This window comes from Streptomyces sp. SD15 (assembly GCF_054462255.1).
Map to the genome: position 1 here is coordinate 171,978 of NZ_JBTLMO010000010.1, position 40,717 is coordinate 212,694.

General features: G+C 69.9%; 35 protein-coding genes, 3 tRNA genes and 2 pseudogenes (1 of these 40 running past the window's edge). 24 read left to right on the plus strand and 16 right to left on the minus strand.

Features of this window, described 5'->3' with window-relative positions:
- On the minus strand, positions 1-30 hold the 5' end (the start) of the coding sequence (locus tag ACX28W_RS12915; protein WP_458999051.1) for a SanA/YdcF family protein. Its footprint begins 675 nt before the window's first position; 30 of the gene's 705 nt are visible here — the first part of the coding sequence; the start codon lies at positions 28-30; the stop codon falls past the left edge of the window.
- Between the two features lie 433 nt (positions 31-463).
- Between ACX28W_RS12915 and ACX28W_RS12920 the strand changes: the two genes are divergently transcribed.
- The 5 genes from ACX28W_RS12920 to ACX28W_RS12940 all read left to right on the plus strand — a co-directional run bounded on the left by ACX28W_RS12920 (position 464) and on the right by ACX28W_RS12940 (position 7,766).
- On the plus strand, positions 464-1,273 hold the full coding sequence (locus tag ACX28W_RS12920; protein WP_458999052.1) for a sirohydrochlorin chelatase: 810 nt from the start codon (positions 464-466) through the stop codon (positions 1,271-1,273).
- A 169-nt stretch (positions 1,274-1,442) separates the two neighbouring features.
- The gene (locus ACX28W_RS12925; RefSeq protein ID WP_458999054.1) at positions 1,443-2,813 is read left to right on the plus strand and encodes a deoxyguanosinetriphosphate triphosphohydrolase; all 1,371 of its coding nucleotides are present in this window, start codon (positions 1,443-1,445) and stop codon (positions 2,811-2,813) included.
- Positions 2,814-2,906: 93 nt separating this feature from the next.
- Positions 2,907-4,172, plus strand: coding sequence for an NAD(P)/FAD-dependent oxidoreductase (locus tag ACX28W_RS12930; protein ID WP_458999055.1), 1,266 nt, complete (start codon positions 2,907-2,909; stop codon positions 4,170-4,172).
- Between the two features lie 46 nt (positions 4,173-4,218).
- Positions 4,219-6,123, plus strand: coding sequence for a DNA primase (gene dnaG, locus ACX28W_RS12935; RefSeq protein ID WP_458999056.1), 1,905 nt, complete (start codon positions 4,219-4,221; stop codon positions 6,121-6,123).
- Positions 6,124-6,470: 347 nt separating this feature from the next.
- Positions 6,471-7,766 (plus strand): RNA polymerase sigma factor, encoded by a 1,296-nt coding sequence (locus ACX28W_RS12940; RefSeq protein WP_458999057.1) that lies wholly within the window; start codon positions 6,471-6,473, stop codon positions 7,764-7,766.
- Positions 7,767-8,008: 242 nt separating this feature from the next.
- Here ACX28W_RS12940 and ACX28W_RS12945 read toward each other — a convergent pair whose 3' ends face one another.
- The 4 genes from ACX28W_RS12945 to ACX28W_RS12960 all read right to left on the minus strand — a co-directional run bounded on the left by ACX28W_RS12945 (position 8,009) and on the right by ACX28W_RS12960 (position 13,680).
- Positions 8,009-9,934, minus strand: coding sequence for an ABC transporter ATP-binding protein (locus ACX28W_RS12945; protein WP_458999058.1), 1,926 nt, complete (start codon positions 9,932-9,934; stop codon positions 8,009-8,011).
- Positions 9,934-11,667, minus strand: coding sequence for an ABC transporter ATP-binding protein (locus ACX28W_RS12950; protein WP_458999059.1), 1,734 nt, complete (start codon positions 11,665-11,667; stop codon positions 9,934-9,936). The genes ACX28W_RS12945 and ACX28W_RS12950 overlap by 1 nt, the downstream gene beginning before the upstream one ends.
- Before the next feature lie 188 nt (positions 11,668-11,855).
- Positions 11,856-13,310 carry an FGGY family carbohydrate kinase gene (locus ACX28W_RS12955; protein WP_458999060.1) on the minus strand — a complete coding sequence of 485 codons (1,455 nt, stop codon included), beginning with the start codon at positions 13,308-13,310 and terminating at the stop codon, positions 11,856-11,858.
- 64 nt (positions 13,311-13,374) lie between these two features.
- Positions 13,375-13,680 (minus strand): YtxH domain-containing protein, encoded by a 306-nt coding sequence (locus ACX28W_RS12960; protein ID WP_458999061.1) that lies wholly within the window; start codon positions 13,678-13,680, stop codon positions 13,375-13,377.
- A 145-nt stretch (positions 13,681-13,825) separates the two neighbouring features.
- On the opposite strand from ACX28W_RS12960, the gene ACX28W_RS12965 reads away from it, so the two are divergent.
- The 7 genes and pseudogenes from ACX28W_RS12965 to ACX28W_RS12995 all read left to right on the plus strand — a co-directional run.
- Positions 13,826-13,898 (plus strand) — tRNA-Asn (locus tag ACX28W_RS12965).
- A gap of 5 nt (positions 13,899-13,903) precedes the next feature.
- A tRNA-Asn gene (locus ACX28W_RS12970) sits at positions 13,904-13,976 on the plus strand.
- A 165-nt stretch (positions 13,977-14,141) separates the two neighbouring features.
- A tRNA-Ile gene (locus ACX28W_RS12975) sits at positions 14,142-14,215 on the plus strand.
- Between the two features lie 337 nt (positions 14,216-14,552).
- Complete coding sequence (locus ACX28W_RS12980) at positions 14,553-14,786, plus strand: type II toxin-antitoxin system VapB family antitoxin (protein WP_458999062.1); 234 nt, start codon at positions 14,553-14,555, stop codon at positions 14,784-14,786.
- Complete coding sequence (locus ACX28W_RS12985; RefSeq protein ID WP_458999064.1) at positions 14,783-15,190, plus strand: PIN domain-containing protein; 408 nt, start codon at positions 14,783-14,785, stop codon at positions 15,188-15,190. The genes ACX28W_RS12980 and ACX28W_RS12985 overlap by 4 nt, the downstream gene beginning before the upstream one ends.
- 355 nt (positions 15,191-15,545) lie before the next feature.
- Positions 15,546-15,740: a hypothetical protein gene (locus ACX28W_RS12990; protein WP_458999065.1), complete on the plus strand. Its 195-nt coding sequence runs from the start codon at positions 15,546-15,548 to the stop codon at positions 15,738-15,740.
- 45 nt (positions 15,741-15,785) lie between these two features.
- Positions 15,786-15,956, plus strand: a pseudogene (locus tag ACX28W_RS12995) (helix-turn-helix domain-containing protein); the annotation flags it as partial.
- A gap of 1,190 nt (positions 15,957-17,146) precedes the next feature.
- Here ACX28W_RS12995 and ACX28W_RS13000 read toward each other — a convergent pair.
- Positions 17,147-18,301 (minus strand): substrate-binding domain-containing protein, encoded by a 1,155-nt coding sequence (locus ACX28W_RS13000; protein WP_458999066.1) that lies wholly within the window; start codon positions 18,299-18,301, stop codon positions 17,147-17,149.
- A gap of 523 nt (positions 18,302-18,824) precedes the next feature.
- Here ACX28W_RS13000 and ACX28W_RS13005 point away from each other — a divergent pair.
- The 6 genes from ACX28W_RS13005 (at position 18,825) to ACX28W_RS13030 (ending at position 24,849) form a co-directional block, all read left to right on the plus strand.
- On the plus strand, positions 18,825-21,326 hold the full coding sequence (locus ACX28W_RS13005; RefSeq protein ID WP_458999067.1) for a sensor histidine kinase: 2,502 nt from the start codon (positions 18,825-18,827) through the stop codon (positions 21,324-21,326).
- A gap of 1 nt (position 21,327) precedes the next feature.
- A complete protein-coding gene (locus tag ACX28W_RS13010; RefSeq protein ID WP_458999092.1) occupies positions 21,328-21,783 on the plus strand; it encodes a roadblock/LC7 domain-containing protein in 456 nt (151 codons plus the stop codon).
- Between the two features lie 48 nt (positions 21,784-21,831).
- On the plus strand, positions 21,832-22,272 hold the full coding sequence (locus ACX28W_RS13015; protein ID WP_458999068.1) for a DUF742 domain-containing protein: 441 nt from the start codon (positions 21,832-21,834) through the stop codon (positions 22,270-22,272).
- A complete protein-coding gene (locus ACX28W_RS13020) occupies positions 22,220-22,834 on the plus strand; it encodes a GTP-binding protein (protein ID WP_458999069.1) in 615 nt (204 codons plus the stop codon). Before ACX28W_RS13015 ends, ACX28W_RS13020 begins: the two co-directional genes overlap by 53 nt.
- A 690-nt stretch (positions 22,835-23,524) precedes the next feature.
- On the plus strand, positions 23,525-23,845 hold the full coding sequence (locus tag ACX28W_RS13025) for a hypothetical protein (protein ID WP_458999070.1): 321 nt from the start codon (positions 23,525-23,527) through the stop codon (positions 23,843-23,845).
- A complete protein-coding gene (locus tag ACX28W_RS13030; protein ID WP_458999071.1) occupies positions 23,842-24,849 on the plus strand; it encodes a transporter in 1,008 nt (335 codons plus the stop codon). The genes ACX28W_RS13025 and ACX28W_RS13030 overlap by 4 nt, the downstream gene beginning before the upstream one ends.
- Positions 24,850-24,938: 89 nt before the next feature.
- Here ACX28W_RS13030 and ACX28W_RS13035 read toward each other — a convergent pair.
- Positions 24,939-25,353, minus strand: a pseudogene (locus tag ACX28W_RS13035) (MMPL family transporter); the annotation flags it as partial.
- A gap of 224 nt (positions 25,354-25,577) precedes the next feature.
- Positions 25,578-26,153 carry a TerD family protein gene (locus ACX28W_RS13040; protein ID WP_458999072.1) on the minus strand — a complete coding sequence of 192 codons (576 nt, stop codon included), beginning with the start codon at positions 26,151-26,153 and terminating at the stop codon, positions 25,578-25,580.
- 203 nt (positions 26,154-26,356) lie between these two features.
- On the opposite strand from ACX28W_RS13040, the gene ACX28W_RS13045 reads away from it, so the two are divergent.
- Together ACX28W_RS13045 and ACX28W_RS13050 are read left to right on the plus strand one after the other, a co-directional pair.
- Positions 26,357-26,743, plus strand: a complete 387-nt coding sequence (locus ACX28W_RS13045) for a BlaI/MecI/CopY family transcriptional regulator (RefSeq protein ID WP_458999073.1) — start codon at positions 26,357-26,359, stop codon at positions 26,741-26,743.
- A gap of 6 nt (positions 26,744-26,749) precedes the next feature.
- A complete protein-coding gene (locus tag ACX28W_RS13050) occupies positions 26,750-27,691 on the plus strand; it encodes a M56 family metallopeptidase (protein ID WP_458999074.1) in 942 nt (313 codons plus the stop codon).
- 518 nt (positions 27,692-28,209) lie between these two features.
- On the opposite strand, the gene ACX28W_RS13055 is transcribed toward ACX28W_RS13050, so the two are convergent.
- Together ACX28W_RS13055 and ACX28W_RS13060 are read right to left on the minus strand one after the other, a co-directional pair.
- Positions 28,210-28,665: a tellurite resistance TerB family protein gene (locus ACX28W_RS13055; protein WP_458999075.1), complete on the minus strand. Its 456-nt coding sequence runs from the start codon at positions 28,663-28,665 to the stop codon at positions 28,210-28,212.
- A gap of 91 nt (positions 28,666-28,756) precedes the next feature.
- The gene (locus ACX28W_RS13060) at positions 28,757-29,719 is read right to left on the minus strand and encodes a sporulation protein (RefSeq protein WP_458999076.1); all 963 of its coding nucleotides are present in this window, start codon (positions 29,717-29,719) and stop codon (positions 28,757-28,759) included.
- Between the two features lie 794 nt (positions 29,720-30,513).
- On the opposite strand from ACX28W_RS13060, the gene ACX28W_RS13065 reads away from it, so the two are divergent.
- The gene (locus ACX28W_RS13065) at positions 30,514-31,848 is read left to right on the plus strand and encodes a hemolysin family protein (RefSeq protein WP_458999077.1); all 1,335 of its coding nucleotides are present in this window, start codon (positions 30,514-30,516) and stop codon (positions 31,846-31,848) included.
- Positions 31,845-32,867 carry a hemolysin family protein gene (locus ACX28W_RS13070; RefSeq protein WP_458999078.1) on the plus strand — a complete coding sequence of 341 codons (1,023 nt, stop codon included), beginning with the start codon at positions 31,845-31,847 and terminating at the stop codon, positions 32,865-32,867. The genes ACX28W_RS13065 and ACX28W_RS13070 overlap by 4 nt, the downstream gene beginning before the upstream one ends.
- Before the next feature lie 319 nt (positions 32,868-33,186).
- Here the strand turns inward: ACX28W_RS13070 and ACX28W_RS13075 are convergent, their stop codons facing one another.
- From ACX28W_RS13075 to ACX28W_RS13090, 4 genes are all read right to left on the minus strand, one after another.
- The gene (locus tag ACX28W_RS13075) at positions 33,187-33,837 is read right to left on the minus strand and encodes a response regulator transcription factor (RefSeq protein WP_458999079.1); all 651 of its coding nucleotides are present in this window, start codon (positions 33,835-33,837) and stop codon (positions 33,187-33,189) included.
- Complete coding sequence (locus ACX28W_RS13080) at positions 33,743-35,371, minus strand: sensor histidine kinase (protein ID WP_458999080.1); 1,629 nt, start codon at positions 35,369-35,371, stop codon at positions 33,743-33,745. The genes ACX28W_RS13075 and ACX28W_RS13080 overlap by 95 nt, the downstream gene beginning before the upstream one ends.
- A gap of 7 nt (positions 35,372-35,378) precedes the next feature.
- Complete coding sequence (locus tag ACX28W_RS13085; RefSeq protein ID WP_458999081.1) at positions 35,379-35,714, minus strand: response regulator; 336 nt, start codon at positions 35,712-35,714, stop codon at positions 35,379-35,381.
- A gap of 100 nt (positions 35,715-35,814) precedes the next feature.
- Positions 35,815-37,221, minus strand: coding sequence for a TRAP transporter substrate-binding protein (locus ACX28W_RS13090; protein ID WP_458999082.1), 1,407 nt, complete (start codon positions 37,219-37,221; stop codon positions 35,815-35,817).
- Between the two features lie 177 nt (positions 37,222-37,398).
- Between ACX28W_RS13090 and ACX28W_RS13095 the strand changes: the two genes are divergently transcribed.
- On the plus strand, positions 37,399-39,156 hold the full coding sequence (locus tag ACX28W_RS13095) for a histidine kinase (protein ID WP_458999083.1): 1,758 nt from the start codon (positions 37,399-37,401) through the stop codon (positions 39,154-39,156).
- 382 nt (positions 39,157-39,538) lie between these two features.
- On the opposite strand, the gene ACX28W_RS13100 is transcribed toward ACX28W_RS13095, so the two are convergent.
- The gene (locus ACX28W_RS13100) at positions 39,539-40,150 is read right to left on the minus strand and encodes a histidine kinase (RefSeq protein WP_458999084.1); all 612 of its coding nucleotides are present in this window, start codon (positions 40,148-40,150) and stop codon (positions 39,539-39,541) included.
- 128 nt (positions 40,151-40,278) lie between these two features.
- On the opposite strand from ACX28W_RS13100, the gene ACX28W_RS13105 reads away from it, so the two are divergent.
- On the plus strand, positions 40,279-40,419 hold the full coding sequence (locus tag ACX28W_RS13105) for a hypothetical protein (protein WP_458999085.1): 141 nt from the start codon (positions 40,279-40,281) through the stop codon (positions 40,417-40,419).
- A gap of 70 nt (positions 40,420-40,489) precedes the next feature.
- On the opposite strand, the gene ACX28W_RS13110 is transcribed toward ACX28W_RS13105, so the two are convergent.
- A partial coding sequence (locus tag ACX28W_RS13110) for a hypothetical protein (RefSeq protein WP_458999086.1) occupies positions 40,490-40,717 on the minus strand: 228 nt, incomplete at its 5' end.

Below are 40,717 nucleotides of genomic sequence, written 5' to 3' on the forward strand. Positions count from 1 at the left end.
ACGGATGTGCGGGCGCGGCAGGCGCAGCATGATCGGTGTCTCCCAGATGGCGTCGGCTCGCGGAGGTGTTCGTGTCGGTACTCGCGTCGATGTCGCGTCGAAACCTCGTCGGTATCGCGTCGGTATCGCGTCGGTATCGCGTCCGTATTCGACAAATGAGGACGCAGAGTAAGCCTTTCCGGTTCATCGAAACGCGGTGACCGGGCTCACTCGACACGACGGAACCGCAGGTGGGAGCGGCTCACACACCCCACGTACCGCACCGTGAACCCCCGGAAAACACCCGTCATGCCCGTGCAACGGCGTGGCAACCTCGTGCCGTCACGATTTGTTCATGACGGCGTCGAACCCTCTTCGCGACGAGTCCCAGACCATCCCCCACTCTCGGCTTCGCTCGAGCGGGGGGACCCCCATCGGCGGCCAGCCGCTCCGTGGCGTCCACCTCGACAGTACGGCGCAACTCATGAACGCGATCACCAGCCAGCTCGGCAGTCAGCTCAGCCTCGTCTCGCTCGACGGCACCCGCCGTCCCGTGCCCCCGCCGCTCGTCCTCGTCGGGCACGGCAGCCGCGACCCGCGCGCGCTGAGCACCGTACGCACCCTGATCGAACGAGTGCGCGAGCTGCGGCCGCACCTGTCCGTGCACCTCGGCCACATCGAGCTCAACGAGCCGCTGCTCCCCGACACGCTCGCCTCCCTCGACCCGGGCGAGGCCGTCCTCGTACCGCTGCTGCTCAGCCGCGGCTACCACGTCAAGCGGGACATCCCCGAGGCCGCGGCCGCCGTCCCGGGGCTGCGTGCCCGGGTCGCCGCCCCGCTCGGCCCGCACCCGCTGCTCGTCGAGACGCTGTACGCCCGACTGGTCGAGGCCGGATGGCGGACCCGGATGAGCGACGCCGCGCGCCGCGCCAGTGGCGTCGTACTGGCCGCCGCCGGCTCCCGCGACCCAGAGGCGGCCGTCGACGCCCGCCGTACCGCCCAGCTGCTGGCCGAACGTCTCGGCGTCCCCGTCGTCCCGGCGTACGCCTCCACCGCCGCGCCCACCGTCCCCGCCGCCCTGCGCGCCATGGCCGCCCGCGGCCGCCACCGCGTCGCCGTCGCCTCCTATTTCACCGCTCCCGGCCGCTTCGCCACCGAGTGCGCCGAGGCCGCGCCCTGGATCTCCTCCGCCCCCCTGGGCACCCACCCGACGATGGCCCGCCTGATTCTCCACCGCTACGACCAGGCCTTGGCAGCCAATGCCACCACAGAACCGGCACTGGCCTCGGCTTGAAACCCGGGCAAGGGCAGCGGACCCAGGGGCGCGAGGCTGTGTCGATATGCGGCTCCGCCGCGTGGGCGCGACAAGCCACCCCGCACCCCGCAAGACAACAAAACCCGGCAGACGCGCAGGCACCGACACCCACGCCCCAATTGTCAGCAGCTCCGCTTACTGTCGAGTCATGGAAGGCACCAGCACCGACCCCACCCCCCAGGCACAGACATCGGCACAGACACAGACGTACGAGAACCACATCCCACCCCTCGGCTACGCCCCGACGGCAGTCGCCCGCTGGGCCGCCGAGCCGGACAAACGCCCCGGCCGCACCGCCTTCCAGCGCGACCGCGCACGCGTGCTGCACTCCGCCGCGCTGCGCAGACTCGCGGGCAAGACCCAGGTCGTCACCCCGGGCACCCGGAGTCAGGCCTGGGACGCCAGCGCCCGCACCCGGCTGACCCACTCCCTGGAGTGCGCCCAGGTCGGCCGTGAGCTGGGCGCCGCCCTCGGCTGCGACCCCGACCTCGTCGAGGCGGCCTGCCTCTCCCACGACCTCGGCCACCCGCCCTTCGGGCACAACGGCGAACAGGCGCTGAACGAGTTCGCGCGGGACTGCGGCGGCTTCGAGGGCAACGCACAGTCGCTGCGGCTGCTCACCCGCATCGAGCCCAAGCGCTTCGTCCGTTCTCCCGCGACGGACGAGCTCGTCAGCGTAGGACTGAATCTCACCCGCGCGACCCTCGACGCCGCCACCAAGTACCCCTGGCCGCGCGGCGCCCACCCCACCCACCCCACGTCCCCGAAATTCGGGGTCTACGACGACGACCGGCCGGTGTTCGACTGGGTCCGCAAGGACGCCCCCGGCACCCGCGCGTGCTTCGAGGCCCAGGTCATGGACTGGTCGGACGACGTCGCGTACTCGGTGCACGACGTCGAGGACGGCCTGCACGCGGGCCACATCGACCCCAACTGCCTGCACGCCGAGCCGGAGCGGCAAGAGATCTTCGCGGTGGCCATCGGGCGGTACGTGCCCGCGGACACCGACCCCGCCGAGCTGTCCGAGGCCCTCGACCGCCTCCTGGACCAGGAGTGGTGGCCGCACGGATACGACGGATCAGCCGTCGCGCAGGCCCGGCTGAAGGACGCCACCAGCCAGCTCATCGGCCGCTTCTGCCTGGCCGCCGAGGCCGCCACGCGCGCGGCGTACGGCACCGGCCGGCTCACCCGGTACGCGGCGGAGCTGGTCGTCCCGCGCGCCGCACGGCACGAGTGCGCCGTCCTCAAGGCGGTCGCCGACCGCTACGTCATGCAGCGCGCCGAGCAGGAGCGGCTGCGCGCCGATCAGCGGATCGTCGTCGCCGAGCTGGCCGAGGCACTCACCGTGCGCGCCCCGGACGGACTGGACCCGCAGTTCCGGGCCCTGTTCGACGCGGCCCCGGACGACCGCGCCCGCAAGCGGGTGATCGTCGACCAGATCGCCTCGCTCACCGACGCCTCGGCCGGCTCACTGCACCTCAGCCTCACCACGCGCCCCGCCACGGGCGGCGCTGTGTGACCCTGCGTGGCCTGATCGGGCCACTCCCTCTTCCCGCATCACGCTGCGTGCGGGACGCTCGCATGTGGCGACATCCTTACGAGGAGGCATCAAGTGGTCGACGCGGATCAGACATTCGTCATCGTCGGAGGAGGCCTGGCAGGCGCCAAGGCCGCCGAGACGCTCCGAGCGGAGGGCTTCACCGGCCGCGTGATACTGATCTGTGACGAACGCGATCACCCGTACGAACGCCCTCCGCTCTCCAAGGGCTACCTCCTCGGCAAGGAGGAACGCGACAGCGTCTTCGTGCACGAACCCGCCTGGTACGCCCGCAACGACGTGGAGCTGCACCTCGGCCAGACCGTCGACGCGATCGACCGGACGGCCCGGACGGTCCGCTTCGGCGACGACGGCACCCTGGTCCAGTACGACAAGCTGCTCCTCGCGACGGGCGCCGAGCCGCGCCGGCTCGACATCCCGGGCACGGATCTCGCCGGGGTCCACCACCTGCGCCGCCTCGCCCACGCCGAGCGGCTGAAGGGGGTGCTCGCCGCGCTGGGCCGCGACAACGGCCACATCGTCATCGCGGGCGCGGGCTGGATCGGCCTGGAGGTCGCGGCGGCGGCCCGCGAGTACGGCGCCGAGGTCACCGTCGTCGAACCCGAGCCGACCCCGCTGCACGCGGTCCTCGGCCCCGAGCTCGGCCAGATCTTCGCCGAGCTGCACCGCGAGCACGGTGTCCGCTTCCACTTCGGCGCCAGGCTCACCGAGATCGTCGGCCAGGACGGCATGGTCCTCGCCGCCCGCACCGACGACGGCGAGGAGCACCTCGCCCACGATGTGCTCGCCGCGATCGGCGCCGCCCCGCGCACCGGCCTCGCCGAGGCCGCCGGCCTCACCCTGGTCGCCCGCGCGCACGGCGGCGGCATCGCGGTCGACGAACGGCTGCGCACCTCCGACCCCGACATCCACGCGGCCGGTGACGTCGCCGCCTTCCACCACCCCCTCTTCGACACCCGGCTGCGCGTCGAACACTGGGCCAACGCGCTCAACGGCGGACCGGCGGCCGCCCGCGCGATGCTGGGCCGCGAGACGACGTACGACCGTGTGCCCTATTTCTTCTCCGACCAGTACGACGTCGGGCTCGAGTACTCGGGCTGGGCGCCCCCGGGGACGTACGACCAAGTGGTGATCCGTGGAGACGTGGCCAAGCGACAGTTCATCGCGTTCTGGGTGAAGGAGGGGCGGGTGCTGGCCGGGATGAACGTGAATGTGTGGGACGTCACGGAGCCGATCCAGCAGCTGATCCGATCCCGGGCCCAGGTGGACACCGACGCGCTCGCGGACCCGCACGTTCCGCTGGACAGCCTGGTCCCGTGAGAGACGACGGCGCTCGAGTGTCACACCCTCACCGTAGAATCCATGCGTGGCTGGAAGGATCAACGACGAGGACGTGAAGGCGGTTCGGGACGCGGTCCCGATCGACGCCGTGGTGTCCGAGTACCTTCAGCTGCGCAACGCGGGCGGCGGCAACCTGAAGGGTCTCTGCCCCTTCCACGACGAAAAGTCACCGTCCTTCCAGGTCAGCCCGAGCAAGGGACTCTTCCACTGCTTCGGCTGCCAGGAGGGCGGCGACACCATCACGTTCGTGATGAAGGTCGACCACCTCTCCTTCTCCGAGTCGGTCGAGCGCCTCGCCGCGCAGGCGGGCATCACCCTTCGCTACGAAGAGGGCGGGTACAACCCCGCCCACCAGCGCGGCGAGCGCATCCGCCTGGTCGAGGCCCACAAGATCGCCGCGCAGTTCTACATCGAGCAGCTCGACTCCAGCCCCGAGGCCGACACGGGCCGCAAGTTCCTGGCCGAGCGCGGTTTCGACCAGGCCGCCGCCGCGCACTTCGGCGTCGGCTACAGCCCCCAGGGCTGGGACCACCTCACCCGCTACCTCCGCGGCAAGGGCTTCAGCGACAAGGAGCTGCTCCTCTCCGGCCTCGCCCAGGAGGGCCGCCGCGGCCCCATCGACCGCTTCCGCGGCCGCCTCATGTGGCCCATCCGCGACATCGGCGGCGAGGTCGTCGGCTTCGGCGCGCGCAAGCTGTACGAGGCGGACAACGGCCCCAAGTACCTGAACACGCCCGACACCGCGATCTACCGCAAGTCCCAGGTCCTCTACGGCATCGACCTCGCCAAGAAGGAGATCGCCAAGAGCAGCCGGGCGGTCGTGGTCGAGGGCTACACCGACGTCATGGCCTGCCACCTGGCCGGCATCACCACCGCCATCGCCACCTGCGGCACGGCGTTCGGCGGCGACCACATCAAGATCCTCAGACGCCTCCTGATGGACAACGGCTCGGCCCGTGTGATCTTCACCTTCGACGGCGACGCGGCCGGCCAGAAGGCCGCCCTGCGCGCCTTCGAGGACGACCAGAAGTTCGCCGCCGAGACCTACATCGCGGTCGCCCCGGACGGCATGGACCCCTGCGAGCTGCGCCTCGCGAAGGGCGACGAGGCCGTCGCCGACCTGGTCGAACCCCGCACCCCGCTGTTCGAGTTCGCGCTGCGCCACATCGTCGCGCGCTACGACCTGGAGACCCCGGCCGGCCGCGCCGCCGCCCTCGATGAAGCGGCGCCCATCGTCGCCCGCATCAAGAACAGCGGCGCCCAGCACGAGGTCGCCGTGCAGCTCGCCGGCATGCTCGGCATCCTCGACACCCAGTTCGTGGTCAAGCGCGTTGCCCAGCTGGCCCGTTGGGCCCGCGACCGCGGCGGCAAGGGCCCGGCGCCGACGACCGGACAGCGCCCGCAGCAGCCGTACGCCGCCGCCCGGGCGACCGGCGGCGGCCCCGCGCTCAACCTCCGCAACCCCGTCTACGCCACCGAGCGCGAGCTGCTCAAACTCGCCCTCCAGCGCCCCGAGCTGGTCTCCCCGGCCTTCGACGCCTACGGCATCGACGAGTTCACCGCCGAGCCGTACGCCGCCGTACGCCTGGCCATCATGGAGGCGGGCGGCGCGGAGTACGGCGTCCAGGACCCCCAGGAGTATCTGGTCCAGGTCCGCGAGGCCGCCCCGGACGACGTGGTGCGCGCCATGGTCACCGAGCTGGCCGTCGAGGCCATCATGCGCAAGACCGTCGACGAGACCTACGCGGGCGACCAGCTCGTCATGGTCCGCCGGCGCGCCGTCGACCGCCGCATCCGCGACGTCCAGGGTGCCCTGGCCCGCGCGAGCGCCCAGGGCGACCCGGCCCAGCTGGCCGCCGTACAGAACGAGTTGTGGGTGCTCCAGCAGTACGAGCAGGCGCTGCGCGAGCGAGGGGCCGAGGCGCTCTGACGTTCGGCCCTGGGGCCTGTCGTTTGGATCACGCCGGTGAGCGGGGTCTGGCACGCGCGTCTGCGGCGTTGTCGTCGGTTGCCGATGCTCCGCATCGACGCCCTCCTCCGCCTTGCAGCCGCACGCACCAGACCCCGCTCACCGGCGCCGGCAAGGCATCGTCGATTCCCCGCGACCTGATCCAAACGACAGGCCCTGGTGCCGCCGAGTCGTCGCCTTCCGCAGGTTTCGCGTCCCCGACGGCGCGCACTCGTCCATGTGGGTAACCACCCGGTCACGGACCGGACGCAAAAAGTCACCGCACGCCCCTCGTGGCGGCGATGTGTCGTACTCCACACTGGGTTGCGGTGCCTGAGTCCTCGGAGCGCGGCCGACCCGTACGCGACGGGTCCATCATCCCCGCGATTCCGCCAAACGACTTCGGGATGGACGGCGGCAAGGCCGTTGCCCCCATCCCTGACATAACGCTGCCGCACGCCTCAGCAGCGACATTCCTGGAGGTCGCCCCCGTGCAGACCCAGACCCTCGCCCAGACCGACACCACCATGGACGCGGACGCGGAGAACGACGTCGTCGCGGGCGTCCCCCCGCAGAGCCGTGCCGCGCGCCACCCCGAGACGGAGCCCGAGGGCCCGGCAGAGCCGGACGAGCCGACCGTCGGCGTCGTGGAAACCGAGGTCGAGGCGCCCGAGCCCGTCGAAGCGCCCCGCGGCCGCACCACGGACACCGGTGGCCCCTCCTCGGACCTGTTCCGCCAGTACCTCCGCGAGATCGGCCGCATTCCGCTGCTCACCGCGGTGGAGGAGGTCGAACTCGCCCGCCGGGTCGAGGCCGGTCTCTTCGCCGAGGAGAAGCTGCGGCTCGCCTGCGACCTGGACAGTCAGCTCGCCCTCGACCTGGACAAACTGGTCGTCATGGGCCGCATGGCCAAGCGCCGCCTCATCGAGGCGAACCTGCGGCTCGTCGTCTCGGTCGCGAAGCGGTACGTGGGGCGGGGCCTGACCATGCTCGACCTGGTCCAGGAGGGAAACCTCGGCCTGATCAGGGCGGTCGAGAAGTTCGACTACGCCCGCGGGTACAAGTTCTCGACGTACGCGACCTGGTGGATCCGGCAGGCCATGTCCCGGGCCCTTGCCGACCAGGCCCGGACCATCCGAGTCCCCGTCCACGTCGTCGAGTTGATCAACCGGGTCGTCCGCGTGCAGCGCCGCATGTTGCAGGAACGCGGCTACGAACCGACTCCGGAAGAGGTCGCCGCGCATCTCGACCTGCCGAGCGAGAGGGTGAGCGAAGTCCTGCGGCTGGCCCAGGAACCCGTCTCCCTGCACGCCCCGGTGGGCGAGGAGGACGACGTCGCCCTCGGTGACCTGATCGAGGACGGCGACGCGACGTCTCCGGTGGAGTCCGCGGCGTTCCTCCTCCTGCGCGAACACCTGGAGGCGGTTCTCTCCACGCTCGGCGAGCGTGAGCGCAAGGTGGTCCAACTCCGTTACGGTCTCGCGGACGGGCGTCCGCGCACCCTGGAGGAAATAGGCCGCATCTTCGGCGTGACGCGCGAACGCATCCGCCAGATCGAGTCCAAAACCCTCAACAAACTGAGGGACCACGCCTTCGCGGACCAGCTGCGGGGCTACTTGGACTGAGCCGGGACCGGGGCGGGTCCGGGCCCGGGTTTCTCGCCCCCGCCGCCCCTACCCGTCCCGTCCTTGGGCGCTGCGCCCCCTGGACCCCCGCCAGGCATCTCAGCCCGTCCGGCGTTTGAGGACGAGGCCGTCCAGGCCGAACGGGGGTCTGGGGGCGGAGCCCCCAGGAACGGGATGGGACGGGTAGGGGCGGCGGGGGCGAGTGAAATCCCGCGCCCCCCACCCGCCGCACCCCCCGTCCGTCAGTCCACCTCGGCCACGGCCTGCGCGAACTGGGCCTGGTACAGCCGCGCGTACGGCCCATCCGCCGCAAGCAGCTCCGCATGCGCGCCCTGCTCCACGATCGCCCCGTTCTCCATCACGAGAATGGCGTCGGCATCGCGAATCGTCGACAGACGATGCGCGATGACGAACGACGTCCGCCCATGCGCGAGCTTCGCCATCGCCTTCTGGATCAGAACCTCGGTACGGGTGTCGACCGAGCTGGTCGCCTCGTCCAGCACAAGGATCACCGGGTCGGAGAGGAACGCCCGCGCGATGGTAATCAGCTGCTTCTCGCCCGCACTCACCCCCGTACCCTCATCGTCGATCACCGTGTCGTACCCGTCCGGCAGCGTCCGGATGAACCGGTCCGCGTGCGCCGCCCGCGCCGCCTCCTCGATCTCCCCCGGGGTGACGTCCCGCGAGGCCCCGTAGGCGATGTTCTCCGCGATCGTGCCGCCGAACAGCCAGGTGTCCTGGAGCACCATGCCGATCCCGGCCCGGAGTTCGTCCCGGGACATCTTCGCGACATCGACGCCGTCGAGTGTGATCCGCCCGCCCGTGACCTCGTAGAACCGCATCAGGAGGTTCACCAGCGTGGTCTTGCCGGCGCCGGTCGGGCCGACGATCGCCACCGTGTGCCCGGGCTCCACCTTCAGGGACAGGTCCTCGATGAGCGGCTTCTCGGGGTCGTAGCGGAAGGACACGTTCTCCAGCGCCACCCGCCCGCGCAGTTCGTCGGGACGGGCAGCCGGCATCGGGTCGGGCGCCTGCTCGTCCGCGTCCAACAGCTCGAAGATCCGTTCCGCCGAGGCGACACCCGACTGCACCAGGTTCGCCATCGACGCGACCTGCGTCAGCGGCATGGAGAACTGCCGCGAGTACTGGATGAAGGCCTGCACGTCACCGATCGACAAGGACCCCGACGCGACCCGCAGTCCGCCGACCACCGCCACCAGCACATAGTTCAGGTTCGACACGAACATCATCAGCGGCTGCATGACCCCGCTGTTGAGCTGCGCCTTGAACCCGGCCTCGTACAGCTTCTCGTTCTGCTCGGCGAACTGCGCCGCCGACTCCTCCTGCCGCCCGAACACCTTGACCAGCGTGTGCCCGGTGTACATCTCCTCGATGTGCGCGTTGAGCTTGCCGGTGGTGCGCCACTGCTGCACGAAGTGCGGCTGAGAGCGCTTGCCGACGCGGGTGGCGACGTAGAAGGAGAGCGGGACGGTGACCAGCGCGACCAGCGCGAGCAGCCACGACACCCAGAACATCATCGCGAGTACACCCACGATGGTCAGCAGCGAGTTGACGAGCTGGCCCATCGACTGCTGGAGGGTCTGCTGGACGTTGTCGATGTCGTTCGTCGCGCGGCTGAGCACCTCACCGCGCTGCCGCTTGTCGAAGTACGAGAGGGGCAGCCGCGACAGCTTCGCCTGCAGGTCCTCGCGCATCCGGTAGACCGTCTTGTTGATCGCGCGGTTCGAGAGCCGGGTGGACACCGCCATCAGCAGGCCGGCCACCAGGAACGTACCGAGCGCGAGGAGAAGGACGTCCCCGACGGCGCCGAAGTCGATGCCCTCGCCGGGAGTGAAGTCCGTCCCCGAGAGCATGTCGGCCATGCCGCCGTCGCCCCGCTCGCGCATCGAGGCGAGGACTTCGGCCTTCGTACTGCCCGGCTGCATCTCCCGCCCGATGATCCCGGCGAAGACGAGGTCCGTCGCCCTGCCCAGGATCTTCGGGCCCACCACGGACAGACCCACGGCCAGCACACCGCACACGAGCATCGCGTACATGGTGCCGCGCTCGGGTTTGAACTGTGCGAGGAGCCGTTTGCCGGACCCCTTGAAGTCCATCGAGTGTTGATCGGGGCCGCCCGCCATCATGCGTCCCATGGGCCCGGCCATCAGGCGGCCTCCGCTTCCGTCAGCTGGGAGAGCACGATCTCCCGGTAGGTTTCGTTGTCCGCCATGAGCTCGTGGTGACGCCCCGTACCCACGACCCGGCCCTCGTCGAGGACCACGATCCGGTCGGCGTCCCGGATGGTCGACACCCGCTGGGCGACGATCACCACGGTCGCCTCGGCGGTCTCCTCGGCGAGCGCCGCGCGCAGCGCCGCGTCGGTCGCGTAGTCGAGCGCCGAGAAGGAGTCGTCGAAGAGGTAGATCTCCGGGCGCAGGACGAGCGTGCGGGCGATGGCCAGGCGTTGGCGCTGGCCGCCCGACACATTCGTACCGCCCTGCGCGATCGGCGAGTCCAGACCGTTCTCCAGCCGCTCCACGAACTCCTTGGCCTGCGCCACCTCCAGCGCGTGCCACAGCTCCTCGTCGGTCGCGTCGGGATTGCCGTACCGCAGGTTCGTGGCAACCGTGCCCGCGAACAGGTACGGCTTCTGCGGGACCAGCCCGACCGTCCTGGCCAGCAGCTTCGGCTCGAGGGTCGCCACGTCCACGCCGTCCACCAGCACCTCGCCGTCGGTGGCGTCGAAGAGCCGGGGTACGAGCCCGAGCAGCGTCGACTTCCCACTGCCGGTCGAGCCGATCACGGCGGTCGTCTCACCCGGCCGGGCCACCACGTCGACGGACTTCAGCACCGGCTCCTCCGCACCGGGGTAGCGGAACCCGGCGCCGCGGATCTCCAGGTGACCGTGGCGCCGCAGCTCCACAACGGGCGCGGTGGGCGGCACGACGCTGGAGGAGGTGTCCAGGACCTCCTGGATGCGCTCGGCGCAGACCTCCGCGCGCGGGATCATCATGAACATGAAGGTGGCCATCATGACGGACATCACGATCTGCATGAGGTAGGCGAGGAACGCCGTCAGGTCGCCGATCTGCATGCCGCCGCTGTCGATGCGGTGCGCGCCGAACCAGACCACGGCGATCGACGAGAGGTTCACCACGGTCATGACGATCGGGAACATCAGCGCGAGCAGCCGTCCGGTGCCCAGCGACACCTCGGTGAGCTGTGCGTTCGCGTGCCGGAAGCGGTCCTTCTCGTAGTCGTCCCGCACGAAGGCGCGGATGACGCGGTCGCCGGTGATCTGCTCGCGCAGCACCCGGTTCACGGTGTCCAGGCGCACCTGCATGGCCCGGAACAGGGGGCGCAGCCGACGGACGATCAGGGCCACGCAGATGCCGAGGACCGGCACCACGGCGACCAGTACCCCGGACAGCGGTACGTCCAGGCCGAGGGCCAGGACGATGCCGCCCACGCACATGATCGGCGCCGACACCACCAGGGTGAACGTCATCAGGGCGAGCATCTGCACCTGCTGCACGTCGTTCGTGGTGCGGGTGATCAGCGACGGCGCCCCGAAGTGGCCCACTTCGCGTGCGGAGAAGGACTGCACCTGATCGAAGACGGCGGCCCGGACGTCCCGGCCGAGCGCCGACGCCGTACGGGCGCCGTAGTAGACGGCCCCGATGTTGCAGACGACCTGGATCAGCGAGATCCCGATCATCAGGGCGCCGAAGGACAGGATGTAACCCGTGTCGCCCTCCACGACACCGTTGTCAATGATGTGCGCGTTCAGGGTGGGCAGGTACAGCGTGGCGCAGGTCTGCAGGAACTGCAGCAGCACCAGGAGGGCGATGGGTTTCTTGTACGGACTGAGGTAGGTCCGAAGAAGTCGTATGAGCACGCGGTGTCTTCCGGAGTCGTCGACGGCAGGGCGGATCGGGGGTGGTGCACGAGCCCCTATCGTCGGACACTCCACCCGCGTTACCTCAACCGAATTAACCAAGAGCAGACCAAGAGTGGAGCGGCTCTCGGCCCGGAGACGTACGCGGTAGTGCCCCGCCGGGCTCCACCGCACCCCCCTATGTGCCGCTATGCCCGGAACGCTCCAGGGTGCGTCTGTTCCCGTACAGACACGTACTGCTGTCGTACGGCCTGGCCCACGGCCAGTTCCTCGCCGGGCTCCAGAATCTGGGCGACCGCACCCTGCCAGACGGGTGGCAGCCGGGGGTCGAGCGTGCCCTGCGAGACACCGAGGGCCCAGGCCGCCTGGCGGGCCGCACCGAGCGCCGCGTAGTCGGCCGGCTGGGGCACCACGACCTGTGCGCCGAACAGCGCGGGCGCCGCGGCCTGCACGGCCGGCAGCTCGGCGGCCGCCCCGAGCAGGAACACCCGCCGTACGTCCACACCGCGCCCGCGCAGCACGTCCAGCGCGTCCGCGAGCCCGCACAGCATGCCCTCGAAGGCGGCCCGCGCCAGGTGCTCGGGCCGCATCGACTCCCGCCGCAGCCCGGCGAGCGTGCCCGCCGTATGCGGCAGATTCGGCGTCCGCTCCCCTTCCAGATACGGCAGCAGTACGAGCCCGTGGGAGCCCGGCGTGGACTTCATCGCCAGCTCGGACAGGCTCTCCAGGTCGGGCAGGCCGAGCAGTTCGCTGGCGCCGCGCAGGGTGCGTACGGCATTGAGCGTGGACACCACCGGCAGATGCATCCCGGTCGCGTCCGCGAGCGAGGTGATCATGCCGGAGGAGTCGACCAGTGCCTCGGGGTGTACGGCCATCACGGACCCGGAGGCGCCGAGGGACACGACCGCGTCCCCGAGCCCGATGCCGAGCCCGAAGGCCGCCGCCATGGTCTCTCCCGTGCCCGCGGAGATCAGCAGCCCCTCGGGTGTCGTCCCGGCGGCCTCGGACGGGCCGAGCACATCGGGCAGCGCGGCCTGGTGACCGAGCGCCAGCTCGACGAGGTCCGGCCGGTAGGCGCCGGTCGCCGCCGACCAGTAGCCGGTGCCGGAGGCCCCGCCCCGGTCGGTGGTCCGGCGCAGCGGACGGCCGAGCAGTTGCCACACCAGCCAGTCGTGCGCCTGGAGCAGCAGAACGGTGCGCTGCGCGGCGTCGGGTTCGGTCTTGCTCAGCCAGCGCAGCTTGGTCACCGGTTGCGCGGCCTGCGGTACACAGCCCACGGCCTGGGCCCACGCCTCGCGCCCGCCGAGCGCGTCGATGAGATCGGCGGCGGCGACCTGTGCGCGCTTGTCGCCTCCCACCATGGCCGGGCGCACCGTGTTGCCCTGCGCGTCCAGCGGGACCAGGCCGTTCTGCTGCGCGGAGACGCCGATGGCCTGCACGCCTTCGAGCAGCCCACCACCGGCCGCCTCACCCAGGGACAGCAGCCAGGCCTGCGGATCGACATCGGAAGCCCGGGCGGCGGCCTCGGCGTTCTCCACCGGATGCGGCGCATACCCCTGCCTGAGCACGGCACCCGTCTCCGAGTCGCAGACGACGATGCGAGTGAAATCGGGCGAACTGTCCAGCCCGGCGACTATCCCCATGGCGGAAATTCTGCCGTACTGCGGACGGTGACCGTGCCGGACCGTCGCCCCCTGATGCGGATCGTTAGGTGTTGCTGGTGCCCCAGTCGTCCGCGGTACTGCCGTTGGTGTTGCGCGCGCGCAGGGAGCGGACCCGCTCGGCGACCGAGTCGGGGACGTGGTCGCCCACCTTCTCGCTCACCACGTGGTACGCCTTGCCCGCGAACTCGCGCCCCTGCTGGGCGGCGGACTCGGCGGTGTTGCGCACCGCCGGGTTCTGCGCGACCTGGCGTGCGGACTTCTTCAACTGCTCGTAGCGCTCGCGCCCGGCGCGTGTGCCCAGCACGTAACCCAGAGCCAGTCCGGCGACGAATGTGAGCCGGTAGCGCATGGTGGCCACCCTTCCCTTGCGTCGGCATCGGTGCGGAGGGAACCGATTGGCGGAGCACCCCCCTGCTTGCGCTAATGTATGTGTCGCAGCGAGCGCACGCCCCCTGGCGAATACCCAGGTAGATGCGTTCGATGCAACGCAGCAATCCTCCGTAGCTCAATTGGCAGAGCAGCCGGCTGTTAACCGGCAGGTTACTGGTTCGAGTCCAGTCGGGGGAGCGCGATCTCCTGTAGCTCAATTGGCAGAGCAGCCGGCTGTTAACCGGCAGGTTACTGGTTCGAGTCCAGTCGGGAGAGCAGCGGAAGAGGACCCCTCAGGGGTCCTTTTTCATGCCCGGGGGAACCGGGCAGGCCGCGCCGAAGTCCTCATGGTCATGCGAAGCCGACCATCCGAAGCAGGAGATCGTATGAGCGGCTATGCTGCGGCAGACGGCGCGCACAAATGTGCGCGACACGCCGCATGGGGCGGTAGCTCAGCCGGTTAGAGCAGCGGACTCATAATCCGTCGGCCGTGGGTTCGAGTCCCACCCGCCCCACTCCGCGCTACACGTGGAGAATCGATCCGGCCAGCAACTTTGCTGGAGGGTCGAGTGAGTTGACGGATCCTGGGAGCATGCCTCGATCAGGCTTTCATGATCGACAGGACGCATTCGGGACGTCGATTCCGGTCAAGTCGGGCATGGGCTCTGTGGGATGAGTCGTGTCGGCGTAGGGCAGGCCTTTGCTGGTCCGTCCCGTATCGGGAAACGCTCCTCACGGACGTCCACTCCGACATCCCCCGCGCCTCCCTGGCTGCCCGCTTATGCTCAGTGGGCGGTTCAATGTTGGTGATGTACTTTGGATGCATACATCGTGGATGCTTGGAGGTGTCCGATGTCCGTCACGCAGATTGATCTCGACGACGAGGCGTTGGCCGAGGCCATGCGGCTCATGGGTGTCACGACGAAGAAGGAGACCGTCAACGCGGCCCTTCGGGACTACGTAGCGCGAATCAAGAGGCTTGAGGCTGCGGAGAAGCTGGCCGCGCGGGGTGCGCGTGGGGAGTTCGACCACGCGTCGGCTGCGCATGACGCTGAGAAGCGTGCCCGGCGCACGGCCTTCGAGTGATCACGTATCTGGTGGACACCTCGGCCCTGTGGCACCTCTTCCGCATCCCGGGTGCGTTGCACCCTTGGGAGGGGCACATTGCCGCTGGGGTGTTCCACGTTTGCGAGCCTACGCGCGCCGAATTTCTCTACTCGGCCACCAGCCCGTCCCACCGGGACGAGCTTGCGGAGGAACTGGACGCACTCTGCTTGCTCTCTCCCGTTCCCAAGAATGCCTGGCGTTGGGTCGAAACCGCCCAGTACAAACTGACCCAACAGGGTCAGCATCGCGCGGCAGGAGCGATTGACCTGTTGGTGTGTGCGACTGCGGTCCACCACGGCCATACCGTCCTCCACGTGGACAACGACTTCGCGACGGTGGCCGGAGTGCTCAAGGAAGTTCAGCAGCGTGACGTGCGAGCCTGAGCTCCTGGGGCCGGTCCACGTTGTCAGTCCGTTGGCCTCTCATTGATCGACGCCCACGTCACTGTCCCAGGACCGTGAACCTGGTCGGTCCTCTGAGTGCAGCCGTCGCACCGTCCAGATCCGCAAGCCGTGCGGCAAGGGTGGCCTCCGCGAGGCGGGTCGGCGCCGAGGAGCACTTCCCGTGCCGCGCGAGTCAGTTCGTAGGAGGCGGTCCGGCCGGAACCTGCCACTCCCCAGCGCGCCTTGCCGCCGCCGTCGACCTTCTTTGCGGTGGGCCGACCTTCTGTCGGCCGAATTCCACCGGAGGCAGTGGAATCTTCTGCGTCGCCTCCATGCGGATGAGGTACTGCGGAACATGTTCCCGACGATCTCGCAAGGCCGCGTCCGCCTGCAGGTAGATCTGTTCGACAGCGCGCGCCGTCAGGTTCTGGTGTACGAGCTGGACGAAGAGCGTTATGAGGTCTGGGCCCAGGAGCCCGGGGCCTCCTGGGTCGAGGTGCCGACCGGTGATCTGATCACCTGTCTGCGAGCTGCCTTGAACAAGCGGTGAGCCTTTTCAGCACGGCCATCGATCGGGTAAGGCCGATGGTGCGCAATGCACGAGGCCCCCGCGCCGTTGGAGGCCGGGTGGGCCACCAAGCTCATCGTCACCCGCGAGGGTGACCGACGATACAAACTCCCGCCGCACCGGCGTGCGCTCGTCGGCCTGACGTACCTGGGCAAGCACGACACGCTTGCCCAGGCCTCCGTCGGCTTCGGTATCTCGGCCGCCGAGTAGCCAACGGGACGGGATGACTCACGACGAAGGGGCCGCGCGACGCAACGCGCGGCCCCTTCAGGCGTTCGGCTCGCCCGCTTCGGGTGCGTCGCTGGCCGGCTGCTCGACCACGAAAGATCCTTTGCGGCTCGGCCCGTATGGCCGTCGCTGTCAGCGTCGACGATCCCGCGTCCGCCGAACCCCTGCGCATGGCGCTGCACGCCGCGGCTATCGGCCAACCCTCCCGTCGCCCATACCCGCCAAAGTGATCCAGCGCCTGCCCATCGGTGACGCCAGGACGCGAGCGGACAGTGCCTTGCACCGCGAGCCAGCCGCCCGCCAACATCGAACGGTGGGCCAGTGTTTGCGTTGATCTGCTGGGAGACGTGCGTTCAGCTGGGAGGTTACGGGGCGGACTTCAGTCGCGGGCGAGGCGGGCCGTGTTGGCCGCCAGGGTGGCTGTCGTGCCTGGCGTGGTTTCGGGGCTTTTGACGAGATCCTGGTAGCCGATGCCCTGCATGGCTTCACCGACCCGGTAGGTGACCGCGTTCGGGGCGCGAGAGAGAACGGATCGTCCGGTGGCTCTCGCGGGCTGGGGTGGACGGTCCGATCGGCGGGCGAGGACGGTATTTCGGGACGCTGATGGGACGCAGGTAATCGGAAGTGGCTGCCTCTGGCCCAGCCTGTTGACGTCGGCCAGTGGGAGCCGGCGGAAGGCGCCGGTGGCGGCAGACCGAGATGCTCCATACCTGGAGCGCGGGGCCGTTCGCCGTGACTGGCTGCTGTGCGGGTCAACGGCCCGTACTGAAACGGCCCAGCAGGTCTGCGGGCAAGCTCCGCTTCCCTGCCCGGCAGCGTCGTCGCGGAGCAGAAACCGGGCGGGGCAAGCCATCGTCGCCGACGGGGACGGCGTAGCGACCTCGGGGGAAATAGGGAGGGGATCAAGGAGCGGCGTCATGGGGGTCCCCCTGCTCGAGCGAAGCCGAGAGTGGGGGAGGAGCTACTGGGACATTTCGGCAACGCTGCGAGCGTGCGTGCCAGACGCCGCGACGCCGCTCACTATTTCCCCCGAGGTCGTAAGTGATGTTTGTGTAGCCGGAGGCCTTTGGTCGAGGTTGTTCCAGTTGTGGCTCGGCCGCCTGTCAGGCGCGGTCGGTGGTCGCGACGGGGCGAACGTTGCCTGTTGGGGCACTAGGTGGCTACTTGTCCCACATCTTGCGGTAGGCCTCGCGGTAGCCCTCGGAGTCCCAGGACGGCGCGCCGCCGCTGTTGGCCGCGGTGGTGATGTGGACGGGGGCGACGTACCCGCTGGACGGCTTGCCCGCGAAGGCGCGGTTGAACTCGTCGACGATCTGCCAGCCCTGTTCGGACAGCGGTTCGGGCACGGTGGCGGCCTGGAACTCCTTGCCGTTGATGCGCTGGAAGGCCGACGGGTCGCCGTCACCGGCACCGATGTTGAACGGGGCCCCCGCACCGTTCTTTCCGGCGGCCCGCAGGGCGGAGTCCGCGTAGTCGAAGTACAGGTCGTTGATGGCGGCGGAGTGGGTCCACTTGTCGCCGAGGCGGGCGGCAAGGGAGGAGACCCTGCCGATGGTGCGGCTGTTGGCCTGGGAGATCGGGATGTTCTCGTAGCTCAGCAGCGTCACGCCGGAGCAGGTGGCGAGTTCCTTCTTGATCAGGTCGGACTTGTGCTTGGCGAACGGAATGGTGGCGTCGGTGAACAGCACGACGCCCGCACGGCCGTTGGACTGCGCGATGATCCAGTCGGCGCTGAGCCTCGCCACGTCCTCGACCTTTGTGGTGATGTTGCTGAACAGCTTCGGGTTCGTGCTGGGGCCGGGGTCGCCGACGGCGTGCCAGCCGATCAGCGGGATGCCGGCGGCGTCCGCCCGCGCCACCTGCTCGGCGGTGGAGGAGGGATCGAAGCCGCCGATGACTATGCCGTCCGGTTCGAGGGCGAGAGCCTGGTCGAAGGCGGTCTTGAGCCCTGCCGAGGTGCCCTGGCCGTTGATGGTGCGGACGCGCCAGCCGATGACGTCGGCGGCTTCCTGGACGCCCTTGGCGACGCCCTCGACGCCGGGATTGGTCAGTGACTGGGCGATGTAGACGATGTTCCGGTCCGGGACGGCCGCGGGCCCGCTGGTCGGCCCGGACCAAGGGGCGTTGACGTCCTCGGCCGCCTTGACGTCCCGCTTGGCCCGGGAGAGGACGCTGGGGCAGCCAGGTGCGGACGAGCCGCCGGAGGACGCGCTGACCGATTCGGTGGTCTTGGAGTCGCTCTCGCAGCCGGCGACGAGCGTGGCGGTGGCCAGGAGGGCAGTCGCCGTCAGGGCCGCCTTGTAGGTGGGGTGCACGAGGTCTCCAACGCGGGGCATGAGAGGGCAGACAGGGCTGGGTGGGGAAAGGAGTTTCAGGGTCGGGCGACGGCTCCGGCGTGTGATCACCGTCCGAGGGCCCACCGCGCCTCGGACGGAGAGGCCTGCGGCGACTACGGCGTGGCGGCGATTCCCGAGCCGTGGCTCGGGGTGGCAGCAAGCTTGCTGCCGAGGATCATGCTCAACCGGTCGGTTCGCGTCAATTCCCCCGCCCGGCACCTTACATCGGCCGGCGGCCTGCGATGCGACGCGTGCCGCCGCAGCCGAGACGTCACGATTTGTTGGCCGCCGGTAAGAATTTCGTGATCATTTTTTGATGATCCCAAACCTGTGAAGTCGCTGAGGGTGCAGTTAAGCTCACGCAGCCGGTTTCAGTCACTGGCGTGATTTATTCGTTCCTCTCGGCGGCGAACGCCGTGAATGCGTCACGTCCGTTGCCGGCCACCGGCGGTCCAGTACGACGCGGCTGCCCCGGTTCAGCAACATGTCGAAGGAGGCCCGGGTGTCCGGGAACAGAGGGAACCCGCGGCTCGCCCCCGAGCCACCGGGGACAGCCGACCGGAGTCCGCGGTCGCGTCCGACAGCGGTGGGCTTCCTCGACCGGTGGCCCTTCCGCCGCAAGCTCAACGTCCTGGTGATCGCGCCCATCGCGGCGGTCGGCTTGCTTCTCGGAATCGCGGCCTACGGCCAGGCCCGGCAGGCCCAGGACGCGGGCCGGATCGCGGAACTGGTGCGCGACAGTGGACAGGTCACGAAGCTCGTCAACGACGTACAGGCCGAACACCGGGAGGCGCTCCTGCTGTCCGTGCGGTACGACGAGGTCCGCCCCGGGGCTTCGCTGCCGCCGACCACCGAGTACCGCCGGGCGCAGCGGAACACCGATGCGCAGGTCGCCGCCGTGCGTACGGCGTTCGCCTCGGGCCTGCCGCCCGAGGAGGTGCAGGCGCTCGACTACATCCGCCGCCTCGGTGTCCTGCGCGAAAGGCTCGAACGGGGCTACGTCGCCGTCTCCGACATCGACCCCGCTTACGCTTCCGCGGTCGACTATCTGATCGACGGCATCGGTCTGGACAGTTACTCCGGCACTTCGTCGTCCACGGTCACGGCACTTCTCGACACGGTGCTGCGCGCCGACGCCGCCCACGCGTCCTTCGAGAGCGCGGTGTTCTCCGCGCAGACCCGTGACGCCAACGCCCTCAACGAGTACAGCCGCGCAGTCGACTCCCATGCCCTCTACGACCAGCAGTCGCGCCGGTTCCAGCGGATCGCCACACCCGATCAGGTGCTGACCATGGACGGCATCGAGCGCAGCGCCGAGCAGAACGGAGTCAAGGCCCAGTTCGCGCAGCTGCAGATCGATCCCGGTGCCCTGCAGGGCAAGACACCGGCGCAACTGCGCAGTGCCATCGCCGACGGAACGCGCCAGTCCGAGACCCGCCTCGGCATCACCCGGTCGCTGATCGAGCAGACCGCGGCCGAGGCCGACACCGCCTCCTCGGGCGCCCTGCGAAGCTCGCTGTACCTGCTCGGTCTGGCCGTTCTCGGCTTTGTCGTCTGGCTGGCCTTCTGTGTCCTGGTCCGGCGCTCGGTCGTACGTCCCCTGGTGGCCCTGACCGACGCCGCCCAGCAGGTGGTCGACGTGGCGGGCGAGGAACTGGCCCGGGTCGCGGACGACGAGTCCGACGACACCACCCCGCTGCAGCCGCGGCCGATCCCCGTCCCGGTGCGCGACGAGATCGGCGGACTGGCCGAGGTGTTCAACCAAGTGCAGGTGACCGCCGCACAGTTGCTGGAGCGACAGGTGCTGAGCCGCCGCAACGTGGCCGAGATGTTCGGCAACGTCGGCCGCAGAGTAAGCATCCTGACGACCCGTCAGCTGCTTCTGATCGATGCGATGGAACGCGAGGAGACCGACCTCGAACTCCTCGAACAGCTGTACCGCATCGACCACATCGCCGTACGCCTCCAGCGCAACGCCGACAGCCTGATGCTGCTCGCCGGCATCCGGGAGAGCGGCGTCGACTCCCGGCCGGTCCCCCTGGCCAACGTCCTCCGGGCGTCGTTCGCCCAGATCGAAGGCTATGAGCGGGTGTCCCTGCGGTCCGAGACCGAGGTCGCCGTCGTGCCCGACATCATCGGTGACCTGACACTGATGTTCGCCGAACTGCTGGAGAACGCGGTCGCGTTCTCCCCCTCCCACATGCCCGTCGAGGTGGTGGTCCGCCCCGGCGCCGACGTCACCGACGACGGCGGGGCTCTGATCGAGATCATCGACCACGGGCTCGGCATGAACACCGAACGCCTCGCCGAGGAGAACGCCCGACTGGTCCGCCGGGAACGGTTCGATCTCGTACCGACCGACGTGCTCGGTCTCTTCGTGGTCGGGAGCCTGGCCCGGCGCTGGGAGGTGCGGGTGGCCCTGACCCGTACGCCGGGCGGCGGCGTCACCGCCAGCGTGTGGGTCCCTGCCGCGCTCCTGTCGGCCATGAGCCCCGTGGACCTCCCGGAGCCCGTGACCACGGGCCCGGTCGCGAACGTGACGCCGCTCCCGGCGAGGACGGGGAAGGGGACCACCGGGCCGGTACCGGCCGCTGCCTCCGCCGTCCCCCCGCAGTGGCCGGGGGTTGCGTCGCCGCGCGGTGAGCTGCCCCGGCGCGTCACGCCCCCCGCCGACGCGGGGCCGACCACCGCGGAACGGACCGTCGCGCGGACTGACGTGGAGCGAACCGGCGCCGCGGACAAACCGCCGTCACCTCGTACCGCCCGGCCACTGCGTCGGCGGGAGCGGGGAGCGACACTCGCCCGGACCGCCTCCCCGGTCGACCGGATATCGCCGGCCGTAGAGCAGCCCCTGGACGCCGAGACCGTCCGTTCGGAACTCGACGCGTTCGAAGCCGCGGTACTCCAGGCGGAGCAGGACTACGACCGTGCTCCGACCGGGACCGCACCATCTCAGCAACAGGAATCCCAGAAGGAGCCGGGCAGTGCCCACGCCGACAGCTGACATGAGTTCCGAGAAGCCGGAACCGACCGACCTGCGCGCCGCCGCGGCCGATTTCACCTGGCTGCTGGAGCGGTTCGCCGCAGACACCCCCGGCGTGGCCGACGCCATCGCGGTGTCGTCCGACGGCCTGCTGATCGCCGCCTCCCAGCTGCGAGACCAGGCCGACTCCGAACGGCTCGCCGCGATCGTGGCCGGTCTGACGAGTCTTGCCGCGGGCGCATCCGGAAACTACGGTCTCGGCCGCCTCAACAAGGTCATCCTCGACCTGGAGCACGGCCATGTGCTGGTGTCGGCCATCGGAGCCGGCGCCGTCCTCGGCATCGTGACCTCCGAGGAGGCGAAGCTGGGCAACATCGCCTACGCGATGACCCTCTTCGCCAAACGGACCGGGGCCACGCTCACTCCCCAACTGGTGCTGGAGCTGAAGAACAGTGTCGGCGCGGCGTCGGCCCACTGACCTTCCCCGGGCCGGGCACGGGTGCAGGCGCATCGTGAAGGGATCGTGATGTCCGTCGTCGGACCACCACCGGAGGCAGCAGGGGACGCCGAGGGCTCGCCGGAGCCGCGACGCCGCGCCCCCGCGATCCGGCCGTTCCTCCTGACCACCGGGCGGGTGTCGGCAGGCGGCACCGGCCTGCCGATGCCGGTGGAGGCCCAGGTGGTGTCGACCTCGGCCGGGCTCCTGGCCCTTCACTCGCTCACTTTCGAACACCAGGAGATCGTCGCGGCCAGCCGGCGACCGCTGTCGGTGGCGGAACTGGCCGCCGGGCTGCGACTGCACCTCAACGTGGTGCGCGTGCTGGTCGAGGACCTGCGTGCCGCCGGGCATCTCGCGGTCCATCGGCCGAACGCCGCGATCGCCCAGGATCTCTCCGTACTGCGAAGGGTTATCGATGGTCTCCGTGCCGTTCCCGACTCACGGGACACACTCCGTGACACCAGCTGAACAGCCTCCGACACCGGTCAAGCTGGTCATCGCCGGCGGCTTCGGAGTCGGCAAGACCACAACCGTGGCCTCGATATCCGAGATACGACCGCTGACCACGGAGGCCGCGATCACCGAGGTCGCGGCGGGAGTGGACGACCTCAGCCACACTCCGGGCAAAATCACCACCACGGTCGCCATGGACTTCGGCCGCGTCACCATCGACCCGACACTGAAGCTGTACCTGTTCGGCACCCCGGGCCAGGACCGGTTCGGCTTCATGTGGGACGACCTGGTGGAGGGCGCCCTCGGCAGCTTGGTGATCGTGGACACCCGCCGACTCGACGACTGCTATGCGGCGGTGGACTACTTCGAGCACAGGAACGTCCCCTTCGCGGTCGCCGTCAACGCTTTCGACGGGGAGGTCGAACACGACCTCGAGGAGGTGCGGTGGGCACTGGACATCGCCGAGCACGTACCACTGATCGTCTTCGACGCACGAAAGACGGGCTCGGTCCGCGACGCGCTGCTGGCCGTACTGGAAGTCGCCGTGTCCCGCGCGGAAGCCGCCGCGATGCCCTGATGGCGGAAGGCCCGTCGGCTGTGCCCACATCCGCGACGTGGACAGGAAGCAGGGAACGGGCCGAGGTTGCCGATGACGCCGCTCAGTCCCTCGAAGGTGTCGCCGATCTCGCTCGGCACGCCCCAGAACTTGTCGGCGTCGCCCTCCGGTGGTGGTTTCAGCACAGCCGTGCAGGCCGGCGAGAGTACGTCTGCCCCGACACCAGGGGTGGGCCTCCGCGCGGCTCTCCGGGTCGGCTGAGCCGGTCAATCCTGCAGGCGTTCGGGACGCGTTCGGGACACAAAGACAGGAACAGATGGACAAAGACCAAGCGGTACCGACCTTGCTCGCCCTCTCTGGCCTGCGAAGAGGCCAAAAATCGGCGTTGATGGACAAGGGTCGCCAAGATCCTCAAAGGACTCATCATCCGTCGGCCGTGGGTTCGAGTCCCACCCGCCCCACTCCGGCGTTTTGATGCAGGAACCTTTCGGCCTGCGACAGGTCGTCAGCCCCTCGGTAACGGAGGGGCTTTCGTCGTCTTTGGAGATCGCTAGCCGGCCTGCTGCTGGCCCGAACGGCGGACGATCAAGACATGGAGCGGCACAGGCGAGGATGGCCCGGCCGGGGCCTGTCTGCGGGGTTCAGCCGCGGGCTGTCACGATCAACGTGCCGGTCTTCCGGTTGCCGGGCGGGGCCGGCAGGACGCGGGCAGTGGCGTCCGTGAAGCCGGTTTCCTGGAGCAGGCTCGACTCCCGGGTGCAGGTGGCCGGCGACATCGACGACCTGGTCGCCTGCCACCACCGGCTCACCGGACCGCGCCGGGACCCGGACACGCTCCCGGCCGGTCAGCACGTCATCACCGCCAGCCACACCGACCGGCAGACCACCCTCCTGGTGCGCACCGACACCGCGGTCCACGATCCGACCTGGACCCTCAGCCCGCTCGGTCTGGAAGACCTTGTCCTGGCCTACATGACCCGGCCCGCCAATGCGGTACGTGACACCCGACCCGCACTGGAGGTACTCCGATGATCTGGCTGACCTGGCGCCAGTTCCGCACCCAGGCGGCCGTGATGTTTGCCGCGGTGGCTGCCCTCGCCGCCCCCCTCGCGGTCACCGGCCCGCAGCTGGCCGACCTCTACCGAGCTGCCGGCAGCAGCCTGGTGGACCGGCTCTCCAGTTCGGACCAGACCGTCTACTACGCCGGACTGGTGGTTGTGCTTGCCGTGCCGGCGGTCATCGGGATGTTCTGGGGCGCGCCGCTGATCTCCCGTGAACTGGAGACCGGCACCCACTACCTTGCGTGGAACCAGGGCGTCACCCGCACACGCTGGCTGGCGACCAAGCTGGGCCTTGGTGCGGCGGCCGCCATGACCGCTGCCGGACTGGCCGCACTCGCGGTGAGCTGGTGGAGCAGCCCCATCGACCGGGCTGTCAACGGCGGTGGCGCGACGGACACGTACTTCCCGCGGCTCGACCCCGTGGCCTTCGCCGCACGGGGTGTCGTCCCCATGGCCCATGCCGCCTTCGCCTTCGTCCTGGGCGTCGCCCTCGGCCTCGTCATCCGCCGCACCCTGCCCGCGATGGCCACCACCCTCGCCGTCTACGCCGCCGCACAGATCGTCGTGCCGTTGTGGATCCGGCCCCACCTGGCCGCCACGGACCGGACCACCGTGCCGATCGAGCCCGACGGCGCCCCCATCAGCATCCAGGAGGGCGCCAAGCAGATCGTTGCGCACCCCGAAGTGCCCGGTGCCTGGGTCACCTCCCAACAGACGCTGAACGCCGCCGGTCAGCCGGTCTCCGTGCCGTCGTCCTTCGCCGACTGCCTGCACACCGAGTCGGGTCCGCCCGCCCTGCAGCAATTCGAGCGCTGCATCGCCGACCTCGGCGCCCTGGGCTACAAGCAGCAGGTGACGTACCAGCCCGCCGGCAACTTCTGGGCCCTTCAATGGGCCGAGACCGGCCTCTACCTCGGCCTCGCCCTGGCCCTGACCGGGTTCTGCGCCTGGTGGATCCGCCGCAGGCTGACCTGACAGACGCCGGTCCGACTGCGGGAGCAGGCGTGACGGGGCAGCCGAGAACCGGCTGCCCCGTCGTCCCGATGACTACGGCAGGCGTCCCCTCACACGTGTTCCTGCTCGCGAGCCATGGGTGACTGAGCCGGGACCCGGGCTCGCCCCGCCTTCGACAGCGCGCCTGGCCACCAGAACAGCCGGCCCAGGTCGAGGGCCAGGGCCGGCACCAGGACCGTACGGACCAGGAACGTGTCGAGGAGGACACCGAAGCCCACGATCACGCCCATCTGGGCCATGGTCACCAGCGGCAGAGCGGCGAAGACCGCGAAGGTCGCGGCGAGGACGATGCCCGCGGAGGTGATGACACCGCCGGTGCTGCTCAAACCCTCCAGGACGCCGCGGGTGTGGCCCAGGCGGCCGGCCTCCTCCTTCACGCGGTGCATGAGGAAGATGTTGTAGTCGATGCCGAGGGCCCAGGAACACGAAGCCCATCAGCGGGATCGACCAGTCGACGCCCGCGAAGGGGGATCTCAGGGTTGAGTCAGGGGCGGCTCAGGGGTGACGCATTGAGCCAGGAACGCATCGAGCCCCAGGCCGGAGGCCTGGGGCTCGATGGTGAGGACCGGGGGAGTGGGTGACGGGAGAGAACGGACTCGCGATGCCTCAGCTCTGCGGCCGGGACTGCCCGGAACCCGGTTCCATGCTCTCTCCGTGGATGACGCGGGGCGTCGGCCCGCGGCGACGGGTCAGACGCCGACGCCGAAGTCGGAGGCGATCCCGGCCAGGCCGGACGCGTAACCCTGGCCCACCGCACGGAACTTCCACTCCGCACCGTTGCGGTACAGCTCGCCGAAGACCATGGCAGTCTCCGTGGCCGCGTCCTCCGACAGGTCGTAGCGGGCGAGCTCGGCGCCGCCGGCCTGGTTGACGACCCGGATGAACGCGCCCCGGACCTGGCCGAAGCTCTGGCCGCGGCTCTCCGCGTCGTGGATGGACACGGGGAAGACGATCTTCGCAACCTCGGCGGGCACGGCCGCGAGGTTCACCTTGACGGACTCGTCGTCGCCCTCGCCCTCGCCGGTCAGGTTGTCGCCGGTGTGCTCCACCGAACCGTCCGGGCTCTTCAGGTTGTTGTAGAAGATGAAGTGCTGGTCGGAGAGGACCTTGCCCGACTCGTCGACCAGGAGGGCGGACGCGTCGAGGTCGTAGTCGGTGCCCGTCGTGGTCCGCACGTCCCAGCCCAGGCCGACCAGTACGGCGGTCAGGCCCGGCGCCTCCTTGCTGAGCGAGACATTGCCGCCCTTGGACAGGGAAACTCCCACGCTGCTCTCCTCCTTGGTGCGTACTGCTTGGCACGTACGGTCCGGGCCCGCGGTACAGACCCGGATTCGAAATCTACAGCACTGTAGAAAATGTGGAAGGGTGTATCCAGGCATGTGTCCGGGCAACGAGGCTTCTACGATGGACCGCTCGCGCAGTGGATGTACCGCTCGTGAAGTACCCGGCTACGGAAGGGAGACAGGACGTGACGGACCAGCGGCAGCGTCCCCGGCGGGGGCAGGGCGAGCTGGAGGCGCAGGTTCTGTCGGCCCTGCGCGAGGCGGAGGGGCCTGCGACAGCGGGTTGGGTGCAGGAGCGGCTCGGCTCGGACCTCGCCTATACGACCGTGATCACGATCCTGACCCGGCTGCTGGACAAGGGGGCGGTGACCCGCGAGCGCGCGGGCCGGTCGTTCGCCTGGACCCCGGCGTCCGACGAGGCCGGGCTCGCCGCGCGCAAGATGCGCAAGGTGCTGGACGGCGAGCAGAACCGGGAAGCCGTCCTCGCGAGCTTCGTCACCGCGCTGGGCCCGGACGACGAACGGCTGCTGCGCGAACTACTGGGTCAGCCCGAAGCGGAGAGGGAAGACTGAATCCTCATGGGGGTGTTCGTCTTTCTCCCGCTGGTGCTGCCGTTGACAGCGTGGCCGGTCGCCCGGCTGGCCGAGCAGCACCTGCATCCGCAAACGGCCACACGGCTGCTGACCGGCGTGGCCGTTGTCATGGCGATGTGCAGCACCGTGTGTCTGGGCCTGCTGATGGTCGTCGGCACCGCGCAACTGCCCGGCAACCCGCTGCCCGACGGCTGGTCGGACCCCGAGGTGCGCGAGGCCGTCCCGTACGACGAGGTGGCCGGGAAGGCGGCCATCCCCGCGCTGCTCGCCGTGGTCGTGGCGTGCGGCAGGAGTCTGTGGCGGCACGGGCGGGTGCGTCGCCGGGCTCACCGCGCACTGGCCGGACTGCCCGGAACGGAGATCGCGGTGCTGCCCGACGAGGTGCCGTACGCGTATGCCCTGCCCGGCCCCGGTCACGGCGTCCGAGGCCGGGTCGTGGTCACCACAGCCCTGCTGTCCCGTCTCGAACCCGCCGAGCGCCGCGCCCTGTTCGCCCACGAGCGCGCGCACCTGGCAGCCCGGCACCACCGGTTCCTGCTGGCCGTACAACTGGCGGCGCGCGCCAATCCGTTCCTGCGTCCACTGAGTACGGCGGTGTCCTATACGACGGAGCGATGGGCGGACGAGGACGCCGCCCGTGCAGTCGGCGGCCGCAAGGTCGTGGCCCGCGCGATCGGTAAGGCGGCTCTGGTCTCGCGGGGTACCCCGGCGCCGACCCTCGCGGGTCTCGCGGCACCGGGGCCGGTGCCGCGCCGGGTCGCGGCGCTGCTCAAACCCGCGCCCACAGCCCGCAGTTGGCCGTCCGTCTTCACGGCGGTGGGCCTCGCGGCCTGGGCGGCGGCGGCCGGAACCGCGGTGTCCGCGATGTCCTCCGCGAACTCCGCCGTCACGATGGTCCTCATCCTGCACGCGGCGACGCCACTCTGAGGGCGCGGGCCGCCCCGGATCCTTGAGGCGCTCCTCAGGCGCTCACGCGCTGTCGACGAGGACCGACAGTCCGGCGACCGGTCCGATGAGCGCGGCGGTCGCCAGCGCGCAGACGAACAGCAGCAGCCAGCCGGTCAAGATCCCAGCCGGCGTGAGTCCGCGTCCGTCCCCGCCCCGGCCGGCGGCCCCGGAACCGGCCGATGTGGCCCGCGACGATCGCGATCAGCGAGCACGGCACGGCCATGCCGACGAAGACGCCCGGGTTGATCCAGGCGATGACGGTGAGGAAGTTCGCGAGCGTCGCGACACCGCCGAGCGCGAAGAACACACTCACCCTTGCGGGGCGGTTCCTGCCCGCCCAGGTCCACTCGCCGACGCCCGCTCGTGTACTCCCGTCACTACTCAACGCCGCCCCCTCAACCGATGGACCTTGGATCGTCGTAGGGCGGGACGCGGCAGCGGCCCTTCCGATTCCGGGCCGACGCCTCGTCGGCGCACGGCCCGGCTGCCTTCGAAGGTCAGAGGTCGAACTCGTGCGGCGGCAGGTCGAGTGTGAAGCACGCCTCGCGCACGATCGCCTGCTCGGTCTTGTCGAAGTCGCCGTCGGCGCCGCCGATGACGATGCCGATCTGGATGACGGCGCGGGCCTCGGCGGGCTTCTTCTTCGCCTTGGCGATCTCCTGGAGGACGCTGACCTTGCCGAAGGCGAAGTCGGCGGTCAGCTTGTTCAGGTTCTCGTCGAAGCGCCGCTGGAGGTCGGTGGCGTCGAAGTTCTGCAACACCTCGTTCGTGGCGATGAGTTGGGCGACGCGCTGCCGCTCGGACGGGTCGATGGTGCCGTCGGCGGCCGCGACGAGGGCGCACATCGCCATGCTCGCGTCGCGGAAGGCACCGCTCTTCAGGTCGTTCTTCTTCGCCTCGAGCTGGGTCTGCATCGTCGATGCGGACTCCTTGATGCGGTCCCACAGGGCCATGAGAACTCCGTACGGTGTCAGAGGTGTGTCCGGGCCGGGGCGGCCCGGACAGCATTCTTCTACAGTAATGTAGAAGTTATCGGGCGACCGTTCACTCTTCCTCGTCCCCCTCGAAGAAGTCGCCCACCTCGTCGACGACTTCGGCCGCCATCATGCCGCCGACGACACCGACCGCCAGCCCCGCCGCGCTCGCGGCGACCGCTGTGCCCATCCCTGGACCGGAACGGTGGTGGTGCTCGTCGTGCCCATGTGAGCCATGCCCGTACGCGGCATGGGAGCCGTACGACGCCCGGTGCTCGACCAACTGCCGTATCCAGCCGTCGACTTCGGCGGGCCAGTCGCGGACGTCGTGATGGCCGACCGTGAACCGAGTGACCGCGTCGTGGCCCGGGGAGAGGAAGCCGCCGCGCTTGTCCGCCTCCAGTACCACTTCCAGGCCGCCCGGACCGGCGAGGAAGGTCAGTTCGATCTCGTTGACGGTGTGGGCGTACTGGGGCGGCGGGGTGAGCTCGATCTCCTGGTAGAAGGGGAGTTGCTGACCGGTGCCGCCGATCCGGCCGTACTCCAGATCCGCGGACCGGAACCCGAAACCGAGCTGCCCGAGCGCCTCCAGGATCGCCTCCTGTGCGGGCAGGGGTCCGACGGTCAGCTGGTCGAGGTCGCCCTTGTCCTTCGCGCCCGCCACCGACAGCTCCGTGCGCACACCGAGGACGATGCCCAGGCCCTGCCCGTACAGCTCGGTGATCGGGGTCTCCCACGGCAGCGTGACGCCGAACGGGACACTGCGCTCCTCGCCCTCGGCGAGCCGGAAGCCGCCGCCGACGGTGAACCGTTCGAAGACGACCGCCCCCTCGCTCTCCCCGTCCTCGTACTCGGCCTCGACCCGCGCCACCAGCTCCAGCGTGATGTGCTCGATGTCGAAGTCGGCGCTGCCGCCCTTGAGATGGACCTGGCCCGACAGCGTGCCGCCGGGAAGGGCTGCGCCCGGGTCGAGGGCCGTGTCCACCGTGGGCCCGCCCACGCCGAGCGATCCGAGCAGCCGTTTGAACACCATGGTGGCGTCCACTCCTTCACGTTCGTATGCATGTGGTTCTACGTGCATGTAGAAGATTAGGTCGAGGGGTGGGGTGAGGAGGCGGTACGGCGTCGGAGTGGCAGGAAAGTCCGAAAACGAGCCCCGGTGCCGACGCGTCGACCCGCTTCCCGGTGCCGACCCGTACTCCCGTCGGCGTACGCGCCCGGCGCGGCCCGCCCATACCGTGAGGTTTGTGACCCCCTCCGGTCTGCGGCCGCCGCGTCGCGTTCCCTGGCCTTCCCGGCCCCTGCCGCCGCCGCTCGCAGATCTCGCGATCGCCGCGGTCGCGGGGCTGTCCCCAGGGAGCGCACGACCCGCACCACCTGGCCGAGCGGCTGCGCCGCACCCGGGTCTACCTGTCCGTCGGCGACGGCCGCCCCGGCCCGCTGGACCCGCCGGGCAGTGCGTACGACCCGGCTGAGGCCGACCTCCACGCCATGAATCGCTCGCCGGCCGCCCGCCTGGGCCCCCGCGTGACCACTCGCTTCCGCACAGGCGCCCACCACCCCGCCTACGGGGAACGCGAGCCGCACCGTTCGCTCCCACTGCTCCTCGACGCCGTGGGTGCTCCTGCTGCTTGCCGAGCCCCTGGCTGAGTGAGGTTTTTTGCGGTTCCTTTACAGTGGGTGTAGAGACAGGCGAATCTGTCTCTACACCCACTGTCTTTGCACGAAACCGAAAAGGAGCGACAGACCCGCCATGGGCGAGCCTCCCAGTACCAGCCGTGCCCTTCCCGGTCCGCGACCCATACATCGGGGAGCGGGGGTGGCACGGTGACCGAGGTCCTGCTGCTCCTGCTGGCCCTGCTCCTCACGCTCGCCTGCGCGCTGTTCGTGGCGGCCGAGTTCTCCTTGACGACCGTCGAGCGCAGTGACCTGGAGCGCGCCGTCGAGGCGGGTGAGCGGGGCGCGGACGGCGCGTTGAAGGCGGTCCGCCGCCTGACCTTCCAGCTGTCCGGTGCCCAGCTCGGCATCACCGTCGCCTCGCTGCTGATCGGCATGCTTGCCGAGCCGTCGCTCGCCGCCCTGTTGCGCGGCCCGCTGGAGGCGGCGGGGCTGGGCGGCGCGGCCTCGTCCGTGGCGACCGTGCTGGGTGTGGGCGTCTCCACCGTCGTCCTGATGGTGGTGGGCGAGCTGGTGCCGAAGAACTGGGCGATCTCCCGCCCGCTGGCGGTCGCGAAGGTGGTGGCGGGCCCGCAGCGCGGCTTCACGGCCGCGTTCGGGCCGTTCATCCACCACCTCAACAACACCGCGAACCGCTTCGTACGCCGCGTCGGCCTGGAGCCCGCCGAGGAGCTGGCCTCCGCCCGCAGCCCCGAGGAACTGGTCGCGCTCGCCCAGCACTCGGCTGCCCAGGGCGCGCTGGAGCCGGACTCCGCCGAACTCTTCGTACGCACCCTGCACCTGAGCGAGCTGACGGCCGAGAACGTGATGACACCGCGCGTGGACGTGCGGGCGTTGGAGGCGCACGCCACGGCTGCCGACGCCGCCAACCTCACCCACGCCACCGGGCTGTCCCGCTTCCCGGTCTACCGCGGCAGCCTCGACGAGGTCGTCGGCACCGTCCACATTCGCGACGTACTGGCCCTGGAACCCGGGAAGCGGGCCGTCACGCCGATCACCGAGCTGGCCACCGACCCGCTGCTGGTCCCCGACAGCCTGCCCGCCGACCGGCTGCTGGAGCGGATGCGCGCGAGTCGCACCATGGCCGTCGTCATCGACGAGTACGGCGGTACGGCGGGCGTGGCGACGGTGGAGGACATCGTCGAGGAGGTCGTCGGCGAGGTCCGCGACGAGCACGACCCGATCGAGGTCCCCGACCTGCTGCCCGCCACCTCCACGGAGGACGGCCGCGCGGTATGGGAGGCGGACGGCGGCGTACGGATCGACGAGCTGGTTGCCATAGGACTGACCGCGCCCGAGGGGCCGTACGAGACCGTCGCCGGCCTCGTCGCCACCCGGCTTTCCCGCATTCCCGCCAAGGGCGACACCGTCGACCTCGACGGCTGGCAGCTGATCGTGCTGGACGTCGACCACCACCGCGCCGACCGGGTTCGCATCACCGAACCGGTGGCCGTGCCGCAGCAGGTCACGGAGGAAGCCCGATGACCATCCTCCAGCTCGCCATCGGAGCTCTCACCCTGCTGACCAACGCGTTCTTCGTCGGCGCGGAGTTCGCCCTGATCTCCGTACGCCGCAGTCAGATCGAACCCCGCGCCCAAGAGGGCAACAAGCAGGCCCGGATGACCCTGTGGGGCCTGCGACACATCTCCGCGATGATGGCCACCGCCCAACTCGGCATCACCGTCTCCTCGTTGGTGCTCGGCGCGGTCGCCGAGCCCGCGATCGCGCACCTGCTGGAGCCCGCCTTCGAGACCGCGCACATCCCGCACGGCCTGGTACACCCGATCGCCTTCGTCATCGCGCTCACCGTGGCGACGTATCTGCACATGCTGATCGGCGAGATGGTCCCGAAGAACATCGCGCTCGCGGCGCCCGTGCCGACCGCGCTGCTGCTCGGCCCGCCGCTGGTCGCGCTCACCAGGGCCCTGAAGCCGGTGATCTTCGGGATCAACGCCTTCGCCAACGCCCTGCTCAAGCTGTTGCGGGTGGAGGCCAAGGGCGAGGTGGAGTCCGTCTTCACCGACGACCAGCTGGCCCGCATGGTCGTGGACTCCAGCGCGGCCGGTCTGCTCACGGCCGCCGACGGCGAGCGGCTGCGCGACGCGCTGGAGCTGGGTACCCGCCCGGTCGGCGAGATCCTCGTACCAGCGCAGCAGATGCGCACCGTCGATGACACCGTCACCCCGACGCGCCTTGAACGAGTTGCTGCCGAGGCGGGATTCTCCCGCTTCCCGGTGACCGGCCAGGACGGCACCCTGTTCGGCTACCTGCATATCAAGGACACCCTGGGCGTCGCCGACCGCGACCGCCCCTTCCCCCGCACCACCCTGCATCCGGTCACCCGCGTCCGCATCGACACCCCGCTGGACGACACCCTCACCGCCCTGCGCGCGGAGGGAAGCCACCTGGCCGCGGTCACCGGGGAGAAGGGCGCCGTTCTCGGCTTCGTCACGATGGAAGACGTCCTGTCGGAACTGGTCGGCCCGGCTCCGGCCGCCGCGTGACTGCCGGGCCGCTCCGAGCGCGGTGATCGCGGCATTCGTGGCACCGTGAGTCGACGGATACGCTGCGTCCGCGCGGGCGGTGGCAACGACTGATTTGACGGGACGGGCACGGTTGTGCAAGGCGGCCCTCGAACTGTTCGCCGAACACGGCTTCGAGGCGACCTCGACGCGTGCGGTGGCAGCCACGGCGGGTCTGTCGCCCGCGCTGGCGACCCGGCACTTCGGCTGCAAGCAGGGACTGCGAACGGCGGTCGATCCGACTGTCCCGGTGTGCGATCGCCTCGGCAGCCGCGTTGCACGCAAGCAGGCGAGTCGCGGCTCAGTGCGGGGCCTGGAGGTACTTCAGGACGGCGAGAACACGTCGGTGGTCGTCCGGCGACTGATGGAGGTTCAGCTTCTGCAGGATCTGCCGGACATGGGCCTCCAGCGTCTTGGGACTCATCGACAGCCTCCCGGCGATGGCTGCGTTCGAACGCCCCTCGGCCATGAGTGCCAGCACCTCGAGTTCCCTCGCGGTGAGGCCCGTGAGAGGGCCGGGGTCGCGCGGCCGCCGCATCAGCGTGGTCACGATCGTGGGATCGATGACGCACTCGCCCTCGACGATGCGGCGCAACGCGTCGACGAGCAGGGCGACGTCCGACACACGCTCCTTGAGGAGGTACCCGCGGTGTTCGGGCGCGTCGCTGATCAGACGCATCGCGTAGTGCGCCTCGAGGTACTGCGACAGGACGAGCACGCCGATGGACGGATCCATGGATCGCAGTTGGTGGGCCGCGACGAGGCCCTCGTCCGTGTACGTCGGCGGCATCTTGATGTCCACGATCACCGCGTCGGGCACAGCGGAGTCGAGCTTGCGCATCAGTGTGGCGGCGTTGTCAGCGGTCGCCACCACCTCGCAGCCTGCCTCCGCGAGCAGCCGCGCCAGGCCGTCGCGGATCAGCATCGAGTCGTCCGCGATCACGATCTTCATCGGACACCCCCCGTTCGCGATCTTCATCCGACTCCGCTCCCTCGGCCGGGATCCTGGCCATGAGCAGTGTCCCGCCCGCGGCACCGCCGCCGACAGTGATGCTGCCGCCCAAAGCCTCGACCCGGTCGGCGATCCCTCGCAGTCCCGAGCCCTTGGCGTCGGCACCGCCGCGGCCGTCGTCGGTCACGCGCACCACAACGTCGCTCGCATCAGCGACGACTTCCACGCTCGCCCGCGTGGCCGCCGCGTGCTTGGCGATGTTCGTCAGCGCCTCGGCGCACACGAAGTAAGCGGCCGCCTCGACCGGAGGTGGCAGTCGGCCGACCCCGACCGCCACCGAGACGGGCAGCCCGGCCCGGCCGGCGAGCAGCGGCAGTGCGGCGCCGAGCCCACCGGCGGTAAGGCTCTGCGGCCTGACCCCCTGCGCGAACTGGGCGAGTTCGCGCCGGGCGGTGGCCACCTCGGCCAGCACCTCCGGAAGCACAGCGCGCAGCTCCTCACCCGCCTCGGCTTCGAGGGCGGCAAGGTGGAGCCCCGCCTGGGCGAGGTGGCGTTGTGCACCCGTGGCCAGCTCCGCCTCCAGCGCCCGCCGCTGGGCGTCCGCCGCCTCCACGACGCGGCGGCGTGACGCGGCGAGCCCGGCCATACGGGTGCGGACTTCCGCCCTCATCCGCGCGTTGGTGACGGCCAGGCGCAGCGCCGCGGTGGCCCCGTCGACCAGCTTCGGGTCGTCCAGCACCGAGGGGTCGTGGATGAGTACGGCGACGGGCTCCCCGTCGTTCTCGACCGTCGTCGTCACCCGCCCTGCGGCGCGCCCGTCGACCTCGAGCGACCGGCCGGTCTCGTCGACGTACCTGTGCTGCCACGGCACCCAATAACCCAGCGTCAGGCCGGGATCGCCCAGCGCCCTGGCCAATTGGGCCTGCAGTCCCGCGGTGTCCGTGCGCCGACCGAGTTGCGTGACGAGGTCGGAGACGGTGGCCTCGGTCCAGCGCCCGTACAGCAGATCCACCGTCAGCCAGATCACCACCAGGCAGACGGCAGCGTCGTAGACCAGCAGGACAGCGCGGTCCGCGCCCCACTCCAGCAGCACGTTGGCACTGCCCAGGGCCAGGACGCCGGCGAAGACCAGCGCGGCGGCCAGCGCCGACCGCCCTGCCCTCCGGGCGGGTCCCGACGTCCGTGCGAAGACGTCCAGGGCGGCCGCGACGACGAGAGCCGACAGTCCCGCGGTCAGCCACGGGGCCCGTACGAAGCCCTCATAGCCCGCCGCCACGTAGGCGGCGAGGACCACGGCAGCGGCCGGCCGCCGGTGCAGCCGTCCGATCGGATAGGACAGGTGCAGATGGACCAGTGGTCCCCGGTGGAGGAACACCAGGCCGGGGAAGGCGCTGCCCAGGAACCAGCACACCCCGGTCACCGCCATGAGCAGGCCGACGCGGCTGCGGCGCCTGCCCGTCCACGCCACCGCGCCCGACCCGAGAAGCACCGTACCGACCGCGGCGTCGGCCAGAGACAACACTTGATCCGGCATGGCGAGTTCACCCCGCCAGCGCCAAGAGCGCGGTGCGCGACAGCCTGTCCTTGGGGATGAACCCGCGTGCGGCGCTGCGGCCCAGCCGGTCCGCATACACCGTGGCGTCGCGGCTGGAGGTGAGGACGACGGCGGGCCGCTCCCGCCCACGTTCGGTCAGGCGCGCGCAGACCTCGAAACCATCGAGGTCCGGCAGCACGATGTCCAGCAGCACGATCTGGGGGTCCAGCCGCTCGGCCGCGAAAACGGCCGACGCGCCGTCTGCGGCCTCCCCGACCACGTCGAACCCCTCCGCCTCCAACAGCGCCTTGGCGAAGGTACGGAAGCCTGCGTGATCGTCCACGATCAGAAGCGTCGGGGCCACAGCCCGAGGGTGACAGCACGGATGGCGGCGGCGCATCAGGGCTGCCCCCGATGCGCCGCCGCGCCCCCGCGGGGCCCGTTCAACGGGCCACCGCCGTCTTGACCCAGGGCTGCTTGGAGCCGCCGAAGGTCACGGCATAGCCGCCTGCGCAGTCCGTGCAGTCGCCGAAGTCGAAGTTGTCGAAGGTGAGCCGGTCGCCGTCGAGGCGGAAGGTGGCGTTGAACGTGAACAACCCGGCGAAATGGATCCGATCGCGGAACGTCTGGTAGGGCCACCGCTCGGTCTCGCCGTTGGGGTCGGTCTTGGTGAGGACTCCCTTCTCGAAGGTCAGGGTCCAACTGCCGTTCGGCGGACGCTCGGTCCAGGTCTCGTCCCCCGGCCAGTGCCGCCAGTCCCCGTCGGCCATGGTCCGTGTCCACGTCCCTTCGAGTGGACCGGCCGTGGTGGACTTGGCGGGGCATGAGGCGGTGTCAGGTCCCGCGCCGGTCGTCTCCTTGAGGTACTGGATCTGCGCGAGCCAGTCCGCCGTGCGCTTGTCCTTGTGTAGCCTGGCGTAAACCGGCTTCACGGCCGCCTCCATGGCCTTGAGGTCGGCGGAGGACGCCGAGGGGAGCTTCATTCCCAGCCTGCACAGGGTGGGCGCGGACTCCCGGTCCTCCGCCCGGGAGACGTCCACCGCCTGCGTGATCGTCTGCTCGAGCGCCTTGGTGAGGACGGCCCGCTGCTGCGCGGAGAGCCTGCTGTCGGCGGCCTTGCCCATGACGACGACGAGAGGGCGCGGCCACAGATCGACATTGCCGGTCACGTACTTGGCATCCCGGTCGTGGTGTCGGCCGACGACCGCGCCGAGCTGCATCTGAGCGCCGCCGTAGGAGCTGAGGTCGGTGCTTGCGGGTGCTGTGACGGGAGTTGCACCCAGGGCCCGCAGACTTTCGTCCATCAGGGCCGAATCCTGACTGACGATCTTCTCGCCCTTGAGGGCGTCCGGGTTCACCAGGGGCTCGCGGGTACCCACCAGGCGCGTCAAGGGCCCCGGCAGGACGCCGATGCCGACGACACCGGCCTTTCGCACGCCGCCGAGCATCTTCGCCGGAATGCCGGCCTCGAACACCTTCGTCTCCAGCTCGTAGCTGTCCACCAGCATGGGCGCCAACAGCGCCTGGAAGTCCGTGATGCCGGCCCTGTCGAACGCGCGGGCTCCCACCCATGCCATGTCGGCCTTGTCCTTGCGGATGTCGTCGAGCGTCGCCACCTCCGGGCGGGCCTCTCCCTCGCGCCACTCGTTCCGGAACTCGATCCTGATCGTCCCCTTGGACATCTGGTCGACGCGCTTGGCCCAGGCCACCAGCTGCGGAGGCTCAACGGCTCCGCCGGGGTTGGCGAGGGTGAGTACGGTGGCCTCGGCGCCGGCATGCCCTCCGGCCCGATCGGGTGACGGAGTCGAGCACCCCGCCGAGACCAGCAGAGCCCCCACAACTGCCGCCACTGCGGCCCACGTTCTTGATTTCTGTCGTTTCACCGGGCACCTCCCATCGATGCCCACGACGCTAGGAACGTCCGCCGAGCGGGACATCGGGGCTGTCCCCGCAACACACCACGGCCAGAATCAGGGACAGCCCTCTCCCAAAACAAGGCCTGTCCCGGGACCATCGTGTCCCGACAGATGAGCGAGTCGCTCGCCGGAGAGATGCCGATGCCGATACGCCTGCTGCTGTTCGGGCTGGGAGCCGTACTCAGCCTTGTCACCGTGGTGATCGCCCAGGCGGAGCGGGGGTTCTCGACGGCGCTCACGACATCGCACGGCCTGACCGCCCTGCTGGGTACCGGCTGGGTCCTGCTGATCGGCGCTCTCGCTCTCGGCCGGCGCGCTTCCGGGAGACGGACGGGACTGCTGTTGTTCCTCACGGCATACGCCTGGTTCCTGCAGGAGTGGGACAATCCGGGGACAACCTCGTCGGTCGTGTTCTCCCTCGGTCTCGCCCTGAACGCGGCCTGCCCGGCGGTGGTGGGGCACTTGGCGCTGGCCTACCCCGGCGGCCGCCTCGGGTCGTGGCCCGCTCGCGCGCTCGCGGCGGTGGGCTACGCGATCACCGTGGCCGTACAAGGAGTGGGCACGGCCGCGTACTTCAGACCCCAAGCGCAAGGCTGCTCGGAGTGCCCACGCAACTGGTGGGAAGTCGCCGACGCCTCGGCTCGCGCACAGAGCATCGCATCGCTGGGCGTACAGGCGGGCACGGCCTGGCTGCTGGCGCTCATCATCTTCCTCGCCTGCCGCCTGCTCACGTCGAGTCCGGCCGCACGGCGGTCCACAGGCCTGCCGACGCTGTGCGCCCTCGGCTACTTCACGTCCGTGGCCGTCTCCTACATCCGCAGCCTGGACCGCGGCTTCCTCGGCTTCGACGCGCGTGATGGCCAACTCTGGCAGGCGCAGGCCGGAGCGTTGTGCCTGCTGGCGGCCGCATTGATCGCGGAGATGGTCCGCGCCCGACTGAGGCAGCGCGAGCTGACCCGTCTGGTGATCGACCTGGGTGGCACGGCCACCCCGAGCAGACTGCGTGACGCGATCGCCGAACGCCTTGGCGACCCGGACCTCCAGATCGCCTACCCGGTCGGCGCAGGCAACCGTCATGTCGACGCAGCTGCCAACCCGGTCGCCCTGCCCCCGCCGAACGACAGAGCCGCCACCACGCTCCGCCGCGGCGACTCCCACATCGCCACCCTGATTCACCGTCCCGGCCTGCTGGACAGCCCGAGTGCGATCGACGACCTCCTGTCCGGCGCCCGCATGGCCCTGGAGCACGAGCGTCTCCACGCGGAGAGCCTCGCCCAACTCGCCGCCCTGCGCGCCTCGGGCGCTCGCATCGTCACCGCCGGTGACGAGGAGCGGCGCCGCCTGGAGCGCGATCTGCACGACGGTGCCCAGCAGCGCCTTGTGGGCCTGGCCCTGGGGTTGCGGCTGCTCCGGATGCGCGCGAGGACTCCGGCACCCCAGCTGGACCTGGCCGAGGCGGAACTCGAACAGGCCATCTCCGAGCTCAGACGGCTGGCGCGCGGACTTCACCCTGTCCTGCTCAAGGAGGCCGGCCTTGCCGTCGCCCTCGAAGCACTGGGCCAGACCCGAGACCTTCGCATCGACGATGTCCCGCGCGTGCGCTACTCCGATGTCCTGGAATCCACGGTGTACCTGCTGGTGGCTCGGATGAGCGAGAACAGGCCTGCGAGAGTCTCCGTCGACTGTTGCAACGGGCAATTGATCGCACGCGTCATGGTGGCAGGCGAGCTGCCGGACCTCGCCGACGTGGCCGATCGGATCACCACACTCGAAGGCGTGCTCACATCCCGCACGGATTGCGGCGAGACTCGGGTGACTGCCGAGCTTCCGCTGGGCTGTACGGGCAAAATCGCCGTAGCCGATCCGTAGTCGCCCGGCTCGTCATCGGCAGCCTCGCGCCGGTCTTCAAGGCGCAGGAGAGCTCGACACCATCCCAGGTCATGACGGCCTCTGGCGCGACCGGCTCGGCGACCGGGACCCTTCTTGTTCGGCGACGGCTGCGAGACGCGTTCGGGACGCGTTCGGGACGCGTTCGGGACGCAAGGACAGGAACAGACCGACAAGGACGAAGGGGTGCCGACACGTCGCAATGCAGGAACGTTTTCACCTGCGACAACACGTCAGCCCCTCGCCATGCGAGGGGCGTTCGGCCGCCGGGCACCGACTGGTGTCGCAACGCGGCAATCATCCGACCAGCAACAGGGCCCGGAGTCCGCGACCTGTGCCCTGCCTGTGATGACGTGTGAGCGAGTCAGGCGGCGGGGCGTTGGAGCCGCTGCTTGAGCGCCTTGCCGCGCTCGTCCAGCTTGGCTTCCAGCTGGTCCTTCTTCTGCTCCCGGCGCGCCTTGGCGGCCTCGCGTTCCGCCGCCGACTCCGCATCGCGGACCGCCTTGACCTCGGCGCGCACCCGCTCGGCCGGCCTGCGCTCCAGTACCGCGCCGAATCGCATGGCGAGCAGGTCGATCGCCTCCGTGTCACGCTCGGCGACCTCGGCGGCCAGCACCGTACTGCCCGCGCTGACCTCGTCGGCCACCAGGGCCACCAGGCCGGAACCCTCCGTCGCCCGCCGCCAGTCGGCGCCGCCGCCCACCAGGGCGCCGGTGCCCCAGCCCAGCACCACGCCGAGCGGCCCGCCGAGCAGGCCCACCACCGAACCGACCAGCCCGCCCACCAGCGTGCCCTGCCCCACCTTGGTGTCGACGCCCTCCGGAATCCGCACCGTCCCGTCCTCCTGGCGCTCGACGAGCATCGCGCCCCGGACCTCCACGGTCGGGCCGCCCAGCCGCTGCAGCTCACTGAGCGCCTGGTAGGCGGAGGCCTGCTCGGCGAAGCGGAAGACGACGATGTTCTCGGTCTTGTCCATTGCCACTCCTCAACTGCTCATAGGTCCTGCACTCGGCGGGAGCCGCCGTCTGTGAGACATTGTGTATCGAAGATGCTCTGTGAGTCAAGTCGTCTCATAGGTGGCCGGACGCGGCCGGTCAGGTGGTCGTGGACCTGGACGGAGTGCTGGTGATCGCACATTCCGAGAAGCAGGATGCCGCCGCGACGTGGAAAAAGGCTTTCGTGCCCTGGACCAACCTGGTCAACGGCGCCCTGTCGCGACTCGAAGACCTTCCCAGCCCCGTCTGACCAGCACTTTCTCGCCCCTGCGAGCAGCACCAGCCCGACCGGAGCCGTGGAACCCGGCGAAAGCCCGAGGCTAGAGACTCGTGCCGGTGTTGCCCTCGTCGCTCGAAGAGTCTCGCCGCTTGGTCTCGCTCTTGGCGGAAGCGCCCTTCTCCGGCCCCTCCAACAGCTCCAGGAGCGCAGCGTCTGCCTTTTGCTGGTCTTCCTTCGTCAGTTCGAGAGGGGCGTTGCGGCAGACGGTGTACCGGTCGGGATGAATGATGTTGTTGGTCCTCAAGGTGAAGGTCAGAAGCGAGCGCCA

Bases quoted from the DNA above. Each gene is read 5' to 3' on its own strand.
- ACX28W_RS12920 (WP_458999052.1), top strand. From the start codon at position 464: ATGAACGCGATCACCAGCCAGCTCGGCAGTCAGCTCAGCCTCGTCTCG.
- ACX28W_RS12925 (WP_458999054.1), top strand. From the start codon at position 1,443: ATGGAAGGCACCAGCACCGACCCCACCCCCCAGGCACAGACATCGGCA.
- ACX28W_RS12945 (WP_458999058.1), bottom strand. From the start codon at position 9,934: ATGGCCGGGCCCATGGGACGCATGATGGCGGGCGGCCCCGATCAACAC.
- ACX28W_RS12955 (WP_458999060.1), bottom strand. From the start codon at position 13,310: ATGGGGATAGTCGCCGGGCTGGACAGTTCGCCCGATTTCACTCGCATC.
- ACX28W_RS12960 (WP_458999061.1), bottom strand. From the start codon at position 13,680: ATGCGCTACCGGCTCACATTCGTCGCCGGACTGGCTCTGGGTTACGTG.
- ACX28W_RS12980 (WP_458999062.1), top strand. From the start codon at position 14,553: ATGTCCGTCACGCAGATTGATCTCGACGACGAGGCGTTGGCCGAGGCC.
- ACX28W_RS12990 (WP_458999065.1), top strand. From the start codon at position 15,546: ATGTTCCCGACGATCTCGCAAGGCCGCGTCCGCCTGCAGGTAGATCTG.
- ACX28W_RS13010 (WP_458999092.1), top strand. From the start codon at position 21,328: ATGAGTTCCGAGAAGCCGGAACCGACCGACCTGCGCGCCGCCGCGGCC.
- ACX28W_RS13015 (WP_458999068.1), top strand. From the start codon at position 21,832: ATGTCCGTCGTCGGACCACCACCGGAGGCAGCAGGGGACGCCGAGGGC.
- ACX28W_RS13020 (WP_458999069.1), top strand. From the start codon at position 22,220: ATGGTCTCCGTGCCGTTCCCGACTCACGGGACACACTCCGTGACACCA.
- ACX28W_RS13030 (WP_458999071.1), top strand. From the start codon at position 23,842: ATGATCTGGCTGACCTGGCGCCAGTTCCGCACCCAGGCGGCCGTGATG.
- ACX28W_RS13050 (WP_458999074.1), top strand. From the start codon at position 26,750: ATGGGGGTGTTCGTCTTTCTCCCGCTGGTGCTGCCGTTGACAGCGTGG.
- ACX28W_RS13055 (WP_458999075.1), bottom strand. From the start codon at position 28,665: ATGGCCCTGTGGGACCGCATCAAGGAGTCCGCATCGACGATGCAGACC.
- ACX28W_RS13060 (WP_458999076.1), bottom strand. From the start codon at position 29,719: ATGGTGTTCAAACGGCTGCTCGGATCGCTCGGCGTGGGCGGGCCCACG.
- ACX28W_RS13070 (WP_458999078.1), top strand. From the start codon at position 31,845: ATGACCATCCTCCAGCTCGCCATCGGAGCTCTCACCCTGCTGACCAAC.
- ACX28W_RS13075 (WP_458999079.1), bottom strand. From the start codon at position 33,837: ATGAAGATCGTGATCGCGGACGACTCGATGCTGATCCGCGACGGCCTG.
- ACX28W_RS13080 (WP_458999080.1), bottom strand. From the start codon at position 35,371: ATGCCGGATCAAGTGTTGTCTCTGGCCGACGCCGCGGTCGGTACGGTG.
- ACX28W_RS13095 (WP_458999083.1), top strand. From the start codon at position 37,399: ATGAGCGAGTCGCTCGCCGGAGAGATGCCGATGCCGATACGCCTGCTG.
- ACX28W_RS13100 (WP_458999084.1), bottom strand. From the start codon at position 40,150: ATGGACAAGACCGAGAACATCGTCGTCTTCCGCTTCGCCGAGCAGGCC.